Raw genomic sequence first — 57468 nt, forward strand, 5'->3', positions numbered from 1 at the left:
AATCCCCACCAGAATACTGGTAGGGATTATCATTCATCTTCAAGATCGGTCAAGTGCCCTTAAACGATCGGCATTGCCGTTAAGGTGGTTTTTTATAGAAAATAGTGCGTTAGCTTTTAGCCCGTTTCATCGCAGTGAAGAAGTCTTCATTGGTTTTGGTCATTGCCAATTTATCAATTAAGAACTCCATGCCTGAAACTTCATCCATTGGGTGCAGAATTTTACGCAGGATCCACATTTTTTGTAGTTCATCTGGCGTAGTTAGTTTTTCTTCACGACGTGTGCCTGAGCGGTTGAAGTCAATCGCTGGGAATACACGTTTTTCAGCCGCTTTACGAGAAAGGTGTAACTCTTGGTTACCTGTACCTTTAAACTCTTCGTAAATGACTTCATCCATCTTAGAACCGGTATCAACCAGTGCTGTTGCAATGATGGTTAAGCTGCCACCGTGTTCAATGTTACGTGCTGCACCGAAGAAACGCTTTGGACGATGTAGTGCGTTAGCATCAACACCACCCGTCAGTACTTTCCCTGATGATGGGATGACGGTGTTGTAAGCTCGGGCTAGACGAGTGATTGAGTCTAACAAAATCACCACGTCTTTTTTGTGTTCAACTAAACGTTTGGCTTTTTCAATTACCATTTCAGCGACTTGAACGTGACGGCTTGCTGGCTCATCGAAAGTAGAAGCAATGACTTCACCTTTAACCATGCGCTGCATTTCAGTTACTTCTTCAGGACGTTCGTCGATCAGCAATACCATCAATACAACATCTGGGTTGTTGTAAGTAATGCTTTGGGCGATGTTCTGTAATAATAGCGTTTTACCCGCTTTTGGCGGAGCAACAATCAAACCACGCTGACCTTTACCAATGGGTGAACAAAGGTCAAGAATACGTGAGGTGATGTCTTCTGTTGAGCCATTACCACGCTCCATGCGTAAACGTTCTTCAGCATGAAGTGGGGTTAAGTTTTCAAACAAAATTTTGTTGCGTGAGCTTTCTGGCTTATCGAAGTTAACTTCAGATACTTTTAATAATGCAAAGTATCTTTCGCCTTCTTTCGGTGGGCGAATTTTACCAAAAATGGTGTCGCCAGTACGCATATTGAAACGACGAATTTGGCTAGGAGAAACATAGATGTCATCAGGACCCGCAAGGTATGAACCATCTGAACTTCTTAAAAATCCAAATCCATCTTGGAGGATTTCTAATACACCGCCACCGAAGATGTCTTCTCCGCTTTTGGCATGTGCTTTTAAAATTGAGAAAATAATATCTTGTTTACGAGTACGAGCCATGTTTTCTAGTTTCATGCTTTCAGCAAGTGAAACCAGATCCGATATAGGCGTGTCTTTTAATTCTGTTAAATTCATTTATGGGAGTCTTGTGTTACGCGACGAAGCTTACCGCAATCAATCAGTAAGGGTATTGAACATTGTTATGATTGATAAGCGAGAAAAGGTTTATTGAAAAAATCTGTGGATAAAGTTATCACTATATGGCGCTGACGTCCACAATTTTAGGTACAAAAATGGCACAAATTGTATAAAACTTGTGCCATTTTATGATCCGACTCAAAGTAGGATTAGATTTGAGCGTCAATAAACTCTTTTAATTGCGTTTTAGACAGTGCGCCAACTTTAGTTGCAACTAACTCACCGGCTTTGAACATAAGCAATGTAGGAATACCACGAACGCCATATTTAGCGGGTGTCGTGTTATTTTGGTCAACGTTTAATTTTGCAACAGTGACTTTGCCAGCATACTCTTCAGCAACATCATCTAAGATTGGTGCAATCATTTTACATGGACCACACCACTCAGCCCAAAAATCGACTAACACAGGAGTGTCAGACTTTAATACGTCGTTTTCGAAGCTGTCGTCGCTTAGGTATACTATTTTATCGCTCATGTTGTTCTCCAGATTTGGTTCCATTGCTAGTTTATTAATGGCTTACCATGTATATTGGGTTCGTTGAAAAGCTTTTCAAGTGAACGTGTAAATATCCGCAAATTTTATATTTGCCATTATACGCAGAGCATCACCTGTTGTTAAACAACAGTAATGACTTTTTTTGAGCTTCTCAGTGCCCAGTCTTTTTTGATAACTTGTTGTTTACCAACAAAGAAGCCTGGGCAGTGAGGTGCTCTGAAACTTTGCATATACAATATGAACGGATAAACATTGCAGCTATTTCAAACTATCGTATCTTTTTTTGCAACCCCAACTAGTATGCTGGTGCCATGAGCCAAACACATTTATCTACCCAAAAGTTCGCTGACTTTCCACTGCAAGATGCAGTTTTATCAGCCTTAAACGAGAACGGCTTTGAGTTTTGTACCCCAATTCAGGCCTTATCATTACCTATTTTATTACAAGCCAAAGATATTGCCGGCCAAGCTCAAACAGGTACAGGCAAAACGATGGCTTTTTTAGTGGCTACCTTTAATCATTTATTAACGATTGCCGCACCTGAAAACCGTAAAAATACTGAACCTCGTGCCATTATCATGGCGCCAACGCGTGAGTTAGCGATTCAAATTGCTAAAGATGCTAATTTACTCACGAAACACACCGGCTTAAAAGTGGGTATTGTTTATGGCGGTGAAAGCTATGAAACCCAACGTGAAGTATTAGATCAAGGCGTTGATATTCTTATTGGTACCACTGGACGAATTATTGATTATGTTCGTCAAGGTGTTATTAGCTTGAATCACATTCAAGCTGTGGTACTAGATGAAGCCGATCGCATGTTCGATTTAGGCTTTATTAAAGATATTCGCTTTTTATTCCGTCGTATGCCTGATGCCAAAGCGCGTTTGAATATGTTGTTTTCTGCCACACTTTCAATGAAAGTGCAGGAGCTTGCATATGATCATATGAATGATCCTGAAAAAGTTGAAATTGAGCCATTAGAAAAAACCTCTAAAAACATTAAAGAGGAAATCTTTTATCCTTCAATGGAAGATAAAATGCGCTTATTGCTGACTTTAATTGAAGAAGATTGGCCAGATAAAGCCATTGTTTTTTCGAATACCAAGCACAGCTGTGAAAAGTTGTGGTCGTATTTAGAAGGAGATGGTCACCGTGTTGGGTTATTAACCGGTGATGTTCCTCAAAAGAAACGTATTCGTATTCTGGAGCAATTCACTACAGGCGAATTAGACATTTTAGTGGCAACCGATGTTGCTGCGCGTGGTTTGCATATTTCTGATGTGTCACACGTTTATAATTATGATTTACCTGATGACTGTGAAGATTATGTTCACCGTATTGGTCGTACTGGACGCGCTGGGCAAAAAGGCATTTCAATCAGCTTTGCCTGTGAAGAATATGCCCTAAATTTACCGGCTATTGAAACCTATATTACTCACTCAATACCTGTGTCTGACTACGATCGTGAAGCGTTATTAGATGATATTCCACCGCCAGTGCGTATTCATCGTAAGCACCCGACAACTCGTACTCGTGATGGTGGCAGTAAAGGCGCACATCGCAGTGGTAGTAACAGTAACAGCCGAGCACCACGCCATAGGACTCGAAGACCTTCGTAAATGCCAAAGTTATCGACCTTACCGCCTTATGCCGCAATTACATTAGGCTCTAATAGCTTTAATATGCTGGTAGCAACGACGGTTGCGGGCAAGCCACAGATTATCGCTAAATACAAACGCAAGGTTCGCCTTGCGGAAGGTATTGGTGACGATGGTCATTTGTCGGATGAGGTGATGCAACGTGGCTTAGACTGCCTAAGCCTGTTTGCTGCAATGCTAAAAAAACATCAAGTTCTTCATGATGATGTTGCAGTTATCGCGACCGCGACATTACGCCTGATTACCAATGCCGATACCTTTCAGCAAAAAGCATTTCCCATATTGGGTCACCCGATTGACATTATTTCAGGCTTACGCGAAGCTGAACTTATTTATCAAGGTATGGTGGCTACAACTGTCGGTGAAGGTAAGCGCCTGGTGATAGATATTGGTGGTGCGAGCACCGAGTTTATTGTTGGTAAAGGGCGTAAGGTGTTATTTAAAACCAGTTTATCTATGGGGGGCGTAGTATTTAATCAGCGTTTTTTCCATACCACCCCTTTTCAAATACTCGATTTCTCTCAAGCTAAAGATGCGGTTAAAGAAACCTTACTTCCGCATATGTCAGCACTCACTAACTTAGGCTGGGATACTGTGGTCGGAGCCTCTGGGGTGATCCAATCTGTGGTGTCGGTTTTACAGCATAGGCAAGTTTCAGAAGTCATTACGCTTAGCGTGTTGCAGGCATTTAGAGATGAAATTTTAGCGCAAGCTGATATGCGTTTATCTGACATTCGAGGGCTAACGCCCGAGCAAGCACCCACTTTTGCTTCAGGTGTTGCAATTCTACTGGCGTTGTTTGAGTTACTGTCAATTAAGCAGCTACATCTGGCAGGAGGTGCATTACGTGAAGGTGTGCTGCAAGATTTAGCTGATGCACAGGCGCATCGTTAGGGCTATATTTTTATCCTTTCTGAGCACAAAAAAGGCCGTAATCTACGGCCTCTTATCACATTGTTATCACTCACTACTTTAAAATGTTCACTAAATCTGCCTCTAGTGACACTTCAGGACGCTCAACAATACGGCCAATCTCTTTACCTTTTTGCTCAACAATAAAGGTTGGGATACGTGAAAATTCATACTTTGCAGCTAACCCTTCAGGATCAAGCTTACTTCTATCAACCCCAATATAGGTCACGGTTAGATTTGGATTTGCAGCCGCTTCAATTAAGCGCATAAAACGTGGTGTTTCACGGTGGCAATCTGGGCACCAGGTTCCAATGATGACCACAATGTTAGTTGGCTCTGATACTGTTTTTAATGCATCAATTTGAGCGGCGTCAGTAGCATAGTTTTGATACTCCTCACTGTAGCCTGGTAAATCTTTTGCAAGTGTGTCGGTCGTTACAATACCGGTAATAATCACTTCTTTTTTCTCCTCACTGCAGGTTGCAATAAAGCCTTGTGATGCCTCATCAAAACTGCAACCGCTGTTGGCGATAGCGTTAGGTGCGACCATTTGGCTGCTAAAGAATAATGCCGTAGTGGCTAATAATGTTTTAACGCTATTGTGCATGATAAAGCCTCGATGAAGAAGAAAAAGAGTGCATGCGTCATTCAACCATGAGTTGTATTAGCTGTTAAGTATTAACCATTGCTGATGTTATCCCGATCACGGATATCGTTTGATTTATGTATTTTTTGCGGGTTGACGCAGGAATCCCAGCATAAAAATGAAGTTCATGTATGACAGGTTAATTAATGCCCATAAAAAAAGGAAGCGCTTAGCTTCCTTTTGGCGAATGTATCAAAAATTTACTTTTCTTCTTTCAACCATTGAGCAGCACGTTTGGCAAAGTATGTTAATACACCGTCAGCTCCAGCACGTTTAAAGCACAGTAATGACTCCATCACGATAGCTTTTTCGGCTAACCAGCCGTTTTGAATAGCAGCCATGTGCATCGCGTATTCGCCACTGACCTGATAGGCAAAAGTCGGCACGGCGAGCTCGGTTTTTACGCGGTGAACGATATCAAGATACGGCATACCAGGCTTGACCATGACCATGTCAGCGCCTTCTTGAATGTCTAAGGCAACCTCATGTAAGGCTTCATCACTGTTAGCTGGGTCCATTTGATAACTGTGTTTATTGCCACCTTTTAAGTTACCAGCAGAGCCGACCGCATCACGGAAAGGACCATAATAGTTAGACGAATACTTGGCTGAGTAAGCCATAATTTGGGTATTTACATGCCCAGCAGCTTCTAATGCTTTACGTATTTCACCAATTCGGCCATCCATCATATCTGATGGTGCAACAATATCGGCACCGGCTTCAGCATGTGATAAAGCTTGTTTCACCAAAATTTCAGTGGTGATGTCATTTAAGATATAACCTGTGTCATCTATGATGCCGTCTTGACCATGGGTTGTGAAAGGATCTAATGCGATATCGGTCATCACGCCCAACTGAGGGAAGGCATTTTTTAATTCACGCACGGCGCGTTGGACTAAACCATCAGGATTGTATGCTTCTTCAGCCATTAATGATTTTTTGTCCGCTGGAGTAACAGGGAATAAAGCGATTAATGGAATTCCAAGCTCAACTAATTCAGCTGCTTCTTTTAGCAGTAAATCGATAGAGAAACGTTCTACACCCGGCATAGAAGCCACTTTTTCGGTGCGTTGCGTTCCTTCTAAAATAAACATCGGATAAATCAAATCATTTACTGTGAGTCTGTTTTCAGACATCAAACGACGGCTAAATTCATGTTTACGCATGCGGCGCATTCTGCGCTGAGGAAAGGCACTAGTAATTATATTCACATTCTACTCCAGGGTTAAGATGCTTCTGATTCGGCCGAGTAAAGGCAGACTTTATTTCTACCACCGCGCTTAGCTAGGTATAGCGCTTTATCAGCTTGGTCTAATAAAATTGTTGGGTGATCATCACTGTCGACAATGGCCACTGAAATTCCGATACTGACGGTAAGAGGAATATCGTGGCTATCCCACTTAATATTTAATACTTCAATGGCTTTACGGATTATTTCGGCAACTTGCATTGCACCATCTTCATCAGTGTTAGGCAAGATGATAGCAAATTCTTCTCCCCCAAAACGTGACACCAGATCGGTTGGACGCTTTAAATTTTCAGACAAGGAGTGGGCGATGATTTGTAATGTATGATCTCCTGCCAAATGGCCATATTGATCATTGATGTTTTTAAACTTATCAATATCCAGCATGAGTAATGCCATCGGGGTTTGTTGGCGTCGACTAATACGGCCTTCGGCGATCAGTCGTCTATCAAATACACTGCGATTTTTAACCCCAGTTAAACTGTCAATGGTGTTTTGTTCAGTCAGCTTCTGATTGACTTCATTTAATTCACGTAAAGTAATCTCTAGTTCTAAGGTTCGTTCTTGCACCATTTGCTCTAATCGCTCATTCGATTCCGCTTCCGCTTTAAGAGATTCCTCTCGAGTGACCCTTAAACGCTCAGCTTGTTCTAAAGCTTGTTGTTGGATTCTAAGCTTGGCTTTGCGTTCATCGTTATATCGAATAGCAAGCACAGCGGCCATGGTAATGACTTCTAACGTCACCCCCAACATTATTGGTGTTTGTAATGCGATATTAATATCAAATATACCAAGATAAATCCCAGCAGAGAAAATACAGCTGATTAATAAGGTGACTCTACCAAAGCCATATAGCCGCGCATTTCGCTGGCCAGCCCAAGCTTGCATAGCCGCAAAAATAGTCAAAATAACGCACACTAAGGTGACGAAATAAATCATTAGCTTGATTGCGATACTGTATGAAATGAAGGGCAGTATGAAGGCAAGGATGAAAGAAATCGCAGCGAGTATGCGACAGGCTCGCAGCATTTGCAGGTTATGGTACTTCAGCAATAATACTTTTTCGGTGAACATTAAATTGAACCCCATCACCAGCGGGATAATAAAGGGAATAATTACATTTTGAACATGGGGCCAGTCGGGCCATAAATACCGAAATGATACGCCGTAAATCGTCGCCATCAGTAATGCTAAACTGAGCACGTAACCACTGTAGTAACTGAAACTGAATGAGCCTGATGCTAGGGCGATAAATAGACTGAATACTCCAATCGCAACCAGAAAACCTATCTGTAATCCATGATTTAGGTTCTGGGTTTCAATCACTTGAGTCAAGTCATTCGGTGACCACAACACAAGTGGTAAATTTAAGCTGCCATTGGAGTCTATTTTGAGTAAAAATTGATGTGTTTCACCGGGTTTAAGTGCAAAAGGAAACAAAAAGGTGTTGCTCTGCAGAGGCCTATTTTCAAATGCTAAGGAGTCACCCATTTGAGTACTAGCGACCAAAGAGCCATTAATTTTATGGTATAAAACAATGCTATCCAATAAAGGGTTATCTATAGCAAGAATACGGGTTTGAAAGTCATCTGGTGAATATATACTGAAACGAAGCCACATGTCTTTGACACCGATGACTTGGGTGTCTTTGCGGATGACTTTTCGCCATGTTGATGCTGGTTGCTGCTCTAGAGTAGGTAAATCTTTTATGTCATTTTGAGTTTGAATAAACAACCAATCAGTCAATTTGATTTGAGTGATTGAGCTATTGCTTAAGCGCACAGCGGGCTGATTTTGGTTAGCGGCAGCATGTGCTTGGCAAATAAGCACCCAGCTTAATATGACTAATACTAATCCAAACAACAATTTTGGTTGATAACTCGCAGGGCTGATTAAGCGCATTATTTCTTGCCTGAAATCGTCGAGGGTAAATTAAAAAATACGCGACTATTTTGATAACAGTGCTGGGCAAGCTCAGTATAATCTTGACTACGAAGTTTCGCCATCGACTCGACAATATAGGGTAGATATTGCGGTAAGTTTTTACTGGATTTAGGTTTGGGCCGCATACTTCTTGGCAGCAGGTAAGGGGCGTCTGTTTCGGCCATAATACGGTTATTTGGAATGTACTTCACGAGATCCGCTAAGGCTTGGCCTCGGCGTTCATCACAAATCCAACCCGTAATACCAATATATAAATTTTCCGCTAAACAAGCATCTAACTCAGCTTTTGTACCTGTAAAGCAATGTAAAACTGCGTTAGGTAAATCGGATCTATACTGGTTTACTATTGCGATAAAATCATCGTGAGCATCACGACAATGCATATAAACCGGCATCTGCAGCTCACAGGCTATTTCCAGTTGTGCACAAAAGGCTTGTCGTTGTTTATCGCGCGGAGAAAAGTCACGATTGTAATCTAAGCCGCATTCGCCAATGGCAACCACCTGGGATTGTTTTGCAAGTTGCTTTAACGTATCAGCACTTGCATCGGTCCATTGGCTGGCATAGTGAGGGTGAACCCCGGTAGTGCAAAATAACTGCGAAGGATATTGCTCGCATAAGGTTATCGCTTGACGACTTTCATCAAGCTCACTGCCTATAACGATCAAAGGCGAAACATGTTGTTTCGCCGCTTGTTCGATAATGTCGCCGCATTTGTCTATCAAACTCGGGCTGAGTAGATTGACGGCAATATCAATGTGCTGGGTCATTAATAGCTTATTTTAAGCGCTTTACTCTAGTGGTCGAGTTGCGATTATCTGTTCCGAGTAAGAATGAACTCAATGCCCCTTTTTCAATATAGATTATTTGACCTTTATTGAGTTTATAGCGATCGTTTTCGGTTTGTTTCCAAACTTGACCATTGTTTAGCGTAATGATGAACTTGCCATAGGGATCTTTAGTTACTGCAGCAACTTCAAAATATAACTTACCGAGATCTTCTTCGACAGTTTTTTGTAAACCAAAATCTGCGGCAGGATTTTGTGGTACTGAACTTACTACAGGCACGGCGTTGCTTTGAACTGCCGGCGCAGTTGCTTGAGCCGCAACAGCAGGTAATGTTACGGCAACGGCATGGCCATTTGCGTTAGCTTGCTGCACTTTGGCAGCTAAATCATCAAAACAAATTAGGCGGTCAAGCTTATCGCTTTTAACCGCACAAATTGAAAGTTGTTGTTCTAATCCGGTGTTTGCTTGTGCAGTTGTCGATGCCACAATAAGGGCTGCTGCAATCCAAGTTAAGCGCATGATTTATTCCTTGTTATTATTAACTAATCACTTGTTGCATTAAGGATTAGTTATTGGCGTGCTCGTTGTCTGGCACATCTTCTTCGTCGTCATCTTTGGGTGTATACAATTTAGCCGCTAATAAACCGCCTTCAAACAGCAGTAGCATAGGAATGGCTAACATAGTTTGGGAGATGATATCAGGAGGAGTAAGCAACATGCCAATAACAAATGCGCCAACAACAATATATGGGCGTTTTTCTTTTAATTCAGCAGGTGTTGTGACCCCTGCCCAACAAAGTAATACCACAGCAACTGGAATTTCAAACGCTAAACCAAAGGCGAAAAACAGTTTTAAGATAAAGCTTAAATAACTGCTGATATCGGTTGCAACTTGCACGCCTTCAGGTGCGACACTAGTGAAAAATCCAAACACCACGGGAAACACTACGTAATACGCAAAAGCGATACCTAAGTAAAACAAAAAGGTACTACTGGCTAATAACGGCACAACGAGACGTTTTTCATGCTTGTATAAGCCTGGTGCAACAAAAGACCAGATTTGAAAGAGCACGTATGGTATCGCCACAAAAAATGACAAAACTAATGTCAGTTTAAATGGGGCAAAAAACGGGGCAGCAACATCGGTTGCAATCATGCTACCCGTTTCAGGCAAAGACTGCATTAGCGGTAACGCGACGTAATGATAGATATCGTTCGCCCAATATACAGTGGCAATAAAAACCAGTAAAACACTGCCGATTGCTTTTAGTAATTTGGTACGTAATTCTAGCAAATGGCTAATAAGCGGTTGCTGCTGCGACATGAATTATCCGTTGGATTTAGTTGAACTAGCGTTGCTAGTATCTGATAAAGATTTAGCGGCCTCATCGGCAGGTTTTTCTACTGCAGGTGCAGTGGGTGCAGATGTTTGCGTCGGGTTATTGTCTTCGACCTGATAAGGGCGATTAACCGACTGGGCTGCTTGTTTTAGCTCGTCAATTGACTGCTGTAATTCAGGTGATAAATTTGATAAACCTTTGCTTTCCGCTTTTTTTAAGTCGGCATGCAATTGTTCAATCTTAAGCTCTTGCTCAAGTTCATCTTTCACTGAATTTGCCATGCGTTTTATGGCACGGATCCATCCTGTAATTGAACGTACTGCAACAGGTAAACGTTCAGGGCCGAGAACAACCAGCCCTAAAATACCTATTAGCAGCAGCTCCATAAAGCCGATACCGTCAAACATAATAAATTACGCCTGTTCTTTGTCCTTAGACTCAGGTTTCTTTTCAGTCGCCTGCTGTGAGGTTTGTGCTGTTTGCGCAGTGGTATCTTCTAATGATTTCTTTTCATCTTCAGATGACATGGCGTTTTTAAACCCTTTTACCGCGCCGCCTAAATCACCACCTAATGAACGTAGTTTTTTAGTGCCGAATAATAGAACAACGATAAGCGCTACGATTAAAAGCTGCCAAATACTGATGCCGCCCATGGGATTTCCTCTTTAAATATAAATGGTGTCTTGTTTCACAAAACTTAAAAAACCATTATAAGGTCAATTTATTTAAGTATTATGAACTTCTAATAAATTAGTGCTAGCTAAAATTTACGATTCTTTGGCCTAGATCGCCATCCTGCTATCCATAAAATACTGCCAGCACAGATACAAGTGTAAGCGGGCCATAGTGTAGCGCTTTGATTGAATAATATTGTGCCACAGATCAACAAAACAGCAGAAGTGATAAGCAAGTAGTTACTTTTGTGAGACTTTTGTTGGTAGCGCAAGTACTTATCAAGCATTTGTTGTTGAGTACCCAATAACTTACGGCCAACTTTTAAGTTGTCATAAATTAACTCAGGTAATTCAGGTAGCATGTCTGCCCAATAAGGCGCATTAGTTTTAACTTTATTAAACATGGCTTTAGGGCCAACTTGCTCTGCCATCCAGTTTTCTAAAAAGGGCTTAGCGGTTTGCCATAAATCAAGCTGAGGGTATAACTGCCTGCCTAGCCCTTCGATATACAATAACGTTTTTTCAAGTAACACCAGTTGAGGCTGCACCACAATGTCAAAATGACGGGCGGTTCTAAACAGCTCTAACAATACATGGCCAAATGAGATTTCATCAAGGGGCTTATTAAACATAGGCTCACAAACCACTTTTACCGCTTGCTCAAATGCCAACACATCTGTGTGTTCTGATACCCAACCCGATTCAATATAAAGCTGGGCAATTCTATGGTAATCGCGATTAAAAAAAGCCAAAAAGTTTTCAGCAAGATAGCGTTTGTCCACCTCGGTTAAGGTGCCCATAATACCGCAGTCTAACCCAATATAATAAGGGTTTTCAGGGTGTTCTGTACTGATAAAAATGTTACCTGGATGCATGTCTGCATGGAAAAAATTATCTCTAAACACCTGAGTGAAAAATAGCTCAACTCCGCGTTCAGCAAGCAATTTAAAGTTGGTACCTTGGGCGCGAAGTGCTGCGGTGTCGGACACAGGAATGCCATAAATACGTTCCATCACCATTAAACGTTGATAACAATGTTCTTCATATACATAAGGTACATAAAGCGCATCTGAATCTAAAAAGTTGTTTCTCAGTTTTGTGGCGTTGAGCGCTTCTAGTTTGAGGTTTAGCTCCCCCAAAATCGTGGTGCGATAATCCTCAATGACCTCAGCAGGGCGCAGGCGATTACCTTCACCGAGCAAACGTTCCAATAGATTAGCGGTTTGCATCATAAGCTGTAAATCAGCATTAATGTTGGTTTCAACATTGGGTCGTAATACTTTTAAGACGACTTCTTTGCCGTTTGATTTTAAGGTTGCGGTATGCACCTGAGAAATAGAGGCGCTGGCAAGCGGGGTGTCTTCAAAGTGATCGAATAGGTTTTCGATTGGCTCGCCAAGGGCGGTTTCAATTGCCTCGCGTGCCAAGGCTGAATCAAATGGCGGTACGCGATCTTGCAGCATTGCAAGTTGATACGCCCATTCGTCGTCTAATAAATCACGTCGAGTTGACAGCATTTGGCCTAGTTTAATATAAACTGGCCCCAGCTCTTGCATGGCAAGCTTTAAGCGTTCAGCTGGTTTTTTATCTTTATGGCGGTTGCGTAACCAGAAAAAACACATGCGCAATAATTTGAAGTACCAGGGCGTTTTGTGTCGAGGTAATAAATCATCAAGGCCGAAGTTGAGTGCGGTTTTAATGACATGGTAACCACGCCTAATACTAGCAATTGTCATGAGGGTAATTTTTCTCTTAATTTGGCAATACGCGCAGCGACAGCATCGGTTTGCGTGACAAGTTGTTCTAGGTTATCACGAAAGTGCAAGTAATCTATTTTGTGCGGTGCAAGACGATACTCTTCAGTGGTGAGTTGGCTAAGATGAGAGCGGGTTTTGATCAACACTGATTTTAAATCCTGTCCCAATTGCTGCGTGGTGGTCAGTAATTTATGGGTTGGGGCATCGCCGATATAACGGGATAAAGGTTCAGCAAAATCAAATTCAATATGCTGAATAAAATGGCTAAAGGTTTGCAGTAGTTGGATGTCACCATCAATACTGAGCTTATCCTGTTTGATTAGCTCAGTCAGATTAGCGCCTTCACGAAGTTTATTTAGGGTCGACGCATCGGCATTAACAGTCACCGCAACATCACCCTCAAATTGGCTCATTACCTGAATTTTTTTAGCAAAAATAAAATACAGTGGCCAAGACAGTTGGGTGAGTTGAATGCAGAACACTTTGCCGTGTAAACTTTTCAAACGGGTATAATCTTGTTGTGCTTGCGTCGGCAGTTTAGCTAATGCTGTTTCGATAGCCGCGCAGGTTAACAAGGCAAAGTGATTTACGCTCATTAGAACTTATAACCTCTGTGTAGAGCGACAACACCGTCAGTCATGTTGGTGTAATCGACTTGCTCTAGGCCTGCATCGATCATCATTTGTTTGAGGGTTTCTTGATCCGGATGCATGCGAATAGATTCAGCTAAATACTCATAACTGTCAGCATCTTGTGTGATTAACGCGCCCATTTTAGGTAATACTTTAAAGCTGTAAAGGTCGTAAACTTTACGCATAATTTCATGCTGCGGCTTAGAGAACTCAAGCACTAATAATTTTCCACCAGGTTTTAATACGCGTTGCATTGAACGCAATGCTGCATCTTTATCGGTAACGTTACGTAAACCAAATGCGATGGTGATAATATCAAAATGATTATCAGGAAAAGGCAGCGCTTCGGCATTGGCTTGCACGTAGCTAACGTTGCTCACTATGCCTTTGTCGCGCAATTTTGTTCGACCGACTTTCAACATAGAATCATTAATATCGGCTAAAACCACTTGGCCTGTATCGCCGACAAGGTGCGAAAACTTAGCGGTTAAATCACCTGTGCCGCCGGCTAAATCTAATACTTTCATGCCTGGGCGTGTCGCGGCAACCTCAATGGTGTGACGTTTCCAGAAGCGATGTACACCAAACGACATCACGTCGTTCATAATGTCATATTTTGCTGCAACAGAATGAAATACATCCGCAACGAGATCGGCTTTCTTTTCAGCCTCTACGGTTTTGTAGCCAAAGTGGGTGTTTTTTGATTCGCCCTCAGACATGGGTATATTCCTATAATGTGCGATAATTAATTGCTAGTTTATGCCATTGTTGTAACTTGCAACATCACCTAAACGCGAGAGTGTGATAACAATCAAGCCGATAATATGTGATACGTAGCCTTAGCTTAATAAGACCACAGTTAAATCGTGATGCCAATTTCAGCAAAGTAGAGCATAATTTTGCCCCGCATTAGAGCATAATTTTGGCATGAAAATCTACTCTGCCATGGTGTGCACCTACATAAAGTGCCCGACCAAGTAAGGCTTAGGTTAACTCAGTCTTGCTTTTCTGCCTTGTATGTAACTATAAATCAATTCGCTTATGCCCTGCCCAACATCTCGATACCCCGCACTGAGGCCAGCCTCGTGACACTGAGGCGCAGCTTCAGCCAGATGTAAGTAAGCACACTCACATTGTTTCGCTACGCGATAAACATAATGACAGGCGTCCAAAAGAGGCACGCCAGCAAAAGTGGATGCACTGCTTGGCATTTTTGTAATGGCATCAACATCCAGTTCTAAGCCTACAGGCAAATTGGTGTTGTTTAGTTCTTGGCATATTTGGCTAAGCGCACTATCTAAACTGATTTCACGACGTACCCAAATTTGTTGAAAAGTGTGCCAGCTAGCCCCAAATAAGCTCAGTTGTTCCAACGTTGCCTCGCTGTTTTTGAGCTCGTGTAACCCTAAAATATGATAATGGTCTAGCGCACCATTGGCTGCAGCATAACTAAAGCCATTGCCGCTGTGTCTGCCTTCACGAGGTCTAAAGTCACTGTGTGGGTCAAGATTGACAGCCGCCATAGGTTGATTGAATGTTTGCTTGGCTGCGGTGAGTAAACCAAAAGCATTGTTATGCCCGCCACCAATGACGATGGGTTCTAAACCCGCAGCAAAAATTTGGCTCAGGAAGGTGATAACTTGAAGGTCTAACGCTGCGGTGGCATGGCGTAAGGCTGCTGTGTCGGCATTATCGGCAATCAAATTGTCAGGGCTAATTATGCCAATAACAACACAAAGACTCCCCTGACAAAAACGATTTGACTGTAAATTAGCAAACTGGCTGATGCTGGCGGTAAAGGCATCAGCTGATCCACCTCTACCTAAGTTTGCGCGCGGACCAATATCTTCACTTATGCCAATAATGGCAAATTTTGCCCCTTGCTCAACGGCATGCTTGAGTGCTGAAGATATGTCATGGTGCTTTATAGATACTTTATCTAAAAACAGAAATTGCTCCCCCAGTTTTGTTTCGCCATCTCGACGATTAACTAATGATGCGAAATCAGCTTTATTAAACATAGTTAGCATTGGCATACCTCAACATTGAACTTAGCAGAGACAAAAAAAGCCAGCAATGCTGGCTTTTTATGAGTTTATAACTTAGTCGATATCTAGTGGCTCAGGTGATAAAATTACGCCAGTATTATCGGCATAAATATGATCGCCTGGTAAGAAAGTCACCCCACCAAAGTTCACTGGTATTTCCACCTCGCCAACGCTATTGCTGTCTGCACCGACAGGAATAGAAGCAATGGCCTGAATACCGATATCTAGCTCTTCTAATGCATCAACATCGCGGACCGTACCGTAAATGATGATACCTTCCCAGTTGTTAGCAACAGCAATTTCAGCAATGCTGGCATCCAGTAATGCACGGCGTAATGAGCCGCCACCATCAACCAACAAGACTTTTCCTTCGCCATCTTCTTGTAACACTTCGGCAATTAAACCGTTATCTTCAAAGCATTTTATGGTGCTAATTGAGCCGCCGAAAGAGCTGCAACCACCATAATTACTGAACATTGGTTCGACAACGTCGACCACATCGATATACATGTCGCACAGTTCTGAGGTGTTGTATTCCATAGATAACTCCTAATGGCTGCAATAGGTTCATTGCACTGGATTAATTGCTAATAAAGGCAAAGTTAAATGAATTATATGGGGTTTTTTTTAAATTAAAAGCGTTATTCGTCACGACCTTGTTGCAAATCTAATTAGAATGATAATACTATATATAGAACGCAATGGTTTATTTTGAGAACAATAGCGTGTTTTGGAGTTTATTTACTTTAAAATTTAACTATTTACTCATCAACTATAGATCATGATCACTAACATACGTTTATAAATTACTAACACAGCTAGCAACTTGTTAACATATCAGTGGTTTTTAGCATTAGTTTATTTTATTTATTTGCTTTAGGGGCACGGATCCCTCGTTACGCTTACGGATGGCAGAGAGCCTTAAAGAGGTTCTTATGGAAAGTACGAATATGATTGAAATATTAGGCTATGTTGCTTCTGTTATGGTTGCAATTTCATTAATGATGAAAGATATCATCATGTTACGTTGGTTAAACTTTGTAGGTTGTGGTTTGTTTGCTGCGTATGGATATGCTATCGATGCATGGCCTGTTGCCGGAATGAATGCGTTTGTGGCGGGGATTAATATTTATCACTTAGTGAAAATTTATCGCACTAAGACCCCTGAAGTACAAGTTGCCTCTGCCTAAGTACTATTGCATAACGCTCACCCTTACTTGTTAACTCGAGCAATTAAGGGTGAATGATTCATCTCATTTATCTTCTTTACTTATACTCTTCATTTACCTTCTTTCCATCATCTTCTGCCTTGTCATAAAAGCTTCGAATAATTGTCACTTTGTAGTCATTGGATCTGACTAATCTGCAAATAGGTAAAAACTGAGGGCATGGCGCGAAGGGAGTGGCAATGAATTTGATTAACAAGGTCGATCAATACCTGTTTTATTCCATTACTGATTTTACACGTAAACAACAACTCTCAACGGCGGTGCTGAAAGTTTCCTCAACAGGTGACGGTCATTGGTATGTATATATTTCAGTGACAATGTTGCTGATACACGGGCAAGGACAGCAGTTTTTTAATCTATTGCTACTGAGTTTCATCATTGAATTCCCGCTTTATCTTATATTTAAAAATGCGATTCGTCGTCAGCGTCCTTGTTATGCATTGGTCGATTTTAATTGCCAATTCGAACCGTCGGATAAATTCAGCTTACCGTCAGGTCACACTGCAGGGGCGTTTGTCGTGGCCAGTGTGATTCATATTTGTTTTCCTGTTTTTGCCCCTTTGGCTTATTTATGGGCGCTGACCGTTGGTTTATCCCGTATCGCATTAGGTGTGCATTATCCGTTAGATATTGTTGCAGGGATGGGATTAGGCATGGGCTCGGTAATGTTAGCTCAACGAATTGTGTAATAGGGATCTAAAACATGAAAATCCTTTACGGGGTACAAGGCACTGGAAATGGTCACATTAGTCGCGCACGCGTAATGGCCAAGGCGATGAAAAACAGAAACATTGAGGTCGATTTTCTCTTTAGTGGCAGGCCCGAAGAGCATTATTTTGATATGCAGGAGTTTGGTGATTATCAGGTGCGCAAAGGTCTATCATTTGTGACAGAAAGTGGCCGCATTAATTTACTTAAAACCGCTCAAAATAGTGTCAGCCGATCAATATTTAACGAGGTTAAACAATTGGATGTGCGGGACTATGACTTGGTGCTAAATGATTTTGAACCTGTGACCGCTTGGGCTGCAAAGCAGCAGGGGGTTAAATCCATTTCAATTAGTCATCAAGCAGCCTTGCAATATCCGGTTCCTAAACAAGGTGGCAGTTGGTTAGATGAGGTGATCCTCAATCATTTTGCTCCCACAGATATTGCTTTAGGTTGCCACTGGCACCATTTTGGCTGTCCTATATTACCGCCATTTGTTGAAGTGGATGAGCCATCGACGCAATTTTGCCATCAAATATTGGTGTATCTTCCGTTCGAAAATGCCGATGATATAGCAGAGTTTTTAAAGCCGTTTGATGATTACCAATTTTTTGTTTACCACAGTGTCAAACCGATTAAGCCTTTGCCTGAACATATTCAATGGCATGGGTTTAGCCGAGATGGCTTTAAGCAGCATTTGTCACAGTGCGGTGGTGTAATGGCTAATGCAGGATTTGAACTGGCCAGTGAAGCAATGGCATTAGGTAAAAAGCTGTTAGTAAAACCGCTGATAGGGCAGTTTGAACAATCGGCAAATGTGGCTGCGTTAGAGTTACTCGCCGCGGCAGACTGTATGCAAACATTGGACAATGCCAAACTTACTCGTTGGTTAAAAGCGCCATCACCAGAAGCAATCCATTATCCAAAAGTAGGGGACGCTTTAGTCGATTGGTTAACAATAGGCGAATGGCAGCAACCACAACAGTTGTGTGATCAGCTATGGTCGCAGGTTGAATTACCGGAAAATTGGCGTAAACGTCAGTAAAATAGTGTCATTGCAGATAAAAAATAAGCCCAGAGTGTAATGCACTTTGAGCTTATTTTTTGAGTATGGTTTTTAAGGTTTTAAGGTTTTAAGGTTTTAAGGTTTTAAGGTTTTAAGGTTTTAAGAATGACGGCTATGGAGAATCTCTAATAATTCGTCTTCATATTCAAAACGAGACTCCATAGCTTGAGCAAGCTGTGCTAAATCTTTATCAAGTTGATAAAGAACTTTATCGTCTTCAGATTCAGTATATTTGTCATTAAAATCAAGCGCAGTATCGGTGCTGTCACTGATTTTGGGCAGCAAGCTTTGGGCAATAGCTTTACTCTCTGGGCCGTGAGTCGCACATTCACTGACTACGCGATCATAAACTTCAAAATGCCCCTCAGAAACATAATCAACTAACTGGGCACAAAATTCTTGGACGTCGTTGATGCTAGGTAAGCTTTTTTCTGCACGGGTATAAGGAGCCAGTCCGGCGAGGGTAAAATATTGGATAAGCAATTTACGACGATGGGTTAACCATTGATCGATTAATTTATTGGCGCCACCCCAACGTTGTTCTGCTTTTTCGAGCTGTGTAAGCATGTTGATGCCCTTAACTTGCTATCTTACAATATTACCTACTGTATTGGACAAGTACTCAGTTGATCAACTGTTTTATGCTTTATTTATCAAAGGACAAACCAGCTTAATTTAATTCACCTTAGATTTAAAATAAAAAACCCAGCGATAGTAGACTATCACTGGGTAAATAAGCTTTTAAGGGCTCGATAAATCGAGCTTCTTGATTGTTCTTGCTAGCGCATACTTTTTATACCAAACGCACACTCGTGGTGCAACTAATAATCGATGTTATGTGTTTTTGAAATCATTTTTGCTGTTTTTGTGAGCGAAATTTGAGGTGTTTTCACATTTTTAGCAACAGATTTAGGATTAGCTCACATAAATATCGCATAAGTGGTTACATTAATCGCGTAAGTGCTAAACTACCGCCCTGCAAAATTCATAACAATCTAGGAAAATAGCCCCCATGGCAGAACTAAAGAATGATCGTTATTTACGTGCTTTATTAAAACAACCTGTAGACAGAACGCCAGTATGGATGATGCGTCAAGCAGGTCGTTATCTTCCAGAATATAAAGCAACCCGTGCTGAAGCCGGTGACTTTATGTCTCTTTGTAAGAACCAAGATCTAGCGTGTGAAGTAACTTTGCAGCCTTTACGCCGCTATGACTTAGATGCCGCTATTCTTTTCTCAGACATCTTAACTGTGCCAGATGCAATGGGCTTAGGTTTGTATTTTGAAACTGGCGAAGGCCCACGTTTCCAGCGCCCAACTGACACTATCGATGCAATCAAAAAGCTTTGCGTGCCAGATCCAGAAGATGAGCTAGGCTATGTAATGCGTGCTGTAAGCACCATTCGTCGTGAGCTGAAAGGCGAAGTACCATTAATTGGGTTCTCTGGTTCTCCTTGGACACTTGCCACGTATATGGTTGAAGGTGGCTCAAGCAAAACTTTCGAAAAAATTAAGAAAATGGCTTACGAAGAGCCAGCAACATTACACATGTTGTTAGATAAATTAGCTGATTCAGTTATTTTATATCTAAACGCACAAGTAGCTAACGGTGCTCAATCGTTAATGATTTTCGATTCTTGGGGCGGTGCGCTATCTCACCACGCTTACCGTGAGTTTTCATTACGCTACATGCAGAAAATCGTTGATGGCTTAACCCGTGAAGCTGAAGGTCGTACAGTACCGGTAACCTTATTCACTAAAGGTGGCGGTTTATGGTTAGAAGCAATGGCTGAAACCGGCTGTGATGCGTTAGGCTTAGACTGGACTGTTGATATTGGTGATGCACGTCGTCGCGTAGGGCACAAAGTGGCTTTACAAGGCAATATGGATCCATCAGTACTATATGCTTCACCTGCACGTATTCGTCAAGAAGTAGAACAGATTCTTGCGTCTTACGGTGAAGGTACTGGCCATGTATTTAACTTAGGCCATGGTATTCACCAGCATGTTAATCCTGAGCACGCTGGCGCATTTATCAACTCAGTCAATGAGCTATCTGTTAAATACCATAAGTAAACTGTAAGTTGACTGATGATAAATAATTAAAGCGAGCCAAGTGGCTCGCTTTTTTTTAGTCTTAACTTAGACCGCTTTATTTTTTCATGAGGTCTTCATTTTATATCAACAGGTTTGTGTTTTGGTACTAATTAGTGAATGGCTATTTTTAATTTTTGCAGTAACAAAGGTTCCTGCTTTAATTAATTTCCATGCTAAGGGAAAATGTAACCTTATTACAATTGGTCCGCAACTCAAGCGGCACCTCGGTTCTATTTTTAGTGATAACCTGTTTGAATAATAACCATCAGCGTCTACGCCCAACCAATTGATCTAGCTAATTATATTCAATATTTAATTATTAGCTATTCATTATGAGTTAAACTCAACTTTCAATTGACTTCTCACACCTATTTTTATTTAATCGTTAAAAATAGTTAATAAATTTAAAAGATATCATCAGAGTATTCCATTTGTTAAGGAAGGATCACATTGTTAAGGAATGACATGAAAATCAAACCCGTTGCATTAAGTGTTGCAGCCGTTTTTATCTTGAGCAGCTGTGTTTCAACGGACCCATTGAAAAAAAATAAGGAAACGCTTATCGGTTGTGCTATTGGTACTGGTATAGGTGCACTGTTAGGGAATTATATAGCTGGCAAAGATGGTATAGGTTATGGTGCAGCGGCTGGAGCAGCTATTGGTTGCACTATTGGTTATGATGCGCAAAAAAAGCGTGAAGCCTTAGATGCATTAGCTAAAGCCGAAGACCTTAATATTCAATATACGTCAATTAGTACTTCTTCCGAACCTCAAGCTGGAATATTAATAAATTCAACGGACAGTGAATTAACAGGAACGGATGTTGAAAAGTATGCTGATTATCAGCAAGTTGGAATGGCAGCGAGTATTTCCAGTGATAACGATACAATGTTTGTTTCTGGTTCTGCTGTAGCAACACAAAAAGCCAAAATACAATTTCAAAAACTTTCACAAATTTATAAAGATTCAGCTGCTAACATACTCATTACAGGACATACAGATTCCAGTGGCAGTGAAAAGTTAAATCAGAAATTAAGTGAAGATAGGGCTAGATATGTTGCACAAATATTCAATGAAGCTGGCATTCAATCTGAACGTTTATATTTTCAAGGTGCTGGTGAGAGCCAGCCTATAGCAGCAAACATAGATGAAATAAGTAAATCACAAAACCGTCGTGTAGAAATTGTTGAAATTGAAGGTAAACCAGATCAATTGTTTGCTTATTCTTCTAAGCAAAAATCCAACTTAGCGTATTTGTCACGTCGCTCGCAAGAACGTGTAATGTCAATAACACCAACAGATAATACCTCAAAGAAATCTGCAATTGAAACCGCCCCTACTGATATTGATTTAGCTAATCTCTCACAAATAGAAGTTAATAAATTATTGAAGCCAGTTACTTTAAAGGTTGCTAGTGTTGATTTTGGTGGCAAGCCTATGACCGAAATGACCTCAAATTTTGCTCAGTTAGTCGGTGAGAGAAAAGATAATAGCTTTGCACTTTTTAGTAAGGCCTATGCGTCAGAAATATCAAATTTAAACTGTATCGTTGAAGGTCAAAGAGTAGATGGTGAAATTAAGAATCTGGCAACCGGTAAACCTTATCAAAAAAGTGATTATAATACCGCAGATTACTTACCAGGCATGAATGGAACGGTTTGGGTCGAAAAAATTAATGGTCATTTCATTGGCCTCACACCTATTGCGGTAATCAGTAATGGAGGCGCTGCAGTCGCTTCTCCTGATATTAAAATTTGGAAAGACTTCGATAATAGTAAAGCGCAAAAAATGCCGAGTTATCAAGTTAGCAGCGCTATTGAAACTTATTATGGTGAAACGGGTTTGTTGTACAGGGTCTTCTCTAGAGATGATAACGCCCCCGTTCGCTGTATGGATATAGTCATGCCAATTGATAGATCAGCAAGAGCGATAGCTGGTAAATTATATTATGAAAAAAGCAAAACAGTTTATGAAGTCAATTTTGAACCTAAATTGTTGTAGCAGATAAGTTATATGGAGATAAAATGGATTTTTTAACAACGCTATTAAACGAATACCGTATGCTTGTATCTGTAGTATTAAGCACTTTTTTATTAATAATTATGATCACTATTTGGTGGGATAAGGTTAGTTTCTGGTGGCTAAATGTTCGATATTCTTTACCTTTAATTGGTAAAGAAAACAGCTTATCAAAAGATTATGAAACTTCCGTTAAAGTCTATGATAAAACATGGCTTAACAGTGAGGTTACGCTGTGTGCTGATTTTGCTGCTTACTATGAAAAAGTGAATAAAGATGAAGAGTTATTTGCCAAAAGCCAAGATTATCTTGGAAAGGCCACAGAGAACGGTCGAAATAACTTACATGCCATAGGGTGGATATTAATTGCTGCTTTGGTTTTCGTCGAGGCTATGGGTTTTAGTTATATCCTATCAGGATTTACTATCCCCGGAGCTTCTGAATCGATGCAACAAAAAGGCGCATTAGGTATAGCATTTATTATTTCCGTTTTACTAGTAGGTTTAACCCATTTTACAGGGCATGAACTTCACGGCAACTCGTTAATCAAAAAAGCTAAAGTGTGGTGGAAAAATGCTAAAAATAGAGATAGAAATACCCCTGAACTCGCGCCGAATACCCGTATCAATTTAGACAAAACCTTTGAAGATGATGCAGACCCCCAATATAAGCAGTTGATCAACCGTATTTCAACAAATGCAGAAGTAAAACCTCGCTATTTAGTGACCGTACTCACTACTGTTGCCATCATTGTTATTGCAGTCTTAGCGACTTATGTACGTGGTCAAGTATTAGAGAAAGAGCACATAGAAACTGTCAATATCGATACAAGCTCTGCTATGTATCAAGAACAAGATCCATATGCAGAAGCGGTACCTGCTATGTTGCTTCAAGATAAGCAAGAAGCTGCTGACAAGGCGGGTGATGATGTATGGGAGCGCGAACAGAAAGGTGGTTGGGGCACGTTTATTTTTCTTGCATTCTTATTCATACTCCTGCAAATATTTGGCATTTTAATTGGTTTTAAAACTGGTTTTGCTGGCAAACATTCAAGTGATGCACGCAAACAGATTGGTCCCTTTAAGAGTGAGCGTGAGTTTAAGGCTTATTATTCACGCTTAAAGCAGCAAGTTGCCCGTATAGCTCAAAAAAGGCTGACTAATTTGCAACAGAAAATGAATCAGCGAGCTGAAATTAACTGTCAAGATCCTAAAGTACTGCATGTATTAGAAGCGTGTGGGGATCGGGCATTCCTGGTTTATATGGAAGATCTTGGCAATGCTGAAACTAAATTTGATCAATCTGTGCGGTTAAGAGAGCATCAAACAAAAATCGAAAACAGAGCACTAAGTAGGGCAGATGTTGGTAATCATGTGAATCCGGTTGTGGCAGATCCTTTAACAAGCAATATACAGGACAGCTCAACAGTGTCAGAAAGCCAAATAACAGAGACTCCAGCACAAGCTGAAACTCGAATTCGTGAAGAATTGCTCGCTGAAATAGCACAAGAAAAAGCAGTGAAAGTTGTTGAAACTGAGGAACAAATGCGTGCAAGGTTACGCAGTGAGTTAATGCAGGAGCTTAATTCATGAAACTGAGTATCAAATTAATGAGCCTATGTTGCTCTTTAGTTATATCTTCTTTTCAAGCGGTTTATGGTGCAGATAGAAATGATATTAAAAGTTGTTATGACTATGCCAAAGTTGACCCTAAAACGGCGACTACCGTACCCAAAAGGCATCTTTTTGTAGCGATTGATGGCACTTTTTCGCCTGATTTGAATATCAAAAAGTTAGTTCATCAAAAAGTACAACTTTTCATACAGCCCGGTGATGAAATAACCATCATTAACTTTAGTGCCTATGTTGAAGATTTCTATACGAAAATCTTATTTACGGGGAAATTAAATACTGACATAAGTGATCGTGATGATATACCGAAAAAATTATTAAGAAAATTTGATAATTGTATGGGTCAGCAAAGTGCTTATGTGCAGCGCAAAGTCGATTCAAATATTATGCAATCATTTAAACCTGATGCAATTGATGTGCCTAAAACTGAAATATTATCTAATCTATCTCAAGTTATCGCACCAATAATTGCCGCTGATAATCAAGGTCGTCGTGTTTTACTATTAGTCTCCGATATGGTTGAAAATTCAGATGTGACTAGTTTTTATGCTAGCAATACATTAAAAACAATTATGCCAGAACAAGAAATAGCCAAAGTTCAACAAGCGAACATGCTCAGTGACTTCAACCAAGCTGATATTTATGTGATAGGTGCAGGTTGGATAGCTTCGGATACAAAAGGTTTTCGTGGTGGAGAGAAAATGTTGCAGCTAAAACAATTTTGGAGTCAATATTTCGAGCATTCAAACGCAAAATTAAAAGCTTTTGGTCAACCTGTGTTAATGGTCGATATGTAAAGTCGATGCTGAGCATGAGGGGGCATTCATTAAGTCTGTTACTGAGTTGTCGGGTAAATAACACAAGTAAGCTATTTAGCGAACGTGATTATATGCAAATTAAAGCGAGCCATATGGCTCGCTTTTTTGTAATATTTTTTAAAATGTATTTGAGATGAAACACTAGCATGTGTAATGTTTTAAGCCTCATTATGACAGTGTATTCCTTAAGCTATTGAGCAGACGATTTAAATTTACAGCAAGGGAATGAGCATTATTCGTCATCTACAGATGATAATTTTAAAGGAATTGAAATGTCAGAATATTTTGCCAAAGTTAAGTGGGTGAGAGCGAGTGATGCTCTCTATGTTGATAATCAATATAGTAGAGGACATGAGTGGATTTTTGATGGTGGCATAACTGTACCAGCGTCTTCATCCCCACATGTTGTACCTTTGCCTTATTCCGTGGCGGCTAATGTTGATCCTGAAGAAGCTTTTGTCGCGTCATTGTCCAGCTGTCACATGCTGTTCTTTTTATCGATTGCCGCTAAACGGCAATATGTTGTCGATACCTATATTGATGATGCAGTTGGTATAATGGCTAAAGACAGCGAAGGCCGAATGAGTATGACGCTTGTCACACTAAAGCCGTTTGTACAATTTTCAGGAGATAAGCAACCAACGTTGGAACAACTTGAAAAAATGCACCATCAAGCTCATGAGCAATGCTTTATAGCTAACTCAGTAAAAACGCAGGTAGTGACAGAGATCGTGGTTTAATTAATGCGATTTAAAATCGTCATTCTGATTTTTGTAAAATGCGTTGCATTAAAATTGCGTCACCAATTCAATTTTAAACTCACTGCCTATGCCGGGTTGGCTAGCGATTTCAATTCGGCATTTCAATATGCCTAGTAATTGTCTGACAATTGCTAATCCTACGCCTAATTGGGGTAACGGTTGATTATGGCTAAAGTGTGCGGGTTGAATCGATAGCTGCTTTAATGCATCAACTTCATGTTGATGCATGCCAGCACCCGTGTCTCTTACCGCTAACCATTGTTGCCCTTGATATTGTTGATTAATAATCTGAATCGTTCCACCTTTTGGAGTGTAACGCAGGGCGTTATCGACTAGGTTATTTAATATACGGCGCATTAACTGAGGGTCGGTATAGATTTGGCTTGGTCGCTCAAGCTTAAATTGCAGTGAAATACCCAAGTTTTTAGCTCTCGGAGCAAAGGTTTTTTCAACTTCATTTAATAAACTGGCTAATTCGACTTGTTGAAGCTGTGCATGAATTTGGCCATTTTCTAATGCGGCTAGCTCTAGCAGTTGTGCTAATAATTGCTGTAACGTTTGGCCTGAGTTAGCAGCATATTGGATAAGCACTGCATCGCGCTCATCTGCGGGTAAAATGAGCCAGGTGTCGATATAGCCTAATAATGCGGTTAATGGGGTTTTTAAGTCATGGGACAAATGCAGTAAAAAGTCGTGTTTGGCCTGTTGCTGTCGCTTAACCTGTTGTTGCTGCTGTTGAATTTCTTGCAGTAAATGATTGATATGCTCACTTAATTGGCTTATTTCTAAACTTCCCCTATAGCGTTCTGGTAAGGTTAGATTTTCAGAAATAGGTAAGGTTTTTAAATTAGTTAAATCCTGGGCTAATTTATGGATCGGGCGGGTAAAATAATGCAATAAAATCACAAATAACAATAAGGCGAATATTACCCAAAAACCTATTGTTGCACCCCATATTTTTGGTTGGTTTTCGGCATTAATTAATGCTTGCCAGCTGTCGTACTCTTCTCCGCCAATAATCACATATAAATAGCCGCTATGTAGCCCTTGGCTATTTATCAGCTTGGCAGCTGAAAAAATCTTTTGGGTATCAAGTGAGCGTGGATCTGTGCCAAGTAATGGCAGGTGTTTGCCAGCTAAAAATTGCTGAATAATATTAATGTCGACACGGTGGTTCTTAATTTTCTCTTCTTTTGCATCATAGGCGATTACCTTGCCATTTGGATCTAAGGTATAAATTTCAAAGCTTGGCCCCAGTAACATAAAATCATGAAAGGCTTCTTTTAAAGCGGCATCTGAAGTGATCCCCTGTGATAGCAGTGGATTAATATGCGCCATATGCTCCGCTAATTCGAGGTGCAGTGATTGCTGAATTTGATTGCGACTGAACTCATGATTTAGTTGTAGCCATTGCCATAACGCCACAAATAACAGCAGTGCTATCGCGGTAGCGACAAAGAATAATCGATTAAATAGACGATTCATTAGTGAGCCTGTGCCTCAGGTGGAGAGAATTTATACCCTACGCCCCACACGGTTTTCACTAAGTCGTGTTCTGAACAGCGGGATAATTTGTTTCGTAATCGATTAATGTGGCTATTCACCGTGTGCTCGTAACCGCTATAGTTATAGCCCCAGACCGCTTCTAATAGCTGCAACCGACTAAATACTTGTTGCGGGTGTTGAGCCAGATAAAGCAATAAATCAAACTCACGCGCGGTTAACTCTAATGCATTATTAAATGCCAATACTTCACGCGTGCTGGCGTTAATGCTGACACCATGAAAGTCGAGTTGCTGCTGATGGTCATGCTGAACTTGTCCACGTCTTAAATGAGCTTTCACTCTGGCACGCAGTTCCAATACACTGAAAGGCTTTACAAGGTAGTCATCTGCGCCCGCTTCAAGCCCCAGCACTATATCTGCTTCTGAATCTTTGGCGGTCAATAACATAATGGGCACTTCTTTTTGCGCTTGCCTGAGTTGCTGGCATAGTATGATCCCGTCGCCGTCAGGTAGCATTCTGTCCATTAAAATTAAGTCGAGTTTTTTATGTTCAATGATCTGCATGGCTTGCTTTAATGTTGTGGCGTGACATACCTGATAATTTAATGCTGTTAAATTGAGCAGAATTAGTTTGGCTAAATCCTGTTCATCCTCAACCAATAAAATATATTGTGGGTTAGCGTGTCCATTATGTTTTGTTGAATGATTCATGTGTATCCCTCAAGACAGATCCTTGCATCCACGGCAATAGACCTGTATTGAGAAGATTAAATTTCATTCCTGCTGAAATTTTATTCAGTGCGCGTAATGGTTACAGCAAGGACCGGATTATCAAAACGATGCGAAGGCATAAGGACAGAGTCAGCTAAACCATCATATTGGCTGATAACGCCGGGATGAATATGCACAAAATCTACATCATCTCGGGCAGCATTAAAGCCTTCTCCGACATCAGCAGGTCCAGGCATACTACCTTTAGCTTCTGTATTGGCTTCTGTGCCCGCATCGTAGGCCATGTATTTCATCATTGTTGGCATATCAACAGCCATTCCTGCAATGTTGACACCATTGACCCCTGTAAAGGCATCATTAGTATTCACCAACATGGTTACCAAACTGAGGTTTGCGACGTCAGCTTCGGCTAACGTTAACGTGAGGGTTTCAGTCATGCCTGGCATCAACATGCCAGCACCATTTACGCTATTAGTGACAGCTTCTAGTGCAGCTATATCTGCGGTATCGCCGCCTTCAGCCATTTTTTCAATGGCAAGGCTTGCCGCTTCACCAGCTTGCCACAGCATAGCGTCTGCACTGTGCGATGCGACAATCACTGGCGACATGGGTTGATTCGCCGTTAAGTTTGTCACTGTTACTGTATACGTTTGCATAACCACTGCCGGTGGTGTTGGCTCGGGTGTGACAACAACTTCATCGTCGTCTCCACAACCACTGAGTAATGTCGATACCACAAATAAGGCAAGTAAGCTGGGTTTAAGTTTAATGTCGGTGGTTTTCATGTTTTACCTCCTATTTTACTGTGACCACAACTTTCGCCACAGGGTTTAACCAGCGGTGAATGCGGCTGTCTAAATCGCTGGGCCCGCCTGCAGGATCGGTATCGCCTAATACGCCAGGGTGAGTATGGACGTACATGTTATCTGCACCGTCCATCACGCCAGTACCATTAGCGCCGCCGTTACCACCGGGAGCTGCCGGAATACCTGCTACACCTGACATGCCGCCGCCATTAATGATTTCGTCATTGGCTTCTGTGCCTGCATCATAGGCATTAATATAAACTGTGTAAGTACCTGCTTCAGTTGGAATTTTCCAACTGTCTAAACCGATAAATGCATCGTTGGTTGGCAGTACCATTGCAACAATAGAAAGATGAGTGTTATCAGCGGTATCTAGCATGACATCATTAACGCTGGCTCCTGCCGCAAGTAACCCCATGGCTGGGTTAGCTGAGGTGACACCATTTGTGCCTGTAACGGCTGTATCAAGGTCGGCAATGTCACCGCCTTCTGCCATTTTTTGTAATGCTGGCGACGCCATTTCACCGACGTGAAATAAATGACTGTCGCTGGTATGAGCGGCGATGAACAGTGGCGTAAAGTGATTACCATGGGTAAGGTTGGTGACACTGACTTCAATGTCTGCGGCTTGGGTTGATAAACTCAATAAACCTGCTGCTAGTAGGCTAGCGTTAACTAATGTACGTTTCATAACCGAGCTCCTTTTGTTTAATTACAGCTAGTATTACAAAGGGAGTTCACTGGGTTATCGCTAAATTATCACAAAAGTTTAACATCGTTAGGTTCAGGTTATTTTGTTATACTAAATTGAGCCTGCAGATGAATAAAAATGATTTTTCTTGGTATTAAAAAAAGAATAAAAAATATGATAAGAACGTTACAACCAGATGATTTTAAAGCGGTACTGGCATTAGGTGAACAAGTACACGGTCAGGGTTATATGGATATGGACGAACTGACAGCCATTTATCACAAAGGCATAAAAAATGGTATTAATGCCAACTTTGTAGCCATTGAAAATGCATCATTATTGGGTTTTCGATTAACCTATGCCGCAGGTAAATGGCAACAGGACCAATGGTGCACAGTCGAGCAATGGGGTTTCGACTTTGATGATGTGTGTTACTTTAAATCCAATACCATTGCTGAGCATGGCCGAGGCAAAGGATTAGGCGGACAACTTTTACAAGCCTCTAAAGAAGCCGTTATGGCACAAGGCGCTAAAGCGGGCGTGAGTCATTTGTGGCAACAAAGCCCTAATAATGCCGCGGTACGCTATTTTACCAAAGCGGGTGGGAAATTGATTAAGCAACACCCTCAACGTTGGCATCAACGACATATGGGAGAGGATTATATCTGCGTGCTATGTGGCGTTGATTGTCACTGTGTCGCCTGTGAAATGTTATTGGTGTTTTGATGAAAAACAATATGAAACCTTATGATCCGCTTGTTAATAAGACGCCTAAGGGTCAGCCACAACCCACTAGTTATTGGGCGAGTACCATTAAATTGCCAAAACCCAATGCCGCACTAAAAGGCACTCAGCAAACCGATGTGGCTATTATTGGTGGCGGCTATACGGGATTATTAACCGCGTATTATCTAGCAACTGAATTTAATATTGATTGCCACGTGCTTGAAGCCAATCAGGTTGGTTTTGGTGCCAGTGCTCGTAATGCTGGGTTTGTGTTAAAAGGTTCTGGGCGTCTAGGGTACAGCGCTATGGCACAGCGTTGGGATATTGATACTGCCAAAGGTATTTATGCTGAGTTTACTGAGGCGGTCGCGCGCGTATCAGGGTTAATTAAACAGCATCAAATTAGCTGTGATGTGCAAGATACAGGTTACTTAAAAGTGGCCCATAACCCAAAAGCGCTCGCACAACTGCAAGCAGCAGCGGGATTTATTCAACAACATTTTGGGGATGGTGCTGAGTTTATTGACCGTAACACTTTTTGTGACCAATACATGAATCACCAGCAAGCTTTTGGTGCATTAAGGTTAAATGATGGTTTTGGGATTAACCCATTAAAATTATTACTGGGTTATAAGCAGATGGTACAGCAAGCTAACGTGTCGATATCAGAGCAATCTTGCGTGCTTACATGGCAGCAAGAGGGGGGGAAACATCGTTTGATAACTGAGTCCGGTGAGCTGACTGCCAATAAGGTGATTTGTGCCGGTAATGCTTATACGCCAAAAAAATTCTCGCCAATTATCGATAACAAATATTTGCCTATACTCAGTAATGTCATTGTGACTGAGCAACTTACCGCCGATGAATTACAGCAAGCGGGCATTTATACTTCGCAAGTCACCATGGATACCCGCATATTAAAATATTACTACCGCTTATTGCCTGATAACCGCTTGTTGTTTGGTGGCCGCGGTGCGGTATGGGGCAAAGACAGTGCTAACCCTGTGTATGGTCAAAGGCTAAAAATGGCCTTAGATAAATGCTTTCCTGCATTAAAACACAAAGCCATTGCCTATAACTGGACCGGCTGGATAGCAGCATCGTTTGATGATATGCCACATGTGTTTGCTGAAAATGGTGTGGGTTACAGCTTAGGTTATTGTGGTGCGGGAGTCTCTTTTAGCAGCCAGGCGGCTTATCGGCTGGCCCAAAGTATGGCTGGTGTTGCATCACCTAATTTGCCTTTATATCGTCAGCCTTTACCTTCGCACCCTTCAAGCATGCTGCCTTTTGGACAAGTGAAACGGCTAGGCCAATGGGGTTATTATCATTATGGCTGGATGAAAGACCGCTTTGGTTAAAGCGGTTTATCATCCAATTGTATCGGTACAGTTCATGGGGGTTAACCGACTACACTGCCATCATGTATTTGGCTTTCATCCAATGGCTCAATTTTGAAGTTGAAGTAGGCATAAGAAGCACTCACAAATGGGCAAACTAAGTTAAAGAATGCATAGGGCAAATACGCCACGGTTGCTACGCCCAATGTGCTGGCCATAAAAGCACCGCAGGTATTCCATGGCACTAGTGGGCTGGTAACAGTGGCAGAATCTTCAAGGGCACGGCTTAAATTAACGGCGGCAAGTTTTCTGTTGGTGTATTCCATTTTTAGCATGCGACCTGGCAATACAATCGCAATATATTGATCTGCAGTGATCACGTTGGCGCCAATGCACACTCCCAAAGTGGTGATGATCAAACTAGAGGTGCCTGTTACTAAGGTTAAAATACTTTGTAGAATACGCCCTAACAATCCGGTTACTTCCATCACACCGCCAAATGCCATCGCGCACAGAATTAACCACACAGTCGTTACCATGCTGCTCATGCCGCCACGGCTTAATAAGTTATCTAGAACTTCATCTCCAGTGTTGGCCACATAGCCATCAAACATGGCAATCCAGATCCCTTTCACTAAGGCTAGCAATGGCGTTATAGCATCATCGTGCACGTAAGCCAGTACGTTATCGTATTGAAAAATAGCCGCACAAACAGCACCGGCCAAGGTGCCTAAAATTACCGTTGGAAACGCAGGCATTTTTCGATTGGCAAGATACAAAACCACAAGTAACGGAAACAGCAAGTGAATGCCGGGATCAAATGTACGCTCAAGCAAGGCTAAACTATCAGCTAATTGATTTTCTACAGGAGTGGCTTCTGCGGTTAATCCTAAAAAAGTAAAGCCAATAAGCGCAATAGTAATGCTGGGGACAGTAGTCCAAGTCATGTGCTTAATATGGCTGAAAATATCAGTTCCGGCAACGGCAGGGGCTAAGTTAGTGGTATCAGACATCGGCGACATTTTGTCACCAAAGTAGGCGCCGCTGATAATCGCACCCGCGGTGATATTAACATCCAACCCCATAGCCGATGATATACCAATAAGTGCAATGCCTAAGGTTCCCGCGACTGTCCAAGAGCTACCAATACTTAAAGCCACTACTGCACACAATACACAACATGCACTGTAAAAATATTGTGGATTGAGTATCTGCATGCCGTAATAAATCATGGTTGGCACGGTTCCCGCTAGAATCCAGGTGCCGATAAGTGAGCCAACGCTAAACAGAATCAATAGTGCCCCAGTTGCAACGCCGATACTTTTTATAATACCGCGCTCCATTTGATTCCAGCTGTAACCATTTTTATAGCCAATGACCATGGCAATACAGGCTGCTAACACTAACGCAATTTGGTTTGCACCAGATGAACTATCAGATGAGAAAAGGTATACCGCAGCGGCAAGCATAATGATAAGAGCAAACACAGGAATAAGTGCGTCAAGCAAACTAGGTTGCTTGTGCTGAGAGTCTGGCATAAGTAGATCCCTTTGATAATTTATTATTATATTTATAGTCAACAGGTAGTGATGTGTTATGTGGGTTTATAAACTCATTCGGGGGAGTTATAAGCTGTTTTACACTAGCCGCGTTAGCTTGTTACTAACTTGTTACCTGGCTTTATCGTGACACAGGTCACGCAGCAAAGTCGAGCCTAAAACCAATGTTGAAGCGGTTTGGCGTTAAATCAAAGTGAAGTGTTGGTACTGGTATTGATTAAAGTTTTCAGTAAAGTTGGTATTTATGCTGAATAGTGAGAATTTGCTGCCTAAGTATGCAAGCCATATTGCTTGAGCTGAATTATTTTTTATATAAAACATCGACGTTTTATGAATATTCTGTTGGGAATATTCGATATTTTTGTCATTGAGCTTAAATAGGCTTGTTGAAAACCAGGTATTTAACATTCATTTCTTTCACTTAGTATGATTTTTGTTAGAATCATCTTCATCAATACAATAAGAGAGTAGTGACATGTCGGCCGCGGAAAAGTCATCTCGCAAACTTAGTTTTTATATCATCGGCGTTATCCTATTTATTTGGTTATATAGCCTATGGGCTGATCGCGTTACACCAATGACAGCTGAGGCAAGAGTACACTCTTACCTTGTTCGTGTTGCCAGTGAAGTCACCGGCAACGTGGTTGAGGTGAATGTAAAAAATAATCAGGTGGTTGAAGCGGGGAGTGTGCTATTTAAAATCGATCCGCGAAACTATGAAATTGCATTACAGTCAGCACAGGCTAATTTAACGATTGCAGGTCAAGGCATTGGTGCGAATACTGCTGCGGTTGCGGTAGCGCAGGCGAAAGTGGTTGATGCCATTGCCGCGCGTAACAATGCAAAAGAACAGTATGTGCGGGTGATGGAGTTGGCCGGCCAGGGTGTATTAAGTAAAGCCGATTTAGATAACGCAATCGAGTCGCGTGATAGAACTCAAGCCAGTTATGAAGCTGCTGAAGCCTCTTTAGTACAGGCAAAACAAAACTTAGGTCCAGAAGGTGAGAATAACCCACAACTTCTTGCTGCTATGGCCAACCTTGAAAAAGCACAGTTAGACTTACAGCGCACAGAAGTGCTCGCCCCTTCAAAAGGGATCGTAACCAATTTACAGTTAACCGTGGGGCAAAAAGCCAGCGTTGGCACGCCTATCTTAACGTTTATCGATCCTCGAGGTGTATGGATTTCAGCATTAGTGAGAGAAAACTCGCTGGAACACATTCGCGTAGGCCAGTCAGTTGAAGTGGTACTCGATGCGCTACCTGGTCGTGTGCTTCATGCCAGAGTTGATAGCATAGGTTGGGGAACCGGAGGCAGTAATAATATTGACCAAAACACGGGGTTTTTAACCGCTGATACGCAGTCAATGAAAGCACAGCGTTATCCTGTCAATATCGTGTTTGAGAATGAAGATGTACCAAAAAACATTCGATATGGCTCACAGGCAACCGTGGCATTTTTTACCGAGCAAAGCAGCTTTGGTGAATTATTAGCAAAACTTTGGATACGTGTTGTGAGTATATGGACTTATGTTTCGTAGCGCTGCTAATCCGATAATACGACTGGCTGTTTTTCCAGTCCTTTTGTTGTTTTATTTACAACACAGTGGGGCTTCGATGGCCATTTTGGCACCGATATTTACGGTTATCTTTTTAACCTTGATGCCATCCAAGCCCCCGTTAAATTTGTTGTTAAAATTACTGTTGGTATTGTTGTTTGTGAGTTTTGTCTTGGTATTTATTGGCGAGGTATTACAAGACACGCCCACCGGATACGCCTTGTTTTGTTGGTCATTATTTTTTTGGAGTTATTACCGCAGTCATAATGATCCTAAAGATATCATTGCCACTTTGACACTCATAGTGGTTATTATTATGACCGTGATGAATTTTCAAATGGGCGCTCAGATAGATGTCCTACCCTGGTTGATGTTTAAAGACTTTGTTATTGCCATTGTGGTTACCTATATCAGTTTCTTACTTTTCCCTGGTGATCAAAAAGATATTTTAATGGACGAAACGAGTAAAGAGGGCGCACAAACCAATATTGGCCTGATCATGTTCAAAGCAACAGCCATGTGCTTGGTTATGGTGGTGTTAATGGGTATAGGCAGTACGCAAACGATGCTGATCACCATAACCATTAGCAGCATGATTATGATCCCGATTGCTGATGATCATCGCACTTATAGCCAAAATAAAATTATCACCACAGTGCTAGGTATTTGTTTTACATTGCCAGTGATGTTTTTGTTTATGTTTGGTGTGTCGACATGGATGTTAATTGGTGTGACGGTTTTTTGCGCTTTTCAACTAGCCTGTTATGCCATTCGTAGTCAATGTCGCTCCAGCATATATCAGTTAATGTTTACTAATTTTGTGGTGCTGACTTACCAAGTAATCAAGCATCAAGGTACGGCTTCTTTGTCGGCAGAGTTTTTACGCTTGCTATCAATTGCTATCGCCATTTTAGTGGGTGCATTGATATTAAATTTAACCAAACATGTCGCTGTGCCGCTTGTCAAAGAACCACCTACGCCTCAGGCTGATAAGTGATAGGCGCTACGATAATAGTGTTATAGCCTCCACACTGCGAGCTTAAAAAAATCCCTGTGATATCACTATCACAGGGATTTTTTATGAGTCAACGGGGTTGATGACCAAATGGCTAACCCCTTAATGAATGCCTAGTGGTTTAAGCTTTACCTTGCTCACGTGCAATCGCACGGTAGGCAATATCGGTACGGAAGTAGACATCATCCCAATGGATAGCATCGACTAAAGCGTAAGCCGCTTTTTGTGCTTCGGTTACTGTGTGACCTAATGCCGTCGCACATAACACTCGACCGCCATTTGTGACCACATGACCGTCTTTCATTTCTGTGCCAGCATGGAATACTTTGGCATTGCTATCACCAAGAGATAAACCATCAATAACATCATGCTTACGGTAAGCATCAGGATAACCGCCAGCTGCCAATACCACCCCAACAGCAGGACGTGCATCAAATTCGGCAGTAACCGTATCTAACTCACCACGGGTGGCGGCTAAACATAGCTCAACGATGTCAGATTGCAGGCGCATCATAATCGGTTGGGTTTCAGGATCACCAAAACGGCAATTGTACTCAAGCACCTTTGCACTGCCATCAGGTGAAATCATCAAACCAGCGTATAAAAAGCCAGTGTAAACGTTACCTTCAGCGGCCATACCATCTACCGTAGGGCGAATTACATTAGCAATAGTCCAGTCGTGAACGGCTTGGGTCACAACAGGAGCGGGTGAGTATGCCCCCATACCGCCAGTGTTTGGACCGTAATCACCGTTATCACGGGCTTTGTGGTCTTGGCTGGTGGCCATGGCCAAGATGTTTTTGCCATCTACCATAACGATAAAGCTGGCTTCTTCGCCTTTTAAAAACTCTTCGATAACCACGCGTGAACCTGCATCACCAAACTTGTTGCCGGCTAGCATGTCTTCGATGGCGGCATCGGCTTCAGCTTGGTTTGCAGCAATAATGACCCCTTTACCAGCGGCTAAACCATCGGCTTTAATCACAACAGGAAAACCCGTTTTAGCGGTTAACTCTGCCGCGTAAGTTTTGGCAGGGGCTATTTCAGTGAAGTTAGCGTAATCAGCTGTTGGAATATTGTGACGCGCTAAAAAGTCTTTGGTGAACGCTTTTGAAGACTCAAGTTGAGCAGCGCCTTGGGTTGGACCAAAAATAGGTAAACCCGCAGAGTTAAAAGCATCAACAACACCTAATGATAAAGGCACTTCTGGGCCAACAATGGTGAGTTCAATTTTGTTTGTTTGAGCAAACTCAACTAATGCGCTGATCTCTTCAACGTTAATTGCAACGTTTTCTAATTTTGGCTCTAGTGATGTGCCCGCATTACCTGGAGCAACAAATACAGTTTCAACTTGTGCTGATTGAGCTGCTTTCCAAGCTAACGCGTGCTCGCGTCCGCCGCCACCAATAACAAGGACTCTCATTAATTCATTCCTCAAATATTAAAAATAATTCTGTGCTTAAACGAAAAAAGCAGCCAAAGATGGCTGCTCTATTCTAACGGTAATTAGTGACGGAAGTGACGCATTCCGGTGAACACCATAGCAATCCCGTGTTCATCAGCTGCGGCGATGATTTCTTCATCACGGATTGAACCGCCTGGCTGAATAATACAGCTAATGCCAGCTGCTGCTGCTGCATCGATACCGTCACGGAACGGGAAGAAAGCATCCGATGCCATAACTGAACCTTCAACCACTAAGCCTTCGTCAGCCGCTTTAATGCCAGCAACTTTGGCTGAGTACACGCGGCTCATTTGACCCGCGCCTACACCTATGGTCATGCCATCTTTGGCGTAAACAATCGCATTTGATTTAACAAACTTAGCCACTTTCCAGCAGAACATTAAATCGGTTAACTCTTTTGCTGTTGGTTGACGTTTTGATACCACTTTGACGTCTTCCACATTGACCATGCCTTGATCGCGATCTTGAACCAGCAAGCCACCATTAACACGCTTGTAATCTTGAGTCGTGGTTCTAGTGTTCCACTCACCGCACTCTAATAAACGCACGTTAGCTTTAGTGGCAACAATATCACGGGCAGCTTGGCTAATTTTTGGCGCGATAATCACTTCAACAAATTGACGGTCTACTATCGCTTTAGCAGTATCTGCATCTAACTCTTGGTTAAAGGCAATGATTCCACCAAATGCCGATGTTGGGTCAGTTTTAAAGGCGCGATCATATGCTTCTAATAAGCTAGTACCTAATGCGACACCACAAGGGTTAGCATGCTTAACAATGACACAGGCAGGGCCTTCAAACTCTTTTACGCACTCAAGTGCCGCATCGGTATCGGCGATGTTGTTGTAAGACAATGCTTTACCTTGAAGCTGAGTCGCACTGGCAACTGAGGCTTCATCAATATGGGCATCAACATAAAACGCCGCTTTTTGATGGCTGTTTTCGCCGTAACGTAAATCTTGCTTTTTAATCAGCTGAGTATTGAATGTACGTGGGAAGCTTGAATCTTCGTGACACTCATCTTTACTATGCGCAGGAACCATAGTACCGAAGTAATTGGCGATCATGCCATCATATGCAGCAGTGTGTTCAAATGCGGCTATGGCTAAGTCAAAACGGGTTTCAAGCGTAGTGCTACCATTGTTAGCTTGCATTTCAGCAATCACGCGAGCGTAATCTTTAGCGTTAACCACGATAGTCGTGTCTTTGTGGTTTTTAGCCGTAGAGCGCACCATTGTTGGGCCACCGATATCGATGTTTTCAACTGCGTCAGCTAATGTGCAACCTTCTTTAGCAACGGTTGCTGCAAAAGGGTATAAATTCACCGCGACTAAATCGATAGGTTTGATGGCGTTTTGTTCCATCACTAACTCATCAATACCACGACGGGCTAAAATGCCGCCGTGTACTTTAGGGTGCAATGTTTTGACACGACCATCCATGATCTCAGGGTGACCTGTGTAATCAGAAACTTCCATGACAGGGATATTGTTATCGGCCAGCAACTTAGCAGTGCCTCCGGTAGATAACAGTTCAACACCTTGAGCATGCAAAGCTTGTGCAAATTCAAGGATTCCAGTTTTATCTGAAACGCTTAGTAGCGCGCGACGAATTGGTCTGACAGTATTCATGTAGGTACAGGGTCCACTATTTAATTTCAAGGATCTTTCGCAAATCAGATTCGAATGTTTTGCTGTTGTTTAACACCAAAAGTGAATCTGTTTTGCCAAAGCTCCTCGGGTTCATTATTTGAACAAAATGTGCAGCTGTTTTTTGTGATTATTATGAGTGCTGTTAAAGCGCGCGTATTTTACCGTAAACCATAGAGCTTGAGTGTTTTTTCTGCGTGATTTCACAATATTGAAATCCGAACAACGCGTCATAAAATAAAACGCATTAAAACCCTTGACCTTAGATTAAACTCCAAGGTTTATACTAGGCTTATATTCAAGTGATTTACTTATCCAAAACGGGATGGTTATGTACCGAATCGGCGAGTTAGCAAGTCAATGCGATATCAAGGCTGATACTTTACGTTTTTATGAAAAGCATGGTTTGTTAGCACCCTCTAGCCGATCTGGATCTGGCTATCGTCTGTATACAAAAGATGATGCATCAAGGCTACGCTTTATTTTACGGGCTAAAGCCGTTGGCTTCACCTTAAATGAAATATCTGAGCTGTTATCTATCGAACTGGATAAAGCCAACTGGGCTTGTGCTGACGTTAAAGGCATGGTCGATAATAAACTTGAGCAGGTTACTGCTAAAATTGCCGAGTTAACCCAGTTTGCTAACTCATTGCAAAGTTTATCTAACGCATGCTGTGGCGGCCCCGATAGTGCTGAACATTGCAGTATTTTAGAAGCGCTTGAGTCTGAAGATAAACAATTGAGTGCCAAAAATGAGACCTCACATAAAGGCCATCATCATGCTGTTAAGTAACGCGATGCCTTGCCAGTTAATCTGTGTTCTAGCCCTAAACGGCTTGTAAAAAATAAGTCGTTGGAGACTTTATTATGTTAATTGAAAACTTTATTCATTTGTTTTTAGAGTCCGCGCCCTGGTTGTTATTGGGGCTTGTTTTGGCAGGCCTGTTAAAAGTATTTGTACCGATGGAATGGATGCAAAAGCAATTAGGTGGTCATGGGTTTAAAACTGTACTAAAAGCCGCGGTATTAGGTGCGCCGTTACCGTTATGTTCTTGTGGTGTTATTCCTGCGGCGGTAGGGTTACGCAGATCTGGTGCATCAAAAGCGGCAACAACCTCCTTTTTAGTGTCAACCCCTGAAACGGGTGTAGATTCAGTGACCGTCTCTTATGTGTTACTGGGTCCCTTTATGGCGATCGTGCGCCCCATTGCGGCGATAACCAGCGCTGTTGTCGCAGGCTTATTAGTTGGACGAGATGACGAACATGACAAAGCAGAGGTTCAAGTAAGCCATCCGGCGGCAGATAAACTAGCGGTTGTAGCAGCAGAAAACACCAGCAGCTGTTGTGCCAGTCAGCCAGCTAAACCTAAAGCGATAACCACGATGAACTTTAAGCCTGTCGATACTACTCGCTCGTTGATTAAGCCTGCTTTGGTGGAAGGCAAGTCGCTGAACGCTGAATCGTTTAAGCCAGTAACAGATAAACCTGTGGTGAATGTGGCACAGGAAAAAGCGTGTTGTGGTTCTACTCCTGCCGAAAAAACACCAGAAAAATCGGGCTGTTGCAGTAAAACCGCAACGACTTCAGAACACATATTTTCACCGGTTAAAACTGATGCTGCAGTATCGGCAAAAGCCAGTTGCTGTAGCAGTCAATCGCCTAATCAAGCAAATGTCACGCTTAATGCGACTGATTCCTCTGAAAGTTGCTGTGCCTCAAGCGATGATATGGCCACAACGTTAAAGCAAAACTCAATTTTAAGCAGGGTTGGTTCTGGTTTGCACTATGCCGCTACTGATTTAGTCCGTGATACAACCCTATGGTTGTTGGTCGGTTTATTCTTTGCTGCTTTAGTGCAAACTTATGTGCCTGGTGACTTCTTAGCTAAATGGGGTGATGGCATTCTGGCGATGCTAGTGATGGTGTTAGTGTCTGTGCCTATGTATATCTGCGCTACTGCCTCCACGCCAATTGCAGCCGGATTATTGCTTGCTGGTGTGTCTCCAGGGGCTGTGTTGGTGTTTATGATGGCAGGTCCTGCAACTAATATTGCCACTTTAGGAGTGGTAAGCAAAGAGTTAGGAAGGCGTGCGCTAGTGGGCTATTTGGGAGGCGTGCTTGGGGTGGCGTTGATTTCAGGGATGTTGGTGAACTACCTCGTTGCCACCTTCGGATTTGAAGTTATCCCACAAATTGGCCCAGATCATGAACTTTTGCCTCAAAGCGTGGTTGCGATATCAGGAATTGTACTTGCTGTTCTTATGGTAAAAGTCCTGTGGGATAAACTGCCGAAAAAAAGCAAAGATGCCAGTTGTTGCTCATAGTTTGAATAGACAATGTTAAAATTTTACGTTCGTCATATTAAAGGCCATTAAGGCCTTTTTTATTGCTTAAAAGTGTCAGATATTCCGATTAAATTGACAGTATTTTTATCAAGACGAACAATTTATAACAAAGGTCACCCACTTGTATCATCGTGTATATTTATGTTTTTTATAAGGTTGAATCTTTACTGATTTAGCTTTTGTTATATTAGCTTGTTAAAAACAAGATCTATATCTGATATTTACCTTAAAACCATTATTTGAATTCGACTCACTAAACTTTATGTGACTTTGCTCTCGTTGCTGGCAACTAATGCTGTCTATTATCTATACGGGTTGTACCTAATAAGTAGTATTAATAATAATAATATTGGAGCGAATGATGAAAAATATAAATATGTGCAAAATAGCACTGCTTATAGCAACAGCAATTGGGGTTACAGCATGTGGTAGTGATGGTAATGATGGTGCACCTGGAGAGCCTGGCGAACCCGGACAACCAGGTCCTGGACCAACACCTCCTGTCGTGGAAACGTCTACAGTGACCAATGTAGAAATGATTAACCACATGGTTGAAGAAGGTAAACTGACCATTGAATTTGCGATTACTAACGAAGATGGCGTAGCCATTGCTGGATTAAAAGATGCCTCTGTTTACCTTGCTGCTATGACTGAACAAGGTATTCAGCGCAGCCGTGATGGAAGTGTGGGTGGCAATGCCACAGCTGGCGGTGATAAGCCAACAGAAGGCGCTTCTTTGGAAATGTTAGATAATGGCAATTATCAATTTGTTGCGCCTATGGCAGCAGTACAAGCTGATACCCAAGGTTTGATCCGTTTACAAGTTGGTGGGGGTGACATTGCTAAATCACCTTATATCATCATCGATAAACCTGAGATGACTCACACCACAACCACAGAAACCTGTTATTCATGTCATGTTGATTATGCCACTTCAGATATTCGCCACAGTGGATATGTTGCATTAAATACCGAAGGTGAAGTCGATTTCGTTGGTGGCTGTATGGTGTGTCACAACAATGTCCCGCGTGATATCGCTGAAGATGGTTCATCGTTAAATACCGGTGGTTATGCTAAAAATACCATGCAGAAGTTGGGTCACATCAATCACCAGAAATTTGAAAAAGATTTTACTCCTGTAAATTGTTATACCTGTCACGCCGAGCCTGTGATGAATACCAATCTTGCTGGTAATGGTTGTTCTGATTGTCATAGTGTTGAAGGCGCTAAGTTTGAACGTGTAATGAGTGCAACCAGTACTAATTTTGATGCACGAGATTTCCATGCGAAGAAAAGTGGTTTAGCGAATTTAAAAGCAATGCGCAACGGTTACTCTGCAGAAACATCGGTTCCGTTTAAAGATGAAAACGGTGTTTGGTGTACCACAATGGCGTTATTTAAGCTTGATGGAGAGACCAAAACACCTGTGCATATTGGTGATAACTATAGCCATGATTTAACCAGTCATCATCCAGATACTCCGATTGTGTATGCCGGTGCTTATTTGCATGGTTACTTCAATAACTCACTCGTTGGCCGTTTTGCTGGCCATGGCAGTGATGAAGTTAAAACCGATAATGCCGATGGTACGCGGACGCATTGTTTCCCATCGCCATCAGCAGGTTTTGATGCTGCGGATATTATGGCTTCAGCACGAATTTCGCTAAGCTATGATGGTTGGACAGATAATGACGGTAAAGAGTCGTTATCATTTACTGCATACTCAGATGCAATCAACCAAAGTAGCAGTGAAGAAGTGCCATATGAGCGTCGTCTTGCGGTAACCAACGATAGTTGTACAACCTGTCATAACAGCGAAACTAATTACCATAAAAATGGTGCTTATAACGATGGTGGTGTCGACTGTGTAGCCTGTCATAACAATGGTCAGGACAGAAGTGCTAAAAACTCTGCACCAGGCTTTGGCCCTATGGTACACAGTATGCACTGGGGGATTGGTAATGCACTTTCAGGTGCTAAAAAAGATGAGGATGGTAATAACATTGCTAACTCAGCTGATAGTTTAAATGCGGACAATTGTGTATCGTGTCATGCTGAAGGTGTTGATTTAAATGCAATTCCTAATCAATACATTCGAGCCAAAGCATTTAACAATGGCGATCAAACTAAAATGGCCAGCCCAATTACGGCGAACTGTTTTGCTTGTCATAACGATGCACAAGCCTTAAACCATATGGAACAAAATGGTGGCGAGATTAGTGCAGAGAAAGGTAGTGGCAACGATGGCACTTGGTTTACTCAACCAACGGGTGAATCGTGTGCAACTTGTCATGCTGAAGGTAAATCATTCGGTATCGAGAAGTTCCATAACTTCGAACGTTAATTACCGCGATTGAGCTATCTTTGGCGCCCCTTTAGGCAGACTAAGATATACAATCTACATAAAATGGGAGCCTAATCAGCTCCCATTTTTTATGTTTAATTTTCAATTGGGATTAGCTTAGTCAGTCTAATTAAGCAGGTTTTATAAGGTCACTTTTACTTTATTGATCTTATTTAAGATCTCAATGCAGTGACTTGGGGCATCATCGCAGATTATCAAGATATTAACGACCTGCCAGAATGAAAGTGATGACCCAGTTATAAAGTGCGGCAGGCAGAAACAAAAATACCGAGCTAGGCTCGGTATTTCTTATCAATATCGTTTGCAATGAAATTTATTTCGCTTTAGAGACGATATTTGATTGTGGTGCCATTTTGGCTTGTTTAGCTGCACGTTTTTCTTTTAACGACAGTTGTGGCTGTTTTTTGGCTTCTTTAGAATTATTACGTTCTTTACTCATGTTGCACTCCCAAAAATGTAAGGGTTTACGGTTACGAAATAATTTAAACAGAAAGAGGGTTTTCGTTTTACCCAGTTCGTAAAAGCAGCGTAGCACTAATTTAATAAATTTGAGCTAGGGTAAAGATAGAATATTTTAGTCTAGGGTTAGCTTAATATGTGCTATCACATTGGCATAGAAAAACAGACGTTATGCCGATAGACAGTGACGTGAGAAGAAGTGCTACAATGCGCTTGAATTAATAGGATAAAAGGAGTCAGTAGTGATTTGGCGTACATTGAAGTTTGACCAACTAACACGTGATGAACTCTATGAAATACTCAAACTACGGGTGGATGTGTTTGTAGTAGAGCAAAATTGTCCTTACCCGGAACTTGATGAAAAAGATCGTCATCCACAAGCGATGCACATGCTGGCCCAGGATCGAGATGGTCATCTTGTCGCTTATTGTCGAGTATTGCCTCCAGGGGTAAGTTATCCTCAAGCCAGTATTGGTCGGGTGGTTGTGGCATTAAGTCACCGTGGACAAGGCTTAGCAGAGCCACTAATGCAACAAGCATTAAAAAAAGCTTTGGCCAACTGGCCTCAAGCGGGCGTACAAATTGGCGCTCAAGAACATCTGCAAAAATTTTATCAACGTCTTGGCTTTATCAATCATTCCAAGGTGTATTTAGAAGATGGGATCCCCCATATCGATATGATGTATCAATGTTAAGGAAGTAGTAATGTCGAATTATGTTATCAATAATACCCAGTTAGTTTGTGTGGCGCAATTTGTTGCCAAAGCAGGTAAGCGTGATGCATTAGTGGCTGCACTGGTCAGTTTAATTGCAGATACTCGTCAAGAGCCAGGCTGTATTCGATATGAGCTGAATGTCAGTGCTGATGACGATAATAAAGTTGCGTTTGTTGAAAAGTTTGTTGATCGCGCTGCATTTGATAAACATTGCGCTAAAGAGGCTATTCAAGATTATTTTCATAACGTGATGCCAGAACTGGTTGAATCGCACCATGTGGAAGTGTTTAATCAGGTAATGGCTTAACATTTTTAACGTTCAGATAAAAAGAGTGCAATTGCACTCTTTTTTATCATTATTTAATCAGCAGGGCAGTGTCGCAGTTTTATTTGATGTTGTAAATTTAGCGTGCCATCAGTATCGATAACGGCAATTTCATTATCTTGAGATATAACCGCTAAAGGACCCTCAGGGGTGTTACGTATAAAGAGCAATCGATAGCCATAATTGTGTAGTTTGTATAATGTGATTTTTTGCTCTGCTGAGGCGTTGTCCCAGTGTTCGATATTGGAAAGGCAGTGCTTGCGCTGTTCTTGGAATTGATAGGAAGCGACATCCATGTTGATATACCTATTGAGTGTTAATGTTTGAAATCCATTTCAGCATTTAATCTAACACACCATTTCAATTTATCTTATTGTTTTTTATGTGCACTGTGAGAAATACCAACATTCTCACTAATAGATGAGTCGAGCCTTTATATTCGTACTTTTAGAGTATTGGCAATGACTCAGTGCGGCTGGCGCAAAGATATTTTAGGCCGTAAATCAACCTCACCATCATGGTAAATTATGGCAATATCATCTTGTTGGCAAATAACAGCCATAGGACCTTTTACGCTATGTCTAACAAACAGTAAGCGGTAACCGAAACGATGCAAATCATATAAGGCTAACTTTTGTTCAGCTGTAGCCAGCACTCAATGATCACAATTGGATATGGCCTTGCCGCGACGCTCACTGATATCTAGTGCTGTTTGATTCATCTTAATACCTCTAATTTCACATAAAGATAATGTTGAGTCTTTATTGAACAGTCCATCATGTGAATGGAATGTTTTTGCGGTTAATATAACAACTAACTTGAAAAACGCCGCAAAGGTAGTACTTTTTATGATACGGCAGTCATTTACACTGCCAACTTAGTGATAATATTGTAATTTGACTCGTTAGAGAAGGATGTGATCTTGTTAAAATATATTGAACCTGTTTTTAGACCTCCATCTGAGTGGAAGTCGTTGATATTGCAGGTTACCAATGGATGCAGTTGGAATAATTGTAGTTTTTGCGATATGTATACCCAACCGCAAAAACAATTTCGCGCCCAAAAAGTCGACAATATTGAACAAGATATTCTTGTTGCTGCGGCATCCGGTTACCCCATTAGTCGGGTATTTCTTGCCGATGGCGATGCAATGAGTTTGCCCTTTAAGCGATTAAAAGCGATTTGTGAGTTAATCAATACCCATTTACCCTCAGTGACTCGGATCAGTAGCTATTGTTTGCCACGCAACTTAAAAAACAAAACCGTTGAGCAGTTAGCTGAGCTTCGTCAAATGGGGTTATCTTTATTGTATATCGGCTGTGAAAGTGGTGATGATGAAGTGCTTACTCGAATTCAAAAAGGTGAAAGCTACCAGTCCTCGCTTGCAGCGTTAACAAAAATTAAGCAAGCAGGTATAAAGTCATCTGTGATGATTTTAATGGGCTTAGGTGGAACTAAACTCTCTACACAACATGCTATAGCATCAGCCAAATTAATGAACGAGGCTCAGCCGGAGTATTTGTCGACCCTGGTAGTGACATTGCCACTAGGAACTGCGCGAATGGATGCGGGATTTGATGGGAAGTTTGAGCTACCTAATCAGCAAGGATTATTAGTTGAAATGCAAACTCTACTGAGCCACCTTGAACTGGATAAAACCATATTTAGATCCGATCATGCCTCTAACTATCTGGTGTTAAAAGGCGTCTTAGGCAAAGATAAACCCCAATTATTGGCTCAGGTTACTCAGGCATTACAAGGTATGGTGCCATTAAGGCAAGAGTGGCAACGAGGCCTATAACATGGAAATACGCATTGATGATTTATTCGGCCCAGAAATAGCCGCGCTACTGAATGAGCATTTAGAGGATATGTACGCAACCTCACCGCCAGAGTCGGTCCATGCGCTTGACCTGTCAAAATTGCGTCAGCCCGAGATCACTTTTTGGACGGTTTGGGATAATGACCAATTAGCGGGTTGTGGTGCAATTAAACAATTATCTCAAACCCATGCCGAGATAAAGTCGATGCGAGTGGCTAAAGCCCATAGACGAAAAGGAGTTGCTGCCAAGTTATTGCAACATATGCTGGCGTTTGCAAAGGCTAACGGTTATCAAAAATTAAGTTTAGAAACTGGCACAATGGATTTCTTTGCGCCGGCAAGGCAACTTTATAGCCGTTTTGGTTTTCAGGAAGGCGACAAATTTGCCGACTACAGGATAGACCCAAACAGCATGTTTATGCACAAAATATTGTGACTCTGATATTGCTATTCAACATGTTGTTTCAGAGTCACTTTTGGGTTATCGAATTGACAAATATAAGCCATCGTCATTTTTGATTATTCAACCACTTCATCTTCAAAAATATCTTCAATACTGAGCCCGAATAATCGTGCAGCTTTAAATGCTAAAGGTAAGCTGGAGTCAAACTTGCCTTTTTCTATCGCATTAATGGTTTGTCGAGACACATTTAATAAATCAGCTAATTGTGCCTGGGTTAAGTCGCGCTCGGCCCTTAATACCTTTAAGCGATTTTTCATTGATACTTCCTGTTGCCTAAAATAATGCCAATCATGTAAGTCAGTCCCATAACGATAATAAGATGAGATATCTCGGCATCACTGCTGATCAGTCCGGTGGTATCCAGGGTTGAATAGCTAATACCGACAATTAATCCAATGCCTAAGCTTAATCCCATGGCGTTGAGTTGTATTTTTTGCTGCAATTCATCTAAGTCGATGAGATGTTGTTTATTGACCATGATCATCACGATCCCGATGATAAAGTTTACCCCAATGGCTATTGCTGTGATTAACTCATCTTGTTGCCAGATAAATTTATCGCCAAAGGTAGCGAGTGCTAATGAGATAACCCAAGCAGCAGTCCATTTGGCTAAGCGCTTAGTGTTGAGATTATTACGTTGCTTCCAATCTGTGTTTATTGATTCTGGTGATGTCATTTTACACTCCTTTTTAAGTTAGCTTGTCTTTATGTCAAGTAAGCTTTACTTAAAGATGTGCTAACAATGAAACAGTGTCAAGTTTTAATGACTTTTTGTCGTGTATGTAAGTCTTTTTTGAAGCGATAAAAAGGGCCGCTTTAAGCGGCCCTCAGAAAGGGCTTAATGCTGAATTTGAATTTCTCTTACGGGGCAAGGAATATGAATATTGGCCTGTTTTAAAGCTAAAATAACAAACTGATTAATTTCATATTTAGCTTGAAAATAGTGTGCTGTCGGCACCCAATAGCGAATACCCACTTCTATGCCTATGCTATTGAAACCATTAATACCCACTAATGACTTTTGTTCTTGGTTGACCTTATCTGACAGCATAATTGCTTGCTCAATAATGGCAATAACAGCGGCAGGATCGGCCTGATAGTCAATATTAAGAGAGGTTTCTACTAGTTTATATTCAAATGAGTTATGTAAAATCTCACCTATGATGTGTTTATTCGGAATGCTAATTTGTTCGCCTTCTTCATTTGTCAGTATGGTTAACCCTAGCTTTATTTGCGCAACCACACCACTGACGCCTTTCACTTCAATAGTATTGCCAACGATAAAAGGGCGGGTCACTATAATGGTGACTCCAGCAGCATAGTTTGACAGCATCCCTTGCAATGCCAGCCCCGCCCCAAGTGAAGCCGCGCCAATAGCGGCGACCATAGGGGTGACACTGATCCCAAGTTTCCCTAAGCAGATCACGGCTACCATGATGATGATAATGATACGCACCAAGTTTGAGGTGAAATTACTTAATGTGATATCAACGTTATGTTTTTCAAATTGATTGGCGACAAAACTGGCCGCTTTACTCGCAACCCATAGCCCTAATAAAAAGATTAGTAAGGCACCGATGAGCTGAAAACTGTATTGCACTAAAAATTCGGTAATCAGATTGTAGGCACTTTGAAGCTGGGCGAGTTCTTTGTCTAAACTTGGCTGGTCCATCTGCTATCCCTTCTTTAAAAAATATACGGTAAGGCATAAAGCACTTTTGTGAACCTTATCATAACAAGTTGATCCATTTTATAAAAAGTCATCTTTAGGCCGCACATTTCAGATAGGTTTCATATTATGTTGATAGTTTGCTGAAAACACTATTTGGAGAAACCAATGCAATACTTAATCTTAATCATCAGCCTGATATTTACCTCTGTAGCAGTTGCTGAAACCCCAACAATCAAAGTGGGCGATGTACTGGCACCAATCAGCTTACAAGACCAGTTTGAAAAACCATTAAATGTGACTCCAGAAACGAAAGTTTTACTCTTTAGTCGAGATATGGATGGCGGCGAGATCATTCAGGCGGCATTAGCTGATACACCTGATGATCAACGTCCAACAAATTTAGTTTATGTGGCTGATATCAGTGGTATGCCCTCGTTAATTGCGAGATTTATAGCCGTGCCTAAAATGCAAGATTATCCCTTTACATTAGGACTGGATAGAGAAGGGGAAATTACCGCAGCTTTTCCTGCAGAAAAAGGCCAAGCGACAATCATTAAATTAAACGAATTAAGTATTCAATCAATTGAGTTTGCTCAAGATGCCAACACCCTTAAATCACAGTGGTAGTCAGCCTTTTTAAAAACTTAATTTGGTTAATTATTTGTGGTTTGGCCGATTTTTGTTTGAATAGATGGCTCAACTGCTGACTTTAATTATGTCTGTTGTGGTGCAAATAACCCCATAGGCAGTATGAAATAAATGCTTGTGTTTATGGGAATAAAAAATTACCAAAATCGCATAAAAATTCGTTGCGTTGACGCTTGAAATAGCGTTTACTGCGCGTGTTTTTTTGATGTTATTAAAAACCCCCATTTATGTTTGCCCAACTATGAGGAGGCACTGGCCTAATGAGCCAATTTCAATCTATTGATGTAGCTGATTATTATGACAAAGACACTTTCGCTCGTATAACAGAATTTGCGAAAGACAAACCAACACCGTTTGTAGTCATTGATACTCAAATCATTGCGAAACAATACGATGACATGGTAAGAAGTTTTCCATTTGCGAACGTCTATTACGCAGTGAAAGCCAATCCAGCAAAAGAAGTATTAACTTTGTTGCGGGATAAAGGTTCAAACTTTGACATTGCATCTATTTATGAATTAGATATGGTGACTTCAATTGGCGTCAGTCCTGACAGAATAAGCTACGGTAACACCATTAAAAAGCGTGTCGATGTGCGTTCGTTCTATGCGCAAGGCGTGCGTATGTTCGCATCAGATTCTGAAGCCGATTTACGTATGATTGCTGAAGAAGCGCCAGGTGCAAAGGTCTATGTACGTATTCTTACTGAAGGTACACATACGGCTGATTGGCCTTTGTCGCGTAAGTTTGGTTGTCAAAACGAGATGGCATACGATTTACTAGTATTAGCCAAAGAGTTAGGTTTACAACCGCATGGTATTTCTTTCCATGTTGGTTCTCAGCAACGTGATATCGGCGCATGGGACTCAGCAATTGGTAAAGTAAGAAGCATTTTTGACCGTCTACGTGACGAGCACGGTATAGTGCTAAAAATGATTAATTTAGGTGGAGGTTTTCCAGCTAATTACCTAGACAAAACCAATGAGCTTGCAATCTATGCTCAGCAAATTAAGCATTTTTTGCATGAAGATTTTGGTGACGATTTGCCAGAAATTATTTTAGAGCCAGGTCGCTCGTTGTTATCAAATGCGGGTGTATTAGTGTCTGAAGTGGTGTTGATTTCTCGTAAATCACATACCGCACTTGAGCGTTGGGTGTTCACCGATGTGGGTAAATTCTCTGGTTTGATTGAAACCATGGACGAGGCGATTAAGTTCCCTATCTATACCGACCGTACGGGCGAATTAGATAAATGTGTTATCGCAGGGCCAACCTGTGACAGTGCTGATATTATGTATGAGCATTACAGCTATGGTTTACCGGTTGATTTAGCTATCGGTGACCGTATGTACTGGTTAACTGCGGGTGCATATACTACTACCTATTCGGCAGTATGCTTTAACGGTTTCCCGCCGCTTAAAGATTATTACCTATAACACTCAGTTATTGATAAACAATAAAGGACGCCTAGGCGTCCTTTAATTTTTCTATCGGTTGGCGTTAAAAAATGTTTAAGCCATTTCATGTTTTTTGAGTATTTCAAAAATCTCTTCTTTGAGATGTAACTTCTTCGCTTTCAGCACTTTAACTTCCGGTGTTGTGTCACTGCTGCTGTGGGTCTCTAATTGTTTAATTTCTTCATCTAACTGATTATGCTCATCAAATTTACGGGTGAAATGTGCATCAGTGGTTTTTAGTTTAGTGATTAAGTCGCGGTACTCTGGGAACATTCTTAACTCCTTGTAGGGTGATTTATTTTACTGCTTAACTTAAACCTACGCCTAATTAGGTAAAAAAAAATTGATGTAAATCAAATTATCAACGCTTTAGATTAATTCTTGCTAAAATATGATCCTTGTTGGTTAACTGCGCTGTTTTTTGATTTGTAATCATTCAGTAACAATTAATTTAGATGATGAATAATAATGTGATCTAGTTAACCTTTTCCTAATGCATACTGAGGTATTGTTTAGGAAACACAGCGTTTTATTTTAGAAATAATATAGGGGTTCAGCATGTCTGACGTATTCCACTTAGGTTTGACCAAAAAAATGCTAGATGGCGCAACTTTGGCGATTGTGCCGGGTGATCCAGAGCGTGTGAAGCGTATTGCCGAATTAATGGATGGAGCCACTTTTCTTGCCAGTCACCGCGAATATACTAGCTATTTAGCTTACATAGATGGCAAGCCTGTGGTTGTTTGTTCAACGGGTATTGGTGGTCCTTCAACGTCTATCGCAGTTGAAGAATTAGCACAATTAGGCGTAACGACATTCTTGCGTGTCGGTACAACGGGAGCAATACAACCGCATGTGAATGTGGGGGATGTGATTGTGACCCAAGCATCAGTACGTTTAGATGGTGCCAGCTTGCATTTTGCACCACTTGAGTTCCCTGCTGCTGCAAACTTTGACTGTACTACGGCTATGGTCGCGGCATGTCGTGATGCGGGTCTTGAGCCACATGTGGGTATTACTGCATCTTCTGATACTTTCTATCCAGGACAAGAGCGTTATGACACGGTATCAGGCCGTATCACGCAACGTTTTGTTGGGTCGATGAAAGAGTGGCAGTCAATGGGTGTGCTGAACTATGAAATGGAATCAGCCACTTTATTTACTATGTGTGCGACTCAAGGTTGGCGTGCAGCCTGCGTTGCGGGTGTGATTGTAAACCGCACTCAGCAAGAGATCCCAGATGAAGCAAGCATGAAGAAAACTGAAGGTGTTGCGGTATCTATCGTTGTCGCAGCAGCTAAAAAGCTGCTTGCATAATTTGTGCGATAAACCTTTTATAAAAAGGCACCTTACGGTGCCTTTTTAATGCTGTCGCTGTGATTAAAAGTGATATTTTGCAATCACTGAAAAGGTATTTTGATCAATACCGTCCACGCCATACTTGTTTTTCCAGTAGTCGTACTCAATACCCACCAGCAGTTTGTCTTTTTTGTGTTCTGAGAACAAAATCGCGCCTAAGTCATATTTTATTTGTGGATTGATATGAATGTTTTCTTGGTAGCCATTTTCATCCGCTACAAATATCCAATCGATGAAACCATCAAACACAATATTTGAATTGCCAACGGGAAAGTCCATTCTAAATGTTGGCGTTAGTTGCCAACCGTCACTATTATTGCCATCACTGATGGCATTCCGACGGTAAGTGTTTAATTGAAAATAACTAAAATAAGGGAGAGTAAAGTCGACTCCAATACCATAAAGAAAACTATTTACAGGCCCGCGCCCCTCTTCAAATGAAAAGGCTAATGACACATCAGAAATCGGCCCAAATTTGATTTTATTATCGGTTATTTTTCCTAGGCTAAAACGTGGGGAAATTTCACCATAAGTGGAGTGTTCTTGACCATTGGAGTCATTGAAGTAAATAAAGTCTTGGAAGGCAAACCAGTCACCGTATTTCCATGCTCCAGCAGTTTCAAATGTGATAGTTGTTTGTTCTTCCGATGGGGCTAGATCATAATTATTACCGTACAAAGCCGTTGCACTAAAATCCCACCATTGTATTAAATCATCCGCCGTAGCCGGTTGTGTGGCCAATAAGGCTAAAGCAAGCCATTTTTTTTTCATGAGAGTCCCTTTAGTGTTTTCAAATTAAACATTCATTACAGCGCTGAGTATAATTGTGATGATTAAACAGTCCCTTGTAGCTGAATGGTATATTAACGAGTAATCTATCTGCTATTAATGCATGCATTTGCCTTATTTTTCCTATCAATTCCCCTTAGTCGATGCTATTTCAGTAGCCTGATATGTTGATGTCTGCATAATAATGTTTATCTTAGGTTAGTGTAGGTTAACTAACATCTTTTTATGACATTCGGCTAACATTTTTTCAACACATCTCGACATAATATGTCGCAATACGGCAATAGAGTTGTTATAGTCATTTAAGGCATTCGATAATAATAAGGAGCAAATATGTCTGTTAGTGATCCCATTTCAATTTGGCTAATAGTCGGAATTGTGTTGATGTTATCGGAAATTATCATACCCGGTGGTATTGTGATTTTACTTGGAACATCATGCTTATTGGTTGCTGCAGCATTAGCTTTGGGAATTGTTGAAGGCATTAGCCAAAGTTTGACCCTGTGGTTTATCTCCTCAATGGTGTTGCTGTTGAGTTTTCGCCATGTCACGCAACGACTTGTCGGTGGTGATTCGCGTGTTGACAATACCGATGAAGAGCTAGATTTGTATAATCAGCACGCCATAGTGAAGGAAACTATCGGGCCTGGTCAGCAAACCGGACGGATTAGTTGTTTAGGTTCAGATTGGACCGCATTAGGGGATGGCAGCGAAATTAAATCGGGGACTAAAGTAAGAATTATATGTCGGGATAACATTGCATTAGTGGTTGAGCCTTTGTTGGAATAACAGGCTACAAAGCTAGGTCACCTTAATGTTTAATCAAAAGGAATAGAGCATGTTCATGTTTACCATAATATTTTTGTTCATCATTTTTATTTTATATAAATTAATGTTGATAGTGCCTATGCGCGAAGTGCATGTTATTGAGCGTTTAGGTAAGTTTCGTACCGTGTTGCAACCAGGTTTTCATTTTTTAGTGCCGTTTGTAGATCGTGTTGCGTATCGCCACGATACCCGTGAAGAAGTGCTCGATGTTCCGCCACAAAGTTGTATTTCGAAAGATAACACTCAGTTAGAAGTGGATGGCTTGGTGTACTTAAAAGTGATGGATGGCAAGCTTGCTAGTTACGGCATTGAAAATTATCGTAAAGCCGCTGTCAATTTAGCGCAAACCACCATGCGTTCGGAAATTGGTAAATTGACCTTATCGCAAACATTTTCTGAGCGTGACAGTTTGAATGAATCGATTGTACGTGAAATTGATAAAGCATCAGATCCATGGGGAATTAAGGTGCTGCGTTATGAGATTAAAAACATTACCCCATCGCACCATGTTATCCATACGCTTGAAAAACAAATGGAAGCCGAGCGTCGTAAACGAGCTGAAATTACCTTAGCTAATGCTGAAAAAGCGGCAATGATTAATATGTCGCAAGGGGAGCGTCAAGAGGCGATCAATTTATCTGAAGGACAAAAGCAAAAGCGCATTAATGAAGCAATTGGCACGGGACAAGAAATCTCGATTATTGCTAATGCCAAAGCAGAAGGTATGGCAATGATCTGTAAAGCGCTTACCGTTAATGGCGGTAATGACGCGATGAACATGTTACTTAAAGAGCAATTTATTGGTCAGGTAGGCAAGATTTTAGCCGAGTCAGAAGTGTCTGTTGTACCAGCAGAAATGGCAAAACTGGAAGGTTTTTTTGAAGGCATGGAACAAGTGACACACGCGGTTTCGGGCGCTCAATCAACTCATGCAAAAGGAGCTCGCTAATGATCATTAATGGCATTGATACAGATATTGCAGTCATGGCTATTTGGGGCATTATTTTTGCCATCTTTGTGATGAAGTTATTTCAATCTATTCGTTTAGTGCCGACAAAGTCAGCCTACATAGTTGAACGATTAGGCAAATATCACAGCACATTAGATGCCGGTTTTCATGCTTTGGTGCCCTTTGTCGATAAAGTGGCTTACATTCACGACTTAAAAGAAGAAACCATCGATGTGCCCCCGCAAGAGTGTTTTTCTAGCGATGAAGTCAATGTCGAAGTGGATGGGGTGATTTATATTTCGGTTACAGACCCTGTTAAAGCCAGTTATGGTATTACTGATTATCGTTATGCGGCCATCCAACTCGCGCAAACGACCACTCGCTCGGTGATTGGTACCTTAGATTTAGATCGCACATTTGAAGAACGCGATTTAATTTCAGCTAAAGTTGTTGAAGTATTAGATGAGGCTGGAGCCATTTGGGGCATTCGAGTTCATCGTTATGAAATTAAAAATATTACCCCGCCAGAAACCGTTAAAAATGCCATGGAAATGCAGGTTAACGCTGAGCGTGAGCGCCGTGCATTACTGGCTAAAAGTGAAGGTGATAAACAAAGTAAAATTAATCGCTCTGAAGGTGTAATGGCTGAAACCATTAACCGCTCAGAAGGTGAAATGCAGCGCCGCATTAACGAGGCTGAAGGTAAAGCCCAAGAGATTTTAACGTTAGCGAAGGCTACATCGGAGTCGATTGAGCGGTTAGCCTCGGTTATTTCATCTGAAGGTGGTCAAAGCGCCTTGCGGATGCAGTTAGGTGAGCAGTACATGAAGCAACTTGATGGGTTAAGTAAGCCGGGCAGCCGCATTGTATTACCGGGTAACCTGGTTAATTTTGAATACTGGATGGACAGTATTGGTTTAAAAGACGATAAAAAGTAATTCAGATACGTTGAAAAATGGGTCAGTAAATACTGGCCCATTTTTTTAAATTTGTGAATTGCGGTTTACAACATGATAGATATTATCTCCAGATGGGCAAAGATAACCGCTTATTTGTTTGAATATTGTCAGTTACAATATTGAAAAATTAATTGAATGATATGTAGATATGAATCGCTTTTCATCCTTAACCATCTCAAAGCATGTACTTAAAAACCGTTTAGTTGTCGCACCAATGGCCTCGCAAACTTCAACGCTTGATGGCAAGGTAACCGATAAAACACTGCGCCATTATGCCAATTTAGCCCAATCCCAAGCGGGACTGGTTATGGTTGAATATAGTTTTGTGGCGTTTTCTGGTCGCAGTGAGCCTAATCAACTTGGTGTGCATGATGATGATTGTATTAATGGGATTAAGGATATTGCAAAGGTTATTCATCAGACTGGCGCCAAAGCAGGTCTGCAATTAACCCATTGTGGTGGTAAAGCTCAACTTGATGTTTGCCCTGATTTAATGGGGCCATCAGGGATAACGGTTCCTGCCTATGATCGCATTTTACCTGTCCCTAAAATGATGACACTAAATGATATTGCTGTATTGAAAAAGCAATTTATAGATGCCGCCAAACGGGTTGAACTAGCAGGCTTTGACTTTGTGGAGCTGCATTGCGCACATGGCTATGGTCTGAATCAGTTTTTATCCCCCCTGACTAACCAACGCGATGATCAATATGGTGGTTCTCAGCGAAATCGTGCAAGGTTAATCGTGGAAATCATTGAGCAAATTAAGCAACACACCCAGCTATCGATTATGGTTAGAGTACCGGGGCAAGACCTGTATCCACAAGGGCTTACCCAGACGCAAATTGTCGAATCCTGTGAATATTTTATTGATGCTGGCGTGGTGATGTTAGATGTTTCATCCGGTATTGGTGGCTGGAATCGCCCAAAAGAACGTCGCGGAGAAGGCTTCTTGGTTGAAGAAGCCGCCTACTTGAAGCAAGCAGGATTACAGGCATGTATTATAGGTGTCGGTGGTATAGAAACCGCTGAGTACATTGATAAAGCGATTGAAAATCAGTGGCTTGATTTAGCGGCAGTTGGTCGTGCGATACTCAAGGGGCCAAAAGCGTTTGCTGAAAAGATGATGTTATAGACCATAAACCAGCAATAGGTATTACAGGCAACCACAATGACACTGTTTTATGCTGGGTTTGATAGGTGCTCAATCAGCACTTTGGTCGCGTGGGATAGGTTTGCATCATAGGGATAGATTAAATTAAGGTCACTGAAACCAGCGCTCAATTCGGGAAGCACATTAACCAGTAATTTATTTTCTACAGCTTTATGCACAATAATTTCTGGGAGCAAA

59 protein-coding genes (1 of these 59 only partly in view) are annotated in these 57468 nt (G+C 41.5%); 28 read left to right on the forward strand and 31 right to left on the reverse strand.

All coding sequences use genetic code 11. From position 1 onward, the window contains the following. Positions 1 to 109 precede the first annotated feature (109 nt). Positions 110 to 1375: a transcription termination factor Rho gene (rho, locus tag ORI98_RS12150; RefSeq protein ID WP_188840066.1), complete on the reverse strand. Its 1266-nt coding sequence runs from the start codon at positions 1373 to 1375 to the stop codon at positions 110 to 112. A gap of 212 nt (positions 1376 to 1587) precedes the next feature. Then, a complete protein-coding gene (gene trxA, locus ORI98_RS12155; protein WP_188840067.1) occupies positions 1588 to 1914 on the reverse strand; it encodes a thioredoxin TrxA in 327 nt (108 codons plus the stop codon). A 332-nt stretch (positions 1915 to 2246) separates the two neighbouring features. On the opposite strand from trxA, the gene rhlB reads away from it, so the two are divergent. Together rhlB and ORI98_RS12165 are read left to right on the forward strand one after the other, a co-directional pair. Further along, positions 2247 to 3557, forward strand: a complete 1311-nt coding sequence (rhlB, locus tag ORI98_RS12160) for an ATP-dependent RNA helicase RhlB (protein WP_306135383.1) — start codon at positions 2247 to 2249, stop codon at positions 3555 to 3557. Further along, on the forward strand, positions 3558 to 4490 hold the full coding sequence (locus ORI98_RS12165; RefSeq protein WP_306135384.1) for an exopolyphosphatase: 933 nt from the start codon (positions 3558 to 3560) through the stop codon (positions 4488 to 4490). Between the two features lie 73 nt (positions 4491 to 4563). On the opposite strand, the gene ORI98_RS12170 is transcribed toward ORI98_RS12165, so the two are convergent. The 13 genes from ORI98_RS12170 to rraA form a co-directional block, all read right to left on the reverse strand. Further along, positions 4564 to 5115, reverse strand: a complete 552-nt coding sequence (locus ORI98_RS12170) for a thioredoxin family protein (RefSeq protein WP_306135385.1) — start codon at positions 5113 to 5115, stop codon at positions 4564 to 4566. A 239-nt stretch (positions 5116 to 5354) separates the two neighbouring features. Next, the gene (hemB, locus tag ORI98_RS12175; protein WP_261298380.1) at positions 5355 to 6365 is read right to left on the reverse strand and encodes a porphobilinogen synthase; all 1011 of its coding nucleotides are present in this window, start codon (positions 6363 to 6365) and stop codon (positions 5355 to 5357) included. A 14-nt stretch (positions 6366 to 6379) separates the two neighbouring features. Continuing rightward, positions 6380 to 8302, reverse strand: coding sequence for a diguanylate cyclase domain-containing protein (locus ORI98_RS12180; protein ID WP_306135386.1), 1923 nt, complete (start codon positions 8300 to 8302; stop codon positions 6380 to 6382). Further along, on the reverse strand, positions 8302 to 9114 hold the full coding sequence (locus tag ORI98_RS12185; RefSeq protein ID WP_306135387.1) for a TatD family hydrolase: 813 nt from the start codon (positions 9112 to 9114) through the stop codon (positions 8302 to 8304). Before ORI98_RS12185 ends, ORI98_RS12180 begins: the two co-directional genes overlap by 1 nt. A gap of 7 nt (positions 9115 to 9121) precedes the next feature. Continuing rightward, on the reverse strand, positions 9122 to 9652 hold the full coding sequence (locus ORI98_RS12190; protein WP_306135388.1) for a hypothetical protein: 531 nt from the start codon (positions 9650 to 9652) through the stop codon (positions 9122 to 9124). 46 nt (positions 9653 to 9698) lie between these two features. Further along, complete coding sequence (tatC, locus tag ORI98_RS12195) at positions 9699 to 10457, reverse strand: twin-arginine translocase subunit TatC (RefSeq protein ID WP_261298384.1); 759 nt, start codon at positions 10455 to 10457, stop codon at positions 9699 to 9701. Positions 10458 to 10460: 3 nt separating this feature from the next. Continuing rightward, complete coding sequence (gene tatB / locus ORI98_RS12200) at positions 10461 to 10880, reverse strand: Sec-independent protein translocase protein TatB (protein WP_306135389.1); 420 nt, start codon at positions 10878 to 10880, stop codon at positions 10461 to 10463. Between the two features lie 6 nt (positions 10881 to 10886). Further along, a complete protein-coding gene (gene tatA, locus ORI98_RS12205; RefSeq protein ID WP_188840077.1) occupies positions 10887 to 11126 on the reverse strand; it encodes a Sec-independent protein translocase subunit TatA in 240 nt (79 codons plus the stop codon). A gap of 107 nt (positions 11127 to 11233) precedes the next feature. Continuing rightward, positions 11234 to 12883: a ubiquinone biosynthesis regulatory protein kinase UbiB gene (ubiB, locus tag ORI98_RS12210; RefSeq protein ID WP_306135390.1), complete on the reverse strand. Its 1650-nt coding sequence runs from the start codon at positions 12881 to 12883 to the stop codon at positions 11234 to 11236. Further along, positions 12880 to 13500, reverse strand: coding sequence for an SCP2 domain-containing protein (locus tag ORI98_RS12215; RefSeq protein WP_306135391.1), 621 nt, complete (start codon positions 13498 to 13500; stop codon positions 12880 to 12882). The genes ubiB and ORI98_RS12215 overlap by 4 nt, the downstream gene beginning before the upstream one ends. Beyond that, a complete protein-coding gene (gene ubiE, locus ORI98_RS12220) occupies positions 13500 to 14255 on the reverse strand; it encodes a bifunctional demethylmenaquinone methyltransferase/2-methoxy-6-polyprenyl-1,4-benzoquinol methylase UbiE (protein WP_306135392.1) in 756 nt (251 codons plus the stop codon). Before ubiE ends, ORI98_RS12215 begins: the two co-directional genes overlap by 1 nt. Positions 14256 to 14525: 270 nt before the next feature. Beyond that, positions 14526 to 15572 carry a formimidoylglutamase gene (locus ORI98_RS12225; RefSeq protein ID WP_306135393.1) on the reverse strand — a complete coding sequence of 349 codons (1047 nt, stop codon included), beginning with the start codon at positions 15570 to 15572 and terminating at the stop codon, positions 14526 to 14528. 66 nt (positions 15573 to 15638) lie between these two features. Then, entirely contained in the window at positions 15639 to 16124 is a 486-nt protein-coding gene (gene rraA, locus ORI98_RS12230; protein ID WP_261298391.1) for a ribonuclease E activity regulator RraA, read from the reverse strand. A gap of 395 nt (positions 16125 to 16519) precedes the next feature. On the opposite strand from rraA, the gene ORI98_RS12235 reads away from it, so the two are divergent. From ORI98_RS12235 to ORI98_RS12245, 3 genes are all read left to right on the forward strand, one after another. Then, positions 16520 to 16774, forward strand: coding sequence for a uroporphyrinogen decarboxylase (locus ORI98_RS12235; protein ID WP_261298392.1), 255 nt, complete (start codon positions 16520 to 16522; stop codon positions 16772 to 16774). Positions 16775 to 16992: 218 nt separating this feature from the next. Beyond that, positions 16993 to 17502 (forward strand): phosphatase PAP2 family protein, encoded by a 510-nt coding sequence (locus ORI98_RS12240; RefSeq protein WP_306135394.1) that lies wholly within the window; start codon positions 16993 to 16995, stop codon positions 17500 to 17502. Positions 17503 to 17516: 14 nt separating this feature from the next. Next, positions 17517 to 18566, forward strand: a complete 1050-nt coding sequence (locus ORI98_RS12245; protein ID WP_306135395.1) for an MJ1255/VC2487 family glycosyltransferase — start codon at positions 17517 to 17519, stop codon at positions 18564 to 18566. A gap of 120 nt (positions 18567 to 18686) precedes the next feature. Here the strand turns inward: ORI98_RS12245 and rsd are convergent, their stop codons facing one another. Then, complete coding sequence (gene rsd, locus ORI98_RS12250; RefSeq protein ID WP_261298395.1) at positions 18687 to 19154, reverse strand: sigma D regulator; 468 nt, start codon at positions 19152 to 19154, stop codon at positions 18687 to 18689. Positions 19155 to 19599: 445 nt separating this feature from the next. On the opposite strand from rsd, the gene hemE reads away from it, so the two are divergent. From hemE to ORI98_RS12275, 5 genes are all read left to right on the forward strand, one after another. After that, a complete protein-coding gene (gene hemE / locus ORI98_RS12255; protein ID WP_261298396.1) occupies positions 19600 to 20664 on the forward strand; it encodes a uroporphyrinogen decarboxylase in 1065 nt (354 codons plus the stop codon). 486 nt (positions 20665 to 21150) lie between these two features. Beyond that, complete coding sequence (locus ORI98_RS12260; RefSeq protein ID WP_306135396.1) at positions 21151 to 22686, forward strand: OmpA family protein; 1536 nt, start codon at positions 21151 to 21153, stop codon at positions 22684 to 22686. A 23-nt stretch (positions 22687 to 22709) separates the two neighbouring features. Then, complete coding sequence (locus ORI98_RS12265; RefSeq protein WP_306135397.1) at positions 22710 to 24296, forward strand: hypothetical protein; 1587 nt, start codon at positions 22710 to 22712, stop codon at positions 24294 to 24296. After that, positions 24293 to 25132, forward strand: a complete 840-nt coding sequence (locus ORI98_RS12270; RefSeq protein WP_306135398.1) for a hypothetical protein — start codon at positions 24293 to 24295, stop codon at positions 25130 to 25132. Before ORI98_RS12265 ends, ORI98_RS12270 begins: the two co-directional genes overlap by 4 nt. 293 nt (positions 25133 to 25425) lie before the next feature. Then, on the forward strand, positions 25426 to 25893 hold the full coding sequence (locus ORI98_RS12275) for an OsmC family protein (RefSeq protein ID WP_306135399.1): 468 nt from the start codon (positions 25426 to 25428) through the stop codon (positions 25891 to 25893). Positions 25894 to 25941: 48 nt separating this feature from the next. Here ORI98_RS12275 and ORI98_RS12280 read toward each other — a convergent pair whose 3' ends face one another. The 4 genes from ORI98_RS12280 to ORI98_RS12295 form a co-directional block, all read right to left on the reverse strand. Continuing rightward, on the reverse strand, positions 25942 to 27399 hold the full coding sequence (locus ORI98_RS12280; protein ID WP_306135400.1) for a sensor histidine kinase KdpD: 1458 nt from the start codon (positions 27397 to 27399) through the stop codon (positions 25942 to 25944). Next, a complete protein-coding gene (locus ORI98_RS12285) occupies positions 27399 to 28130 on the reverse strand; it encodes a response regulator transcription factor (protein ID WP_306135402.1) in 732 nt (243 codons plus the stop codon). The genes ORI98_RS12280 and ORI98_RS12285 overlap by 1 nt, the downstream gene beginning before the upstream one ends. Before the next feature lie 80 nt (positions 28131 to 28210). Then, a complete protein-coding gene (locus tag ORI98_RS12290) occupies positions 28211 to 28936 on the reverse strand; it encodes a spondin domain-containing protein (RefSeq protein WP_306135403.1) in 726 nt (241 codons plus the stop codon). A gap of 10 nt (positions 28937 to 28946) precedes the next feature. Continuing rightward, entirely contained in the window at positions 28947 to 29648 is a 702-nt protein-coding gene (locus ORI98_RS12295) for a spondin domain-containing protein (RefSeq protein ID WP_261298402.1), read from the reverse strand. Between the two features lie 174 nt (positions 29649 to 29822). Between ORI98_RS12295 and ORI98_RS12300 the strand changes: the two genes are divergently transcribed. Beyond that, entirely contained in the window at positions 29823 to 30374 is a 552-nt protein-coding gene (locus ORI98_RS12300) for a GNAT family N-acetyltransferase (protein WP_306135405.1), read from the forward strand. Then, positions 30374 to 31735: an FAD-binding oxidoreductase gene (locus ORI98_RS12305; protein WP_306135406.1), complete on the forward strand. Its 1362-nt coding sequence runs from the start codon at positions 30374 to 30376 to the stop codon at positions 31733 to 31735. The genes ORI98_RS12300 and ORI98_RS12305 overlap by 1 nt, the downstream gene beginning before the upstream one ends. 41 nt (positions 31736 to 31776) lie before the next feature. Here ORI98_RS12305 and nhaC read toward each other — a convergent pair whose 3' ends face one another. Continuing rightward, positions 31777 to 33252, reverse strand: a complete 1476-nt coding sequence (gene nhaC, locus ORI98_RS12310) for a Na+/H+ antiporter NhaC (protein ID WP_261298405.1) — start codon at positions 33250 to 33252, stop codon at positions 31777 to 31779. A gap of 496 nt (positions 33253 to 33748) precedes the next feature. On the opposite strand from nhaC, the gene ORI98_RS12315 reads away from it, so the two are divergent. Both ORI98_RS12315 and ORI98_RS12320 read left to right on the forward strand, forming a co-directional pair. Continuing rightward, a complete protein-coding gene (locus tag ORI98_RS12315; protein WP_261298406.1) occupies positions 33749 to 34813 on the forward strand; it encodes an HlyD family secretion protein in 1065 nt (354 codons plus the stop codon). Beyond that, positions 34803 to 35828, forward strand: coding sequence for a DUF2955 domain-containing protein (locus ORI98_RS12320; protein WP_261298407.1), 1026 nt, complete (start codon positions 34803 to 34805; stop codon positions 35826 to 35828). The genes ORI98_RS12315 and ORI98_RS12320 overlap by 11 nt, the downstream gene beginning before the upstream one ends. A 139-nt stretch (positions 35829 to 35967) precedes the next feature. On the opposite strand, the gene purD is transcribed toward ORI98_RS12320, so the two are convergent. Together purD and purH are read right to left on the reverse strand one after the other, a co-directional pair. Further along, the gene (purD, locus tag ORI98_RS12325; RefSeq protein WP_306135407.1) at positions 35968 to 37269 is read right to left on the reverse strand and encodes a phosphoribosylamine--glycine ligase; all 1302 of its coding nucleotides are present in this window, start codon (positions 37267 to 37269) and stop codon (positions 35968 to 35970) included. 83 nt (positions 37270 to 37352) lie between these two features. Next, a complete protein-coding gene (purH, locus tag ORI98_RS12330) occupies positions 37353 to 38942 on the reverse strand; it encodes a bifunctional phosphoribosylaminoimidazolecarboxamide formyltransferase/IMP cyclohydrolase (RefSeq protein WP_306135408.1) in 1590 nt (529 codons plus the stop codon). Between the two features lie 349 nt (positions 38943 to 39291). On the opposite strand from purH, the gene zntR reads away from it, so the two are divergent. The 3 genes from zntR to ORI98_RS12345 all read left to right on the forward strand — a co-directional run bounded on the left by zntR (position 39292) and on the right by ORI98_RS12345 (position 43650). Further along, a complete protein-coding gene (zntR, locus tag ORI98_RS12335; RefSeq protein WP_261298410.1) occupies positions 39292 to 39753 on the forward strand; it encodes a Zn(2+)-responsive transcriptional regulator in 462 nt (153 codons plus the stop codon). Positions 39754 to 39827: 74 nt separating this feature from the next. Next, positions 39828 to 41285, forward strand: a complete 1458-nt coding sequence (locus tag ORI98_RS12340) for an SO_0444 family Cu/Zn efflux transporter (protein WP_306135411.1) — start codon at positions 39828 to 39830, stop codon at positions 41283 to 41285. A gap of 382 nt (positions 41286 to 41667) precedes the next feature. Beyond that, positions 41668 to 43650: a cytochrome c3 family protein gene (locus ORI98_RS12345; protein WP_306135412.1), complete on the forward strand. Its 1983-nt coding sequence runs from the start codon at positions 41668 to 41670 to the stop codon at positions 43648 to 43650. Positions 43651 to 43984: 334 nt separating this feature from the next. Here ORI98_RS12345 and ORI98_RS12350 read toward each other — a convergent pair whose 3' ends face one another. Next, complete coding sequence (locus ORI98_RS12350; protein WP_306135413.1) at positions 43985 to 44110, reverse strand: hypothetical protein; 126 nt, start codon at positions 44108 to 44110, stop codon at positions 43985 to 43987. Positions 44111 to 44372: 262 nt separating this feature from the next. On the opposite strand from ORI98_RS12350, the gene ORI98_RS12355 reads away from it, so the two are divergent. Together ORI98_RS12355 and ORI98_RS12360 are read left to right on the forward strand one after the other, a co-directional pair. Further along, complete coding sequence (locus ORI98_RS12355) at positions 44373 to 44825, forward strand: GNAT family N-acetyltransferase (protein ID WP_306135414.1); 453 nt, start codon at positions 44373 to 44375, stop codon at positions 44823 to 44825. A 10-nt stretch (positions 44826 to 44835) separates the two neighbouring features. After that, positions 44836 to 45153, forward strand: coding sequence for a putative quinol monooxygenase (locus ORI98_RS12360; protein WP_261298414.1), 318 nt, complete (start codon positions 44836 to 44838; stop codon positions 45151 to 45153). A 53-nt stretch (positions 45154 to 45206) separates the two neighbouring features. Here ORI98_RS12360 and ORI98_RS12365 read toward each other — a convergent pair whose 3' ends face one another. Continuing rightward, positions 45207 to 45467: a hypothetical protein gene (locus tag ORI98_RS12365; protein WP_261298415.1), complete on the reverse strand. Its 261-nt coding sequence runs from the start codon at positions 45465 to 45467 to the stop codon at positions 45207 to 45209. A gap of 623 nt (positions 45468 to 46090) precedes the next feature. Here ORI98_RS12365 and ORI98_RS12370 point away from each other — a divergent pair. Together ORI98_RS12370 and ORI98_RS12375 are read left to right on the forward strand one after the other, a co-directional pair. Then, positions 46091 to 46972 (forward strand): radical SAM protein, encoded by an 882-nt coding sequence (locus tag ORI98_RS12370; RefSeq protein ID WP_261298495.1) that lies wholly within the window; start codon positions 46091 to 46093, stop codon positions 46970 to 46972. A gap of 1 nt (position 46973) precedes the next feature. Next, positions 46974 to 47429 carry a GNAT family N-acetyltransferase gene (locus ORI98_RS12375; RefSeq protein WP_306135416.1) on the forward strand — a complete coding sequence of 152 codons (456 nt, stop codon included), beginning with the start codon at positions 46974 to 46976 and terminating at the stop codon, positions 47427 to 47429. An 83-nt stretch (positions 47430 to 47512) separates the two neighbouring features. Here the strand turns inward: ORI98_RS12375 and ORI98_RS12380 are convergent, their stop codons facing one another. From ORI98_RS12380 to ORI98_RS12390, 3 genes are all read right to left on the reverse strand, one after another. After that, entirely contained in the window at positions 47513 to 47713 is a 201-nt protein-coding gene (locus ORI98_RS12380) for a helix-turn-helix transcriptional regulator (protein ID WP_306135418.1), read from the reverse strand. Beyond that, the gene (locus ORI98_RS12385; RefSeq protein ID WP_261298419.1) at positions 47710 to 48132 is read right to left on the reverse strand and encodes a hypothetical protein; all 423 of its coding nucleotides are present in this window, start codon (positions 48130 to 48132) and stop codon (positions 47710 to 47712) included. The genes ORI98_RS12380 and ORI98_RS12385 overlap by 4 nt, the downstream gene beginning before the upstream one ends. 162 nt (positions 48133 to 48294) lie before the next feature. Continuing rightward, the gene (locus tag ORI98_RS12390) at positions 48295 to 49128 is read right to left on the reverse strand and encodes a mechanosensitive ion channel family protein (RefSeq protein WP_306135419.1); all 834 of its coding nucleotides are present in this window, start codon (positions 49126 to 49128) and stop codon (positions 48295 to 48297) included. A 165-nt stretch (positions 49129 to 49293) separates the two neighbouring features. On the opposite strand from ORI98_RS12390, the gene ORI98_RS12395 reads away from it, so the two are divergent. Together ORI98_RS12395 and ORI98_RS12400 are read left to right on the forward strand one after the other, a co-directional pair. Then, on the forward strand, positions 49294 to 49755 hold the full coding sequence (locus ORI98_RS12395) for a hypothetical protein (RefSeq protein WP_261298421.1): 462 nt from the start codon (positions 49294 to 49296) through the stop codon (positions 49753 to 49755). A 281-nt stretch (positions 49756 to 50036) separates the two neighbouring features. Next, positions 50037 to 51212, forward strand: a complete 1176-nt coding sequence (locus tag ORI98_RS12400; protein WP_306135420.1) for a type III PLP-dependent enzyme — start codon at positions 50037 to 50039, stop codon at positions 51210 to 51212. A gap of 75 nt (positions 51213 to 51287) precedes the next feature. Here ORI98_RS12400 and ORI98_RS12405 read toward each other — a convergent pair whose 3' ends face one another. Continuing rightward, positions 51288 to 51506, reverse strand: a complete 219-nt coding sequence (locus tag ORI98_RS12405; RefSeq protein WP_188840113.1) for a YdcH family protein — start codon at positions 51504 to 51506, stop codon at positions 51288 to 51290. Positions 51507 to 51791: 285 nt separating this feature from the next. Between ORI98_RS12405 and udp the strand changes: the two genes are divergently transcribed. Beyond that, positions 51792 to 52550 (forward strand): uridine phosphorylase, encoded by a 759-nt coding sequence (gene udp / locus ORI98_RS12410; RefSeq protein WP_261298423.1) that lies wholly within the window; start codon positions 51792 to 51794, stop codon positions 52548 to 52550. A 63-nt stretch (positions 52551 to 52613) separates the two neighbouring features. Here udp and ORI98_RS12415 read toward each other — a convergent pair whose 3' ends face one another. After that, positions 52614 to 53363: an outer membrane protein OmpK gene (locus tag ORI98_RS12415; RefSeq protein ID WP_261298424.1), complete on the reverse strand. Its 750-nt coding sequence runs from the start codon at positions 53361 to 53363 to the stop codon at positions 52614 to 52616. Between the two features lie 351 nt (positions 53364 to 53714). Here ORI98_RS12415 and ORI98_RS12420 point away from each other — a divergent pair, with 351 nt between their 5' ends. The 4 genes from ORI98_RS12420 to ORI98_RS12435 all read left to right on the forward strand — a co-directional run bounded on the left by ORI98_RS12420 (position 53715) and on the right by ORI98_RS12435 (position 57252). Then, the gene (locus ORI98_RS12420; protein ID WP_261298425.1) at positions 53715 to 54170 is read left to right on the forward strand and encodes an NfeD family protein; all 456 of its coding nucleotides are present in this window, start codon (positions 53715 to 53717) and stop codon (positions 54168 to 54170) included. Between the two features lie 49 nt (positions 54171 to 54219). Continuing rightward, the gene (locus ORI98_RS12425) at positions 54220 to 55158 is read left to right on the forward strand and encodes a slipin family protein (protein ID WP_261298426.1); all 939 of its coding nucleotides are present in this window, start codon (positions 54220 to 54222) and stop codon (positions 55156 to 55158) included. Next, positions 55158 to 56096, forward strand: a complete 939-nt coding sequence (locus tag ORI98_RS12430) for an SPFH domain-containing protein (RefSeq protein WP_188840117.1) — start codon at positions 55158 to 55160, stop codon at positions 56094 to 56096. Before ORI98_RS12425 ends, ORI98_RS12430 begins: the two co-directional genes overlap by 1 nt. Positions 56097 to 56265: 169 nt before the next feature. Then, positions 56266 to 57252 carry an NADH:flavin oxidoreductase gene (locus ORI98_RS12435; RefSeq protein ID WP_306135421.1) on the forward strand — a complete coding sequence of 329 codons (987 nt, stop codon included), beginning with the start codon at positions 56266 to 56268 and terminating at the stop codon, positions 57250 to 57252. A gap of 47 nt (positions 57253 to 57299) precedes the next feature. Here ORI98_RS12435 and ORI98_RS12440 read toward each other — a convergent pair whose 3' ends face one another. Next, positions 57300 to 57468, reverse strand: partial view of a LysR family transcriptional regulator gene (locus ORI98_RS12440; RefSeq protein WP_306135422.1) — the final stretch only. Its footprint extends 701 nt past the window's final position; the window shows 169 of its 870 coding nt (coding positions 702–870); its start codon lies beyond the right edge, outside the window — the gene reads right to left on this strand; its stop codon occupies positions 57300 to 57302.

It is taken from the genome of Shewanella sp. ULN5 (assembly GCF_030731885.1).
Classification (GTDB): Bacteria; Pseudomonadota; Gammaproteobacteria; order Enterobacterales; family Shewanellaceae; genus Shewanella; species Shewanella holmiensis.

Bases quoted from the DNA above. Each gene is read 5' to 3' on its own strand.
- ORI98_RS12260 (WP_306135396.1), top strand. From the start codon at position 21,151: ATGAAAATCAAACCCGTTGCATTAAGTGTTGCAGCCGTTTTTATCTTG.
- ORI98_RS12235 (WP_261298392.1), top strand. From the start codon at position 16,520: ATGGAAAGTACGAATATGATTGAAATATTAGGCTATGTTGCTTCTGTT.
- ORI98_RS12360 (WP_261298414.1), top strand. From the start codon at position 44,836: ATGTCGAATTATGTTATCAATAATACCCAGTTAGTTTGTGTGGCGCAA.
- ORI98_RS12280 (WP_306135400.1), bottom strand. From the start codon at position 27,399: ATGAATCGTCTATTTAATCGATTATTCTTTGTCGCTACCGCGATAGCA.
- trxA (WP_188840067.1), bottom strand. From the start codon at position 1,914: ATGAGCGATAAAATAGTATACCTAAGCGACGACAGCTTCGAAAACGAC.
- ORI98_RS12430 (WP_188840117.1), top strand. From the start codon at position 55,158: ATGATCATTAATGGCATTGATACAGATATTGCAGTCATGGCTATTTGG.
- ORI98_RS12265 (WP_306135397.1), top strand. From the start codon at position 22,710: ATGGATTTTTTAACAACGCTATTAAACGAATACCGTATGCTTGTATCT.
- ubiE (WP_306135392.1), bottom strand. From the start codon at position 14,255: ATGTCTGAGGGCGAATCAAAAAACACCCACTTTGGCTACAAAACCGTA.
- ORI98_RS12400 (WP_306135420.1), top strand. From the start codon at position 50,037: ATGAGCCAATTTCAATCTATTGATGTAGCTGATTATTATGACAAAGAC.
- ORI98_RS12385 (WP_261298419.1), bottom strand. From the start codon at position 48,132: ATGACATCACCAGAATCAATAAACACAGATTGGAAGCAACGTAATAAT.
- ORI98_RS12320 (WP_261298407.1), top strand. From the start codon at position 34,803: ATGTTTCGTAGCGCTGCTAATCCGATAATACGACTGGCTGTTTTTCCA.
- ORI98_RS12240 (WP_306135394.1), top strand. From the start codon at position 16,993: ATGAATTTGATTAACAAGGTCGATCAATACCTGTTTTATTCCATTACT.
- zntR (WP_261298410.1), top strand. From the start codon at position 39,292: ATGTACCGAATCGGCGAGTTAGCAAGTCAATGCGATATCAAGGCTGAT.
- ORI98_RS12380 (WP_306135418.1), bottom strand. From the start codon at position 47,713: ATGAAAAATCGCTTAAAGGTATTAAGGGCCGAGCGCGACTTAACCCAG.
- ORI98_RS12345 (WP_306135412.1), top strand. From the start codon at position 41,668: ATGAAAAATATAAATATGTGCAAAATAGCACTGCTTATAGCAACAGCA.
- ORI98_RS12190 (WP_306135388.1), bottom strand. From the start codon at position 9,652: ATGCGCTTAACTTGGATTGCAGCAGCCCTTATTGTGGCATCGACAACT.
- ORI98_RS12170 (WP_306135385.1), bottom strand. From the start codon at position 5,115: ATGCACAATAGCGTTAAAACATTATTAGCCACTACGGCATTATTCTTT.
- tatB (WP_306135389.1), bottom strand. From the start codon at position 10,880: ATGTTTGACGGTATCGGCTTTATGGAGCTGCTGCTAATAGGTATTTTA.
- nhaC (WP_261298405.1), bottom strand. From the start codon at position 33,252: ATGCCAGACTCTCAGCACAAGCAACCTAGTTTGCTTGACGCACTTATT.
- rho (WP_188840066.1), bottom strand. From the start codon at position 1,375: ATGAATTTAACAGAATTAAAAGACACGCCTATATCGGATCTGGTTTCA.
- ORI98_RS12425 (WP_261298426.1), top strand. From the start codon at position 54,220: ATGTTCATGTTTACCATAATATTTTTGTTCATCATTTTTATTTTATAT.
- rraA (WP_261298391.1), bottom strand. From the start codon at position 16,124: ATGGAATACAACACCTCAGAACTGTGCGACATGTATATCGATGTGGTC.
- ORI98_RS12275 (WP_306135399.1), top strand. From the start codon at position 25,426: ATGTCAGAATATTTTGCCAAAGTTAAGTGGGTGAGAGCGAGTGATGCT.
- ORI98_RS12390 (WP_306135419.1), bottom strand. From the start codon at position 49,128: ATGGACCAGCCAAGTTTAGACAAAGAACTCGCCCAGCTTCAAAGTGCC.
- ORI98_RS12315 (WP_261298406.1), top strand. From the start codon at position 33,749: ATGTCGGCCGCGGAAAAGTCATCTCGCAAACTTAGTTTTTATATCATC.
- ORI98_RS12365 (WP_261298415.1), bottom strand. From the start codon at position 45,467: ATGGATGTCGCTTCCTATCAATTCCAAGAACAGCGCAAGCACTGCCTT.
- ORI98_RS12290 (WP_306135403.1), bottom strand. From the start codon at position 28,936: ATGAAAACCACCGACATTAAACTTAAACCCAGCTTACTTGCCTTATTT.
- hemE (WP_261298396.1), top strand. From the start codon at position 19,600: ATGGCAGAACTAAAGAATGATCGTTATTTACGTGCTTTATTAAAACAA.
- ORI98_RS12225 (WP_306135393.1), bottom strand. From the start codon at position 15,572: ATGCCAATGCTAACTATGTTTAATAAAGCTGATTTCGCATCATTAGTT.
- ORI98_RS12415 (WP_261298424.1), bottom strand. From the start codon at position 53,363: ATGAAAAAAAAATGGCTTGCTTTAGCCTTATTGGCCACACAACCGGCT.
- ORI98_RS12300 (WP_306135405.1), top strand. From the start codon at position 29,823: ATGATAAGAACGTTACAACCAGATGATTTTAAAGCGGTACTGGCATTA.
- purD (WP_306135407.1), bottom strand. From the start codon at position 37,269: ATGAGAGTCCTTGTTATTGGTGGCGGCGGACGCGAGCACGCGTTAGCT.
- ORI98_RS12435 (WP_306135421.1), top strand. From the start codon at position 56,266: ATGAATCGCTTTTCATCCTTAACCATCTCAAAGCATGTACTTAAAAAC.
- rhlB (WP_306135383.1), top strand. From the start codon at position 2,247: ATGAGCCAAACACATTTATCTACCCAAAAGTTCGCTGACTTTCCACTG.
- ORI98_RS12285 (WP_306135402.1), bottom strand. From the start codon at position 28,130: ATGAATCATTCAACAAAACATAATGGACACGCTAACCCACAATATATT.
- ORI98_RS12340 (WP_306135411.1), top strand. From the start codon at position 39,828: ATGTTAATTGAAAACTTTATTCATTTGTTTTTAGAGTCCGCGCCCTGG.
- rsd (WP_261298395.1), bottom strand. From the start codon at position 19,154: ATGCTTACACAGCTCGAAAAAGCAGAACAACGTTGGGGTGGCGCCAAT.
- ORI98_RS12395 (WP_261298421.1), top strand. From the start codon at position 49,294: ATGCAATACTTAATCTTAATCATCAGCCTGATATTTACCTCTGTAGCA.
- ubiB (WP_306135390.1), bottom strand. From the start codon at position 12,883: ATGACAATTGCTAGTATTAGGCGTGGTTACCATGTCATTAAAACCGCA.
- ORI98_RS12350 (WP_306135413.1), bottom strand. From the start codon at position 44,110: ATGAGTAAAGAACGTAATAATTCTAAAGAAGCCAAAAAACAGCCACAA.
- ORI98_RS12180 (WP_306135386.1), bottom strand. From the start codon at position 8,302: ATGCGCTTAATCAGCCCTGCGAGTTATCAACCAAAATTGTTGTTTGGA.
- ORI98_RS12420 (WP_261298425.1), top strand. From the start codon at position 53,715: ATGTCTGTTAGTGATCCCATTTCAATTTGGCTAATAGTCGGAATTGTG.
- ORI98_RS12165 (WP_306135384.1), top strand. From the start codon at position 3,558: ATGCCAAAGTTATCGACCTTACCGCCTTATGCCGCAATTACATTAGGC.
- tatA (WP_188840077.1), bottom strand. From the start codon at position 11,126: ATGGGCGGCATCAGTATTTGGCAGCTTTTAATCGTAGCGCTTATCGTT.
- purH (WP_306135408.1), bottom strand. From the start codon at position 38,942: ATGAATACTGTCAGACCAATTCGTCGCGCGCTACTAAGCGTTTCAGAT.
- ORI98_RS12405 (WP_188840113.1), bottom strand. From the start codon at position 51,506: ATGTTCCCAGAGTACCGCGACTTAATCACTAAACTAAAAACCACTGAT.
- ORI98_RS12375 (WP_306135416.1), top strand. From the start codon at position 46,974: ATGGAAATACGCATTGATGATTTATTCGGCCCAGAAATAGCCGCGCTA.
- ORI98_RS12185 (WP_306135387.1), bottom strand. From the start codon at position 9,114: ATGACCCAGCACATTGATATTGCCGTCAATCTACTCAGCCCGAGTTTG.
- ORI98_RS12270 (WP_306135398.1), top strand. From the start codon at position 24,293: ATGAAACTGAGTATCAAATTAATGAGCCTATGTTGCTCTTTAGTTATA.
- udp (WP_261298423.1), top strand. From the start codon at position 51,792: ATGTCTGACGTATTCCACTTAGGTTTGACCAAAAAAATGCTAGATGGC.
- ORI98_RS12295 (WP_261298402.1), bottom strand. From the start codon at position 29,648: ATGAAACGTACATTAGTTAACGCTAGCCTACTAGCAGCAGGTTTATTG.
- ORI98_RS12215 (WP_306135391.1), bottom strand. From the start codon at position 13,500: ATGAGCGTAAATCACTTTGCCTTGTTAACCTGCGCGGCTATCGAAACA.
- ORI98_RS12305 (WP_306135406.1), top strand. From the start codon at position 30,374: ATGAAAAACAATATGAAACCTTATGATCCGCTTGTTAATAAGACGCCT.
- tatC (WP_261298384.1), bottom strand. From the start codon at position 10,457: ATGTCGCAGCAGCAACCGCTTATTAGCCATTTGCTAGAATTACGTACC.
- ORI98_RS12245 (WP_306135395.1), top strand. From the start codon at position 17,517: ATGAAAATCCTTTACGGGGTACAAGGCACTGGAAATGGTCACATTAGT.